This is a genomic window from Lentzea sp. NPDC005914 (genome assembly GCF_040629405.1).
Lineage (GTDB): Bacteria > Actinomycetota > Actinomycetes > Mycobacteriales > Pseudonocardiaceae > Lentzea.
In genome coordinates this window covers 115344-164094 of sequence record NZ_JBEXVQ010000020.1, presented here as the reverse complement: position 1 = coordinate 164094, position 48751 = coordinate 115344, and the positions used below count along the sequence as shown (strand labels likewise).

Here is a 48751-nt window from a genome sequence, read left to right as displayed (position 1 = left end):
TCGACGAAAAGCGTGTCGACTTGACCCATCCCTCCGAGCGCGGCAAACGATCAGGCACGACTCGTGACGGGACCCCACCCGAAGCGCACGGGAAAGCTTGCCTCGGCTTCGCCGTCGGGACTGCTCGGCTTCGCCATCGCGGTGGGTCGCCATCGCCATCGCCATCGCGGGTGGCTTTGCTTCGCCTTCGCTTGGCTCGCGATCTTGTCGGTGCTGCCTTGTAGGTTGGGACGCGGGGGGTCCCGATTTCAAGGGGACGCCTGCGTCAGCGTGCGTAGCGTTCCAGCAGGGTTGCCAGTTCTTGTGGCTTGCTCAGTTGGGCGCAGTGGCCCGCCGCCAGCTCTACCGGCTCGACGCCTGGCAGGCGGTCCGCCAGTACTCGGCGCATGAAAGCTGGTGGGAAGAAGCGGTCCTCCGTGCACAGGATGAAGTGCGTTGGCACCTCGGGCATCGCGTCCAGCGGCCACGGCTTTCCCATGGCGTGCTCGGACATGCCTCGCTCTCGCTTCTGCGACTCCTCGGCCAGGTCCGGCGGGACGTCGTGCCAGAACTGGTCTTCCAGGCCGCTGTCCTCGTAGCCTGCCTTCTCCCACCAGTCGCCTGGGGTTTCTCCCGGTTTGGGGAGCATGGCCGTCACGAACATCAAGGCGGTGGCGTTGACGCGGGCGGCTACCAGTGGGGCCGTGAAGCCGCCGAAGGAGTGGCCTACGACCACTACGTTCTCGGTGGACGGGAGGGCGTCTGCCACTGTGGACGCCCAGTCCGTCAGGTCCTTCGTCTCGTCCTCGGTGGGGAGGTCGGGGGCGATCACGGTGTGGCCCTTGGCTTGCAGGGCGGCTGCTACCAGGTGCCAGGACCAGCCCACGTCGCCTGCGCCGTGCACGATCGCGAAGGTTGTCATGGTGGCGAGCCTATTCGCGGCGTTCGATCGGCAGGCGGGAACGGGTGAAAAGGGCTGCGCCCAGCATGGCTGTGGTGGGGACGAGAAGTAGTGAGATGGCGATGTTGGGCCAAGGGATGGTCAGTGGGTTCAGGGTCGGTTGGGGCCAGAGCTTGGCGTAGCCGACGTTCAGGGCGGCTAGTAGGGCCAGGGCTGAGCCGACGCCTGCGGCTGTGCCCAGTAGGCCGCCCAGGCCCGCGATCACGCCTGCTTGGCTCAGTGACAGGAGTTTGCGCAGGGTTGGGGTGGCGCCCACTGCGGCGAGGGTGGTGAGGTCTCGGCGGCCGTCGGCTGCTGCCAGACCCGTGGCCAGGGCTGCCGCTGCGAGGGTGATGATGCCTGCTATCAGGCCCAGGAGGTTCAGGGCCTGTTGGACGTCGGATTCTGTTGGGCGGTCCACGTGGACTTCGTACTCGCCGCCCAGGGCTGCGGTCAGGGCGTCCTGTTCGGACTCGGTGGGCATGCGGGTGGTGGTGGCGTACAGGGTGAACGTCGAGACACCGAAGCCCAGGGAGCGGGCGGTTTCCTCGGTCATCAGCGCCAGCGGGGCCTGCTGGTGTGTTGAGACCGCGAAGCCTTTGGCTTGCTTGGTGGTGGCTTGGGTGCCGGTGGCCAGGAGTACGTCGCCGTTGGAGACTTGGGTTGGGTCGTTGGTGACGATTTTGCCTTCGCGCAGGGCGGTTTGGGCTGCGGCTGCGGTGTCGGGGGACAAGTGCAGGAGGGATTGGGCGGCTTCCGGGGTGGTTACGGCCAGGAAGCCGGTCGGGGTGGTGAAGGTGCCGAAGTAGCGGTGGGGCCGGCCTGTGCCGGTGCAGCGTTGGTCCGCCAGAGCCGACTGTTGTTCGGGCTCGGTCGGCTCGCGGTGCAGGACGTCCAGGGTGTACGGGCATTCGCGGTCTGGTGGTGGGCGGAGGTGGGCGAAGCACGGGCCGCCGTCGCACGCCAGGAGTTTGATCTCGTGGGTTTCGGCTACAGGCATGGTGTTGCGCATGGCGGTGGCCACCGAGGGCGGGATGGTGGTGATGCTGGCCTTGGTGAGGTCGTCCAGGCGGTAGACGGTCACGTCGCCCATGTTGCCCGCTAGCTGGCTGGCTTCCTGTTGGGACTGGGAGGTCAGGATGACGCTGACGGCCACCGCGCCGATCACGGCGGCCATTACCGCCGAGATGGCTGGGGCTGCGGCCGTTCGGTTGCGGGAGGCGTCGCGCAGGGCGATTCGGAGGGCCACCGGTAGCCAGCGGCCGGCGCGGGCCAGGAGGCCCAGCAGGGCCGGGGTGCAGAGGACCAGGCCGATCTCGGTCAGGATCAGGGCGATGAGGATGCCGACCACCTGCATCTGGATCGCGCTGACCACGCCTGCGGCGATGCCCGCGGTGATGAGGAGCAGACCCAGCACCAGCCAGCGGCGGCGGGAGCGGGTGATGCCTCTGCGGCCCGCGAGGGCGGTCACCACGTCCTGGCGGGAGGAGATCCAGGCCGGGACCAGGGCGGCGAGCAGGCCCGTGATGACGGACAGCAGGGCCAGGGTGGCCAGGGCCGAGGGGTAGAAGCGCTGGGCGCCGAAGCGTTCCGCGATGAGCCACTCGACCAGCGGGCGGCTGGCCACCGCCGCGAGGAGGCCCAGGGCGACGCCGCCGAGTGCGGCCAGGGTGCCCATGACCACGCCGTCGGCCAGGACTATGCGGCGGACGTGGCCGGGGCGCCGCCGATCGCGGAGACCAGGGCCAGGTCGCGTTTGCGGCGGCGGGCTCCCACGGCCAGGGCAGAGCCTGCCAGCAGGGACATCTCGAGCACGGCGAGGCCTGCGATGAGGACGAGGATGTCCGCGCCCAGTTCGTTGGAGTCGGTGAACTGCGGGTAGAGGTCGGCGGCCGCGGGCGGGGTGTGCAGCACGGTGCGGGACAGCACGGCGATGCCCAGCTTGTTGAGCTCCTTGACCTTCGCCCAGTCGATCGGGGTGGTGACGAGCCAGGAGCGGTCGGCGTGGTCGAAGGTGCCGGGGAGCGCCACCAGGGTGGTGTTGTCCAGGCGGTCCGGCTCCTCGATGACGCCGACGACGGTGAACGTGCGCCCGTCCTCGGTGGTGACGGTGCCGCCCAGTCGGGCGCCGGTGCGGGTCATCGCCTTGCGGGACAACGTGATCTCGGTGCCGGAGGCGGCCGCGCGGCCTTCCAGCACGGTGATCATGCCGGCGGTGAGCGGGTTGGTCAGGTCGAGCATGCGGACGCCCGCGCGGCCCACGCCCGCTGTCGTGCGGATGTTGACGCCGCTGCGTTCGACGGGCACGAGATCGGTGCCGGGCAGGAGGGCCTTGAGGCGGTCCTCGGACGGGTCCTGGCCTTCCGCGTTGCCGACGGGGATCGCGAAGTCCCTGGCCGGTTGCTGGATGACCGGGCCGCGGTAGGGCCAGCTGACCAGGGCTTGGGCGGTGCCCATGCGGCGGGCGGAGTCCTCGTCCGGGGTGAGGGTGGTCGAGTCGTAGACGACGGCCGCGAACGTGAGCGCGGCGACCGGGACGAGGATCAGGGCGACCACGAGTGCCGTGCGGCCGCGGGACTTGCGGGCCTCGCGCCAGGCGATGCGCAGTGCTGCGCGCCATCCGTTCACGGTGTGCTCAGCAGTTCTTCTGGCTGGTCGCGCTGGGAGACGTCGACGACGGTGCCGTCGCGCAGGAAGATCACGCGGTCGGCCCAGGCGGCGTGGCGGGCGTCGTGGGTGACCAGGACGGCGGCGGCTCCAGCATCCACTTTGGACCTCAGGAGGCGCAGGACGGTCTCGCCGGTGCGGGAGTCGAGGGCGCCGGTCGGTTCGTCGGCCAGGACCAGCCGGCGTTCGCCGATGAGGGCGCGGGCGATGGCCACCCGTTGCTGCTGGCCGCCGGACATCTCGTCGGGGAAGCGGTCGGCGTAACCGTCGAGGTCCACTTCGGACAGTGCGTTTTCTGCTTGCAGGCGGGACTTGCGGACGCCGTCCAGGTCGAGGGGGAGGGCGACGTTCTCGGCGGCGGTCAGGCTCGCGATGAGGTTGAGGTCCTGGAAGACGTAGCCGATGCGTTTGCGGCGCCAGGCGGCCAGTTGCTTGCGAGACAGGGACTGCAGGCTCGTGCCGTCGACGAGGACCTGGCCGCTGGTGGGGCTGTCGAGGCCGCCCGCGAGGTTGAGCAGGGTCGACTTGCCGGAACCGGACGGGCCCATGACGGCGACCAGTTCGCCCGGTTCGACGGTGAAGGAGACGCCGTCGAGGGCGTTGACCGCAGTGTCGCCGGTGCCGTGGACGCGGTGGACGTCGCGCAGTTCGAGGACGGTCATCTCGGCACCTCGATGTCCGTCGTCTCGGGGACGGGGCGCGGTTCGTAACGCAGGAGGCTCGCCTCGCAGTGGTCGAGCCAGCGCAGCTCGGCCTCGGCCTGGAAGATCATCGCGTCGAGGACCAGCAGCCACGGCAGGTCGCCGGGCTGGGTCTTGAGGCGCGTGTACTCCTGCAACGTGCGCATCGTGGCGGTGCGCTGGGTCATCACGACCTTGGCGACGTCGACGCCCGGTGTGGTGATGGCGAGGGCGAGCTTGATCGCCACCTCGTCGCGGGGCCTGTCGCCGCGCTTCACCGGCGAGGCGAACCACTTCTTCAGCTCGGTGCGGCCCTGGGCCGTGATCTCGTAGGGGCGCTGACCCTCGCTCTCGGGCAGCGCGGCGACCAAATCGTCACGCTCGAGGCGCGCCAACGTCGTGTAGACCTGCCCGATGTTCAACGGCCACGTGCCGCCGGTGGCCGAGTCGAACGCCGCCCGCAGCTGGTAGCCGTACATGGGCCCGCGCTGCAGCAACGCGAGCAGACCGTGTTTGACCGACATACCTACTGAGTATGCATACCGAGTATGTTCCTGGCAACGGTGACTGACGAAACCCGCGTGCAAGCGGCTCTGACATCGGGAACCCTGGACGGTGCCGGAGACGTCCGGCTGGAGCGGGACTGGGGGATGACGTGGTCGACGCCGCTCGGGGTCGAGCTGGGGGAGTGAACCTGCTGGGCGCGCCGGGCAGATCCGGGGTCACGCCGAGGCTGCCCGCCCGGATCAGGGACTACGAACCGGCGGACGAGCCGTCGTGGCTGCGCTGCCGGGTGCTGGGGTTGCTCGCGACGAACTACTACGACGACGTGTGGCAGGCCAGGCGTCGCGCCGATCTGGAGCTCGTCGCGCTCGACGACGGCGAGGTGGTCGGGCTGCTGGACGTGTCGGTGCCCGGCGCGGAGGCGACCGTCGAGAACGTGGTGGTGCACCCCGACCATCGGGGCCGGGGGATCGCGACGGCGTTGCTGGAGCAGGCTCTGCGGCGGCTGGAGCGGTGCGGGGTCACGACTCTCGACGCCTGGACTCGTGAGGACGGGACCTGGTTCGCGCGCAGCGGGTTCGAGGAGGCCTCGCGGTATCTGCACGTGCACGCGTCCGCCGACGAGGCCGGCACCGTGGTCATCGCGAAGCACGGTCTGGTGGCGGCTGGCGCGTTCCTGCACGCGCGGATCGAGCGGGAAACCGAGATGCGCCAACGGTTCGAGCGTGTCTACGTGTGCCGCAGGATGGTCCGCGCGCTCTAGCCCTTGGAGCAGCTCGGCGAGATCACCGATCCTCACCGATGAAGATGCCCGACGGCCGGCAGAGGAATCTCGCTGCTCTGCATCGGCGGTACGGGGGCGGCCTTTGCCGGCGATTCCAGTGCGGCCGCACTGCTGAACACCGGAAGCCACGCACCCCATTCGTTGAGAAGATCCTGGATGGCGATGAAGCAGCCATCGCCGCTGCTTTCGTAATACGCCACCGTGATTCCGACGGCCAAGACTCCGCCGCCGCCGGTCCGCCACACGGGTCCGCCGCTGTCACCGGCCCATGTGTAGGCATGCGAGCAGTACGCCGTCATTCCGTGCCAGGTGATCGTCCCCGTTATTGTTCCCTCGGTCCAGCCGGTGGTCTGCCCCATCTTGCCGATCAGCGTGCCGACTCCGAGGCTCGACTTCGGATAGATCCCGACGATTTTCCCGTTTCCGGGGCTGTTGCCGGTCAGCGGGTCGACGACGATCTGCAAGGCGTCGTCACCAGCCACTTCCTGGATCAGTGCCGTGTCGTAGGTGGTCCACCGGGAGTATGCGACAGTGCCGAACTTGCGGCTCGTCCCGTACACGGAGCTGCCCACCCCCGCGCAGTGCCCGTCGGTGAGGATGAACATGCCACTTGAGCCGCGGATCGCATAGCCGCCGGTGCAGTAACTACCGGTACCCGGGCCGCCGAAGAAAGTCGGATGGCCTGGTTTGAAATAGTAGGTGGCCGCAGAAGCCGGTGCGACAAGAGTGCTGATCGCCAATAGTGCGGTCGCTGCGGTCATGATTGTCCGGGCGATCACACCGGCGGTTCTGCCGGTGCGAACGAAAGTGATCACAAAGTCCCCCTGGTGAGCGCGATTCCCGTTCATTTCAACGGTCCTCGTCGCTCGCCAGGGTCATAAGGGCCGGAGGGAGCAATATGGTTGCTCTCAGGAGGCGAGCAGCTCCGACACCTTCGATCGGACCTCGGGCGAGTCCAGGCCGCGGACCATCACGGTGGTGCGGCGGCGCAGGACGTCGTCCACTTCGGACGCCCACTCGGTGCGGCGGGCGTGCTCGACCTGGGCCCAGATGTCCGGGCCGTCGGGGTGCACGCGCTCCAGCAGGGCCGGGTTCTCCAGGCCCAGGGCCACGACCTCGTGGGAGGTCGTGCCGTAGTGGGTGGCGAGGTGGCGGACCACGTCGTCGGGCAGGGCGTTCCAGGCGTGACCGAGGACGGAGCCGACGGTCTCGGGCGAGGCGGAACCCGGCAGGGCGACGCCGTCCAGCGGGGCGTCGAAGGTGCGGCCGAGTTCGGAGTTCACGCGGGCCAGAACGGTGGCGCCGATCTTGCGGAACGTCGTCCACTTGCCGCCGGCCACGCTGATCATGCCGCCGGAGCCCGCGGTGATCACCGTTTCGCGCTTGGCGTGCGAGGTGTCGCCGGGGCCGCCGGGCAGGACGCGCAGGCCCGCGAACGTGTAGGCGAGGTTCGCGCGGTCCAGGCCCGTGACGGCGACACCCGCCTCGGACATGATCTGGTCGACGTCGGCATCGGTGCAGGACACGGCAGCCGGGTCGCCTTCGTACGCCTCGTCGGTGGTGCCGAGGAGGAGGTGGCCCTCCCACGGGATCGCGAACGACACGCGCACGTCGTCGACCGGGATCGTCAGCGCGGCCTTCCACTCCGAGGACGTCCGCATCACCAGGTGTGAACCCTTCGACAGGCGGATCGACGGGTCGGCGGCCGGGTCTTCCATGCGCCGCAGCACGTCGAGCCACGGGCCGGTCGCGTTGACGACCACGCGGGCGTCGACGCCGAACTCGCCGAGCGAGTCGCGCAGATCGACGCCGGTCACGCGAGAGCCGGTCTTGCGCAGGCCCACGACCGAGATGTGGTTGAGCAGCACGGCACCGGCCTCGGCGGCGGCGCGGGCGGCGGTGATCGCCACGCGGCTGTCGTTCATCTGGTGGTCGTAGTACATCGCGGCACCGCGCAGACCGTCGGCGCGCAGGTCAGGCACCCACTCGACTGCCCTGCGCGCCGACAGCACCTTCCCCATGCCGTCGCCGAAGCCCGACAGCGCGGAGTACAGCGTCACGCCCGCACCCAGCACGAAGCGGCTGTGCGGGCCTCCCTTGTAGACGGGGACGAGGAACGGCAGCGGGCGCACCAGGTGCGGGGCCAGGCGGTCGCCCAGAGCCCGGCGTTCCTTGTGGTTCTCGTGCACCATCGGCACGGCCGACGGGCCCATCGCCAGGTAGCGCAGGCCGCCGTGGACCAGCTTCGACGACGCCGACGACGTGGCGCCCGCGAAGTCACCGCTCTCCACCAATGCCACGCGGAGCCCGGAACGCGCCGCGGCCCACGTGGTCGCGATGCCCAGGATGCCGCCGCCGATCACGACGACGTCGAACTTGCCGTGCTGCAGCTCTTCGCGAGCCCTGGAACGTTGTGCGGAAAAGTCAGTCATCGTCCTCGTCCATCCACCCGACGGTCCGCTCGACCGCCTTCTTCCACTTCCGGTAGCCGCGTGCTCGCGCCGCCGGTTCCATCGACGGCTCCCACTCGGCCGCCTTGTGCCAGTTGGCTTTCAGTTCGTCGGTACTGCTCCAGTAGCCCACCGCGAGACCCGCCGCGTACGCCGCGCCGAGGCACGTCGTCTCGGCCACGATCGGGCGCACCACCGGCACGTCCAGCACGTCCGACAGGAACTGCATGAGCAGGTTGTTCGCCGTCATGCCGCCGTCGACGCGCAGGGTCGTGAGATCCACACCCGAGTCGGCGTTCATCGCGTCCACGACCTCGCGGGTCTGCCACGCGGATGCCTCCAGCACGGCCCGTGCGAGGTGCCCGCGCGAGATGTAGCCCGTCAGGCCGGCGATCACGCCACGCGCGTCAGAACGCCAGTGCGGCGCAAACAAACCAGAGAACGCGGGCACGAAGTACGCGCCGCCGTTGTCGTCCACGGTCCGTGCGAGGGTCTCGATCTCCGCCGCCGACGAGATCAGGCCGACCTTGTCCCGGAACCACTGCACCAGCGCGCCCGTCACCGCGACCGCGCCCTCCAGCGCATACGCGGCGGGCTCGTCGCCGATCTTGTAGCCCACGGTCGTCAGCAACCCGTTCTGCGACTGCACCGGCTTGTCACCGGTGTTGATCAGCAGGAACGCACCCGTGCCGTACGTGCACTTGCCTTCGCCCGGCGCGAAACACGTCTGCCCGAACAACGCCGCCTGCTGGTCGCCCAGAGCCGACGCGACGGGCACGCCCTCGTAGGTGCCGTAAACCTCAGAGGAGGAACGGATTTCCGGCAGCATCGCCGCGGGAACGTCCATTGCGGACACCAGTTCGGGATCCCAGTCGAGGGTCTCCAGGTTCATCAGCATGGTGCGCGACGCGTTGGTGACGTCGGTGACGTGGCGGCCGGTCAGGTTCCAGATCAGCCAGGTGTCCATGGTGCCGAACAGGACCTCGCCGCGCTCCGCCCGCGAACGCAGCCCGTCGACGTTGTCCAGCAGCCACCGCAGCTTCGGGCCGGAGAAGTAGGTGGCGAGCGGCAGTCCGGAGCGCTCGCGGAAACGGTCCTGGTCGCCGAAAGTCTTGATCAACGCGTCTGTGCGCGTGTCCTGCCAGACGATCGCGTTGTGCACGGGCTCGCCGGTCGTCTTGTCCCACACGACGGTCGTCTCGCGCTGGTTCGTGATGCCGAACGCGGCGATGTCGGCGAACGAGAGAGATGCGTGTGCCAGTGCGTCACGAACGACGGACTGCACGTTCGTCCAGATCTCCGACGCGTCGTGCTCCACCCAGCCCGGCTTCGGGAAGATCTGCCGGTGCTCGCGCTGAGCGACCGACACGATCCCGCCGGACTGGTCGAACACGATGCACCGGGACGACGTCGTGCCCTGGTCGATCGCCGCGATGTAGGCCACCTGCACTCCTCTGTGCCAGTCATTCGACATTGTCGAACGCTTGCCACATTACTACCAGGAGAGGCCGCCGAGCTCCCTCGAGACACTGCGAGCTGCCTCACGTACGTAGGACACGAGCTCGAGACGCGGTGGCTGATCAGGTGACTCGCACAAGCGCTCGACCGGTCCGGACACACCCACGGCCCCCACGACGACACCGCGCTTGTCCCGGATCGGCGCGGCGATCGACGCCTCGCCCTCGACGAGTTCGTGCAGGTCGTAGGCCCAGTCACGAGAACGCACGTTGTCCAGCTGCAACCGCAACGCCTCGTCCGGGAGCGTGTGCCGGGTGAACTGCTGCAGCTCGCCGTCGGGCCACTCGCCGAACGCGACCAGCACCTTGCCCAGGGCGGTCGCGTGCCACGGCAGCAGCGCGCCGGTGTCCAGCGCCTGCCGGCTGTTGTCCGGCCGGAACACGTGATGCACCACGAGCACGTGCTTGCCGTGCATCACGCCGATGCGCACCGCCTCGCGCGCACGCATCGCCAACGTGTCCGACCAGTTCAACGCCTTGGCGCGCAGCTCGTTGCCGTCCAGATACGACGTGCCGATCTGGAACAGCGCGGCCCCCAGGCGGTACTTGCCGCCCTCGACCTCCTGCTCGACGAACCCGACCTCCTGCAACGTCCGCAGGATGCCGTGCACCGTCGGTTTAGCCAGGTCGAGGGCGCGCGAGATCTCACCGACGCTCAACTGGTGCGCGCCGCCGTGCGCGAGCAGCTTGAGAACCTCGGCTGCGCGCTGAATGGACTGAATGGGTCCGGGCACGCACGCCACTCTAGCTGCGAACGTTCGACAATGTCGAACAGTTACGGCCGATAGATCCCGAGAGCAGCGGCCCGCGAACGGAACGAGAAGTGCGTGCCTTTCTCGCGCACCTCGCCGTCCGTCGCGATCGAGATCGGCGCACCGTGCACCTCGACGTTCAACGACGCCACCTCGAGGTGCTTGTACATCCGCGAGTGCTCCAACGCCCCGAGCAGGGCGCCCAGGAAGAACCTGGTCCGCGAGAACTGCCTGTCGGCCCGCACGTACCGCACGTCGAGCAGCCCGTCGTCCAGACGTGGCCGCATCGCCGGGGCGAACCCCTTTGGCCGGTACGGGCCGTTGCCCACGAACAGCAGCCACACCAGGTGCTTCTCGCCGTTGATCGTCATCTTCAACGGCTTCGCGCGCTGCAGCACGCGGAACAGCGCCATCGCCGCCGCCGGCCACTTGCCCCAGCGCTTCTCCAGCTTCTCCCGGATCCGCACCATGTCGGGGTAGCCGCCCAGCGACGCCGTGTTGACGAACCACTGGTCGTTGACCTGGGCCAGGTCGACCCGCACACCCACACCGTCCGCGACGGCCTGAGCCGTGTCGTGCAGCCCCTCAATGCCCACGTCACGCGCGAAGTGGTTCAACGTGCCGGAGGGGATGAGCACCAGCGGTAGGTCGCGCTCAGCGGCAACTGAGGCCACGGCCGCCACGGTCCCGTCGCCGCCTGCCACCCCCAGCGCTTTCGCGTCGGGCACGTCGGACAGCTCCTCGATCGAGATGATCCGCGCCTTCGGCCACTCCTCGACGATCCGCGGCGTCGGGTCCGGCCCGATCCCGGAGTGCGGGTTCACCACGACGACCAGCCCGTCGCCCTCCTGCAGCGGCGTCAGGTCGGCGTGTTCGTAGGCCGAAGCGGGCTCGTTCATCCCGAGCGGCCACCAACGGCGAGTCAGCAGCGCGGCACCGACACCCGCCGCAGCACCGGCCGCAACGTCAGAGGGCCAATGAACGCCCGTGTGAACGCGTGAATAGGCCACGGCGGCGGCGATCGGCGCCACCACCGCGCCTGCTTTGGGAGATTCCATGGCCACCGCCGTGGCGAAAGCGGCGGCTGACGCGGAGTGACCGGACGGAAACGACGACGACGTCGGCCGGCGCGACAGCCGGCGGTCGAGCGCGAGCAGATCGGCGGCGGGCCGTCGTCGGGGGAAAAGTGACTTCCCGACGAGGTTCGCGCTGGCAGAGGCCCCGGCAATGGCCGCGAGACCCCGCAGCGCACCCCGCCGGTACGGCCCCTTCCTGGTCGCCAGAATCGCCGCGATCACGAACCACAACACGCTGTGGTTAGCGGCCTTGGAAAGCCTCTTGAAACCCCTGTCCAGCCTGCTCGCGGGCAGTCCGGCGGAGGAGCTCATGAGCTTCTTGTCGAGAGCGCTGACCCGTTTCCACACCCCACCGACACTAAACCGCAACCGGCGTGCCGCCCGAACGGATCACCCTCGTGCGGCCGGAAGTCGCCTACTGTTGAGGGATGCAGCGGCGGATCTTCGGCATTGAGACAGAATTCGGGGTGACCTGCACCTTCCACGGGCAGCGTCGTCTGTCCCCGGACGAGGTCGCGCGGTACTTGTTCCGCCGGGTCGTCTCCTGGGGACGTTCGTCCAACGTGTTCCTGCGCAACGGCTCGCGGCTCTACCTGGACGTCGGCTCGCACCCGGAGTACGCCACGGCCGAGTGCGACGACCTGGCCCAGCTCGTCACCCACGACAAGGCGGGCGAGCGCATCCTCGAGGACCTCCTGGTCGACGCCGAACGCAGGCTGGCCGACGAGGGCATCGGCGGCGACATCTTCCTGTTCAAGAACAACACCGACTCCGCGGGCAACTCGTACGGCTGCCACGAGAACTACCTGGTCGCACGGGCCGGTGAGTTCTCCAGGATCGCCGACGTGCTGCTGCCGTTCCTGGTCACGCGCCAGCTGATCTGCGGCGCGGGCAAGGTCCTGCAGACCCCGCGCGGCGCCGTGTACTGCCTCTCGCAGCGCGCCGAGCACATCTGGGAGGGCGTGTCGTCCGCGACGACCCGTTCCCGCCCGATCATCAACACCCGCGACGAGCCTCATGCAGACGCCGAGCGCTACCGGCGTCTGCACGTCATCGTCGGCGACTCGAACATGTCCGAGGTGACCACGCTGCTCAAGGTCGGCAGCGCGAACCTCGTGCTCGAGATGATCGAGCAGGGCGTCCAGTTCCGGGACTTCTCCCTGGACAACCCGATCCGCGCCATCCGCGAGATCTCCCACGACCTGACGGGCCGCCGCACGGTCCGCCTGGCCGGCGGCAAGGAGGCCTCCGCGCTCGACATCCAGCGCGAGTACTTCGAGAAGGCCACCGAGCACGTGGCCAAGCGCTCCCCGGACCCGATGGCGCAGCGCGTCCTCGAACTGTGGGGCCGCACGCTGGACGCCGTCGAGGCGCAGGACCTGTCGAAGATCGACCGCGAGATCGACTGGGCCATCAAGAACCGCCTGATGGAGCGGTACATGGCCAAGCACAACATGGACCTGTCCAACCCGCGCATCGCCCAGCTCGACCTCGCCTACCACGACATCCGCCGCGGCCGCGGCGTGTTCGACCTGCTGCAGCGCAAGGGCCAGGTCGAGCGGGTCACCGACGACGGCGAGATCGAGGCCGCCAAGGACACCCCGCCGCAGACCACGCGGGCCAAGCTGCGCGGTGACTTCATCGCCGCCGCTCAGGCAGCCGGACGCGACTTCACGGTCGACTGGGTGCACCTGAAGCTGAACGACCAGGCGCAGCGCACGGTGCTGTGCAAGGACCCGTTCCGTGCGGTGGACGAGCGCGTCGAAAGGCTCATTTCGTCGCTTTAGAGGCTTCACGAGAAGTGGCAGAGTGCCGTCGCATGAGGATCATCGCGGCGGCACTCGCTGCTTTCCTGGTTCTACCCGGGGTCGCTTCGGCCTCGGACTCCTACTGGGAGCTGAAACCGACCGGCACGGACGCGCAGTTCCGCGGGTTGTCGGCGGTGTCCGGGCAGGTCGCGTGGGTCAGCGGCTCCAAGGGCACGATCCTGCGCACGGTGAACGGCGGCCGGTCGTGGGAGTCCGTCGGGCCGCCCGGCACGGAGGCGCTCGAGTTCCGCGACATCGAGGCGTTCGACGCGCGCAACGCCGTCGCGCTCTCCATCGGCGAGGGCGAGTCCTCGCGGATCTACCGCACGTCCGACGGCGGGAAGAGCTGGCAGGAGTCGTTCCGCAACACCGAACCGAAGGCGTTCTACGACTGCGTGGCGTTCTTCGACCGGTTCCGCGGGCTGGCGCTGAGCGATCCGGTCGACGGCAAGTTCCGGGTGCTGCGGACGTGGGACGGCGGCCGGTCGTGGCACGTGAACGACACGAAGGGCATGCCCGACGCGTTGCCGGGCGAGTTCGCGTTCGCGGCGTCTGGCCAGTGCGTGACGACTTCGGGCAACCACGCGTGGATCGCGACCGGCGGCGGCGCGAAAGCACGGGTGCTGGAGTCTCGGGACGGCGGCAGGTCGTGGAAGGCGGACGAGGTGCCGTTGCCGAGCGGTGAGGCGGCCGGGGTGTTCGCGGTGGCGTTCAAGACGCCGTGGCGAGGTGTGGCGATCGGGGGCGACTACAAGAAGCCGACCGATCCGACGCCGGCGTTCGCGACCAACAACGGCCACGGTTGGACAGCCGGCAAGCAGGCTCCCATCGGGTACCGGTCGGGCATCGCCTATCGCGGCAACGGGCTGGTGGCGGTCGGGCCGACCGGCACTGACGTGAGCAAGGACGGCAAGACCTGGAAGGTTGCGGACACGGGAAGTTTCGACACCGTGGACTGCGTTGGTAACACCTGCTGGGCCTCTGGCGAAAGAGGACGTGTCGGCCGCTCCTGAGCGGGGTAGCCGTAGCAGGTGTTCGAGGGATTCTCGTTGCGTCGCAGGGACGTTGGCGAGGCCGTGCTGCGAGTGAGGACCGGTGGTGCAGGGCCGCCGGTCCTCCTCTTGCACGGCCACCCTCGGACGCACACGACGTGGCACCGCGTGGCGCCGTTGCTCGCCACGGACCACACGGTCGTATGCCCTGATCTGCGTGGCTACGGCGAGTCCAGCAAGCCCGGTGACTACTCGAAACGGGCCATGGCGCGCGACTTCGTGCGGCTGATGAGCGATCTGGGGCACGAACAGTTCGCGGTCGCCGGACACGACCGAGGCGCCGCCGCGGCGATCCGGTTGGCGCTCGATCACCCGGAACGGGTCACGAAGCTGGCGGTGCTCGACGGGCTGCCGATCGGGGCTCACCTCGCCCGATGCGACGCGAGGTTCGCGAAGGCCTGGTACCACTGGTTCTTCCTGGCCCAGCAGGAGCTCGCCGCCGCGATGATCAACGCGGACCCGGACCTCTTCTACGGCGGGCGCTACCACGACACGCCGCTCGCGATGGGCGTGGAGAACTGGGCCGACTTCCAGAAGGCCATTCACGACCCCGAGACCGTGCTGGCGATGTGCGGCGACTACCGGGCGGGTCTGGAGGTCGACCGCCAGCACGACGACGAGGACAGGGCGCACGGGCGGAAGATCGCGTGTCCTGTGCTGGCGTTGTGGTCGGCGAAGGACGACCTCGGCGAGCTTTACGAAAATCTTGACGCCGTGTGGGCGGAATGGGCCGATGACGTGCAGATACGGTCCATCGACTGTGGGCACCACATGGCCGAGGAAGCGCCCGTGGAGCTGGTACGAGAGTTGCGCACGCTGCTCTGAACGGACCGTTCACAACAGGTGATGTCAAGGTTTCAAACCACACGGGGTTAGGGTTTGCCCGTGGCCATCGCACGCGCCGAACGCCTCGTCAATCTGGTGCTGTGCCTGCTGTCGACCCGCCAGTACCTGACAGCGGAGCGCATCCGCGCCATCGTCCCGGGCTATCACGAAGCTCCGACGGACGAGGCGTTCTTCCGCATGTTCGAACGGGACAAGTCCGAACTGCGCGATCTCGGCGTGCCGCTGGAGACCGGCAGGCAGTCCAACGCCGAGGGCGCGGAGGACGGCTACCGGATCGCGCGCCGTGACTACGAACTCGGCGACATCGACCTCGAACCCGACGAGGCGGCGGCGGTCGCGCTGGCCGCGCGACTTTGGGACTCGCCGCAGCTCACGGGCGCGGTGCACGGCGCGCTGATCAAGCTCAGGGCCGCCGGGGTGGACGTCGACCAGGACGCCCCGGCCGCCGTCGAGCCCAAGGTCCGGGCGAACGAGCCGGCGTTCCCGCCGCTGCTGCAGGCCGTGCAGGCTGGGCAGGTCGTCGCGTTCGACTACCGCAAGCCGCCGCCGGGCGGGCAGAAGGAACGAACGGTCGAGCCGTGGGGTGTCGTCGCGTGGCGCGGCAAGTGGTACCTCGTCGGCTGGGACCGCGACCGCGACGACACGCGCTGTTTCCGGCTCTCGCGCGTGGTGGGTCAGGTGCGTCCCGTTGGCAAGCCGGGTGCGTTCAAGGTGCCCGAGGGCGTCGACCTGATGAGCCTCATCGCGCGCACGGAGGTCGATCCGCACCACACGGCGCCCGCGAAGATCTGGGTCGCCAAAGACCGCGCCCAGGGGCTGCGCAGGCACGCGAAGGTCATCGAGGAACGCGACGGTGGCGACGTCGTGGAGATCGACCTGAAGTTCCCCGACTCGGCGGCCAAGTGGCTGGCCGGGTTCGGGCCCGACGTCGTGGTGCTGGAGCCCGAAGTTCTCCAGAAGTCCGTTCGCGACCGCCTGCAGGGTGCACTGGAAGGAGCGCGGTGACCGCGTCGAACGAACGGCTGCCGCGTTTGCTCGCCCTCGTCCCGTACCTGCTCAACCGGCCCGCCATCACGGTCAAGGAGGCCGCGGCCGACTTCGGGATCACGCCCAAGCAGCTGCGCAAGGACCTCGAGCTGCTGTGGATGTGCGGCCTGCCGGGCTACGGGCCCGGCGACCTGATCGACCTGTCCTTCGAGGGCGAGACCATCACCGTCTCGTTCGACGCGGGCATGAACCGGCCGCTGCGGCTCACGGCGGCCGAGGCGTCGTCGTTGCTCGTGGCGCTGCGGGCCCTCTCGGACACGCCTGGGGTGGTCGACACGGACGCGGTCCAGCGCGCGCTGGCCAAGATCGAGTCGGCGGTCGGCAAGGCGCAGCCCGCGGGCATGGTCGTGGGACTCGGTGCGTTCGAGCGCGAGGAGACCGCGGAGATCCGGGCGGCCGTGCAGGATGCCGTGAAGCGGCTTCGGGCAGTGCGCATCCGCTACTACTCGCAGTCGCACGACGCGATGAGCGATCGGGTCGTCGACCCGATGCGTCTGCTGCTCGTGGAGGGCCGCGGCTACCTCGAGGCGTGGTGCCGTTCGGCGCTCGGAGTGCGGTTGTTCAGGCTCGATCGCATCGACGAGGTGCAGGTGCTCGACGAACCGTCGTCGCCCCCGCCGCACGCCCGGCTGACGGATACATCGGAGGGGTTGTTCCAACCACGGGACGATCAGAAGATCGCGGTCCTTCTTCTCGAACCGGACGCGCACTGGGTCGCCGAGTACTACCCCGTTGATCACGCGGCAGAGCTCTCGGACGGCCGCACGCGTGTCCTCATGCGCTACGACGACACTTCCTGGATGGTCCGCCTGCTCCTCGGACTCGGCGGTGACGTGCACGTCGAGCAGCCGGCCGAGCTCGCGGCCGAGGTGGTGCGCCGGGCGGAGGAGGCATTGCGCCGGGCAGATCACCTGCTGTCCACCTAAGACGTATAACGTGTGCTCGTGCCGTACACACCGACCCTGGCGCTGATCGCGCTCGGCCTGATCGTGCTGGTCGCGATCGGACTCCGAGTCATCCGATCCTTGCGTCGATTCGCCAGCGCACGCACTCTGGTGGGGGACAGGGTCGGCGACGGTGTCGGACTGCTGAAGGCGCGGTCGGCCGCGCTGAAGGTGGCCTTCGCCGAACGGCGGCGCCCGGAACAGGCCCGTACCAGGGCGAACCCCGCGTACGATCGTCGTGGCGGGGGAGACAGGAGGATCACCAATGGGTAACCTCGGACCCACCGAGCTGATCATCATCGCTGTGGTGATCATTCTGCTGTTCGGTGCGAAGAAGCTGCCTGACATGGCGCGCTCGCTCGGCCGGTCGGCGAAGATCTTCAAGGCCGAGACCAAGGGCCTGCGCGACCAGGGCGAGGACGACGCGCCGGTTCAGCAACAGCCCGTGCAGCAGCCGGTGCAGCAGCTCCCGCCGGCCCAGCCGCAGGTCCAGCAGCCCGTTGCGCAGCAGCCGCAGGTCGCGCCGCCCATCGAGCAGACCTCGCAGAACAAGGCCAACAACACCAACTGACCTCCTGGTCTCCTAACTCGTAAGGACGGTCACGGAGGTGGCAAGTCCGTTCCGGTGGTTCGCCGAGCGCCGGGAACGCGGCAAGCGCCGTAGGGGCAATCCCGACGGCACCATGTCGCTCAAGGATCACCTGTACGAGCTGCGGCATCGGCTCGGCATGGCGATGTTGATCATCGCTATCGGTGCCATTTTCGGCTGGATCTGGTTCGCGGTGAAGCTGGGGCCGATCCCGTCGCTGGGTGACATCATGACCGGCCCGTACTGCCAGCCGGATCTCGCGCCGTACCGGGTCCAGTTCCCCGGTGAGACAGGCTGCCGTCTGCTGCAGACGGAGCCGTTCGAGAGCTTCATGATCCGCCTGCAGGTGGGTGCGGCGGCGGGCGCGGTGCTGCTCAGCCCCTTCTGGCTGTACCAGTTCTGGGCGTTCATCACCCCCGGCCTGTACCAGAAGGAGCGCAAGTTCGCGCGCACCTTCGTGTCCTTCGCGGCGCTGCTGTTCCTGGCCGGCGCCGTGCTGGCCTACTGGGTGGTGCCGCAGGGCCTGCAGGTGCTGATCAGCTTCGGTGGTGACCAGTTCATCACCGCGCTGACCGGTGGGAAGTACGTCTCGTTCATCATCACGATGCTGTTCATCTTCGGCGTGAGCTTCGAGCTGCCGCTGGTGGTCGTGATGCTCAACCGGGCAGGCGTGATCTCGTACGAGACGCTGTCCAAGTGGCGGCGCGGCCTGCTGATGGGGCTGTTCGTGTTCGCCGCGATCGCGACGCCGGGTACCGACCCGATCTCGATGGTCGCGCTGGCGCTGGCGCTGTCGTTGCTGTTCGAGCTGGCGATCCAGCTCGCGCGGATCCACGACCGGCGCAAGGCCAAGCTCCGTGCCGCCGAGGGCTGGGACGCGCTCGACGACGACGAGGCGGCGCCGTTCGACTACACGCCGTCCGACGACGACGGCAACGCGTCCGACGAGAAGGCCATCGCTTCGGAGCCCACGAAGCGCGTGAACTACGACGACGCCACGTGACGCGGGCGGCCTTGCTGGTCTGCCCCGCGTCGGGCAAGGGGCGGGCGGCCCGCATGGCAGGGTCGACCGCCGCGGCGTTGCGTCCGCACGTCTCGTCGCTGACGCAGCTGGTCGCGCACGACGCGGCCGGCACCCTGGCGATGGCGCGCGAGGCCGTGGCCTCCGGGATCGACCTGCTGGTCGTGCTCGGTGGCGACGGTGCGGCTCATCTGGGTATCCAGGCGTGCGCCGGGACGCCGACGGCGCTGGGGATCGTGCCGGCGGGTACCGGCAACGACCTGGCGACCGCGATCGGGTCCGCCTCGGTCGAGGACGTCGTGTTCGGGACGCGCAAGAAGCTCGACCTGGGCCGGTTGTCGACGGGGCAGTGGTTCGCGACGGTGCTGTGCGCCGGGTTCGACTCCGCGGTGAACGAGCGGGCGAACGCGATGCGCTGGCCCGCCGGTCCGCGCCGCTACGACCTGGCGATCGTGGCCGAGCTGGCGTCGTTGCGTTCTGCGCCGCTGCTCATCACGACGGAGACCGACACGTTCTCGCTGGACGCGACGTTGGTGGCTGTCGGGAACACGCCCAACTACGGCGGCGGGATCCCGGTCTGCCCGACCGCTGACGCCTCCGACGGCCTGTTCGACGTGACGGTCGTGGAGCATGCGAGCCGGTCGATGCTGGTCCGGATGCTGCCCACGTTGCGCACGGGCAAGCACACCGAGCATCCGTCCGTGCGCACGTTCCGCGCGCGTGAGGTGTCGTTGTCCGGTGGCAACGGCTGGATCGCTTACGCCGATGGCGAACGCCAGGAGGCGTTGCCCGTCTCACTTCGCACGGTTCCAGGCGCTCTCACAGTCGTGGGTCGGTAAGTTGTAGCGCTGTTCGTTCCGCTTTCTGTTTTCGGTGGGGATTCATGGAGACGCTTGAGTTTCAGTCCGAGGCGCGCCAGCTGCTGCAGCTGATGATCCACTCGATCTACTCGAACAAGGACACGTTCCTGCGCGAGCTGGTGTCGAACGCCTCGGACGCCCTGGACAAGCTGCGGCTGGAGTCCTTCCGCGACAAGGACATGGACGTCGACACCGACGACCTGCACATCGTGATCGAGTCCGATCCCGCCGAGCGCACGCTGACCGTGCGCGACAACGGCATCGGCATGACGCACGAGGACGTCGTGCGGCTCATCGGCACGATCGCGAAGTCCGGCACCGCGGAGTTCCTGAAGCAGCTCAAGGACCAGCAGTCCTCCTCGTCCGACCTGATCGGCCAGTTCGGCATCGGCTTCTACTCGTCGTTCATGGTGGCCGACAAGGTCACGCTCGTGACGCGGCACCCGCACTCCGCGAAGGGCGTGCGCTGGGAGTCGACCGGCGAGAGCACCTACACGATCGAAGACGTCGACGACGCGCCGCAGGGCACCTCGGTCACGTTGCACCTCAAGCCGTCCGACGACGAGGACCGCCTGCCCAACTACACCGAGCCGGCGAAGATCCGCGAGATCGTCAAGCGCTACTCGGACTTCATCACCTGGCCCGTGCGCCTCGGCGGCGAGGAGATCAACTCCCGCAAGGCGCTGTGGGCGCGCCCGGCCTCCGAGGTGACGGAGGAGGAGTACGCCGAGTTCTACCGCCACATCAGCCACGACTGGAACGCGCCGCTCGAGACCATCCGCATGCAGGCGGAAGGCACCTTCGAGTACCAGGCCCTGCTCTTCCTGCCGGCCCAGGCGCCGCTCGACCTGTTCATGCGCGACAGCAAGCGCGGCGTGCAGCTCTACGTGAAGCGCGTCTTCATCATGGACGACTGCGCGGAGCTGATGCCGGAGTACCTGCGCTTCGTGAAGGGCGTGGTGGACGCCGCGGACCTCTCGCTGAACGTCTCGCGCGAGATCCTGCAGCAGGACCGCCAGATCCAGCTGATGCGCCGCCGTCTGGTGAAGAAGGTCCTCTCGTCCATCAAGTCGCTGCAGTCGTCGCGTCCCGACGACTACGCGAAGCTGTGGGGCGAGGTGGGCGCGGCTCTCAAGGAGGGCCTGCTCTCCGACGCGGACAACCGCACGGCGATCCTGGACATCTGCTCCTTCGCCTCGACGCACTCCGAGGACGCGCTGACCACGCTGTCCGAGTACGTGGGCCGAATGAAGGAGGGCCAGGAGCACATCTACTACATGACCGGCGACTCGCGGGTGGCCGTCGAGAAGTCGCCGCACATGGAGGCGTTGCGCGCCAAGGGTTTCGAGGTCCTCATCCTCACCGACCCGATCGACGAGATGTGGGTCGACTCCGTTCCGGCCTACGAGGAGAAGCTGTTCCAGTCCGTCGCCAAGGGACAGGTGGACCTGGAGACGGAGGAGGAGAAGTCCGCCGCGGCGGCCAAGGCCGAGGAGTTCTCGGACCTGCTGTCGTGGATGGCCTCTTCTCTGGAGGAGGACGTCAAGGAGGTCCGGCTCTCCACGCGCTTGACGACCTCGCCCGCCTGTGTGGTCGGCGACGCGCACGACATCACTCCCACTTTGGAGAAGATGTACAAGGCGATGGGGCAGGAGCTGCCGAAGATCAAGCGGATCCTGGAGCTCAACCCGTCGCATCCGCTGGTCGAGGGCTTGCACACGGCGTTCGCGGGTGGTGAGCGGGAGTCGCTCGCCGACTCCGCTGAACTGATCTACGGGCTGGCGTTGCTGGCCGAGGGCGGGGAGTTGGCGGATCCGTCGCGGTTTGTGAAGCTGGTGGCGGATCGGGTGCAGCGCACGTTCTGACGGGTGCTCGTTTGATGCGTTGAAAGGCCCGGTTCGCCTTTGGCGGGCCGGGCCTTTTGGCGTTCGGGGCCGGGTCGATTCATGGTGTGCGACTTCGGCCGTTATTGATTCATGATCTTGCCTTGGTGCGGGGTTGAGGCGCTGAGCTGGGATAACGTATAAGCCGATGCTCACTCGGTAAGCGGTGATGACGTGCCCGGCTCGGCGATTGGGGCCCGCCTTCAAGGCCGATAAAGCGTCTCGTCAGAGGATCGAAGTCAAGTCCAATCGCTATCGTCCCGAAGCGGTGATGAATCGACCTGGCCCGGTGATTCCGGGCGAGGTGACCACCCGCCAGTCCTCGCAAGCGACCGGCGCTCTGGACCCCGCAGCCCGCTCGATACCTTCAGTGACAACTGAAGTTAATCAATGTCGGCGGCGATTGTCGGTGCGATGTGAAAGCCTGAAGGGGTGTCAAGTGCTTCGCGGTCCCCGGCCGAGGCCTACGCCCACTCCCGGCGCAACGCCCAGCGGCCCAAGCTGACCGATTTCGGCTCTGTGATCTCGTTCGAGCTGGACCCGTTCCAGCGCCAGGCCTGTGAGGCCCTGGAGGACGGTCACGGAGTGCTCGTCTGCGCGCCCACCGGTGCCGGCAAGACCGTGGTGGGCGAGTTCGCCGTGCACCTCGCGCTGACCGAGGGGCGCAAGTGCTTCTACACGACGCCGATCAAGGCGCTCAGCAACCAGAAGTTCGCTGATCTCACGGCGCGGTACGGGGCCGAGAGCATCGGGCTGCTGACGGGGGACACGAGCGTCAACGGTGGCGCGCCCGTGGTCGTGATGACCACCGAGGTGCTGCGGAACATGCTGTACTCGGGTTCGTCCACTCTGGACGGTCTCGCGTACGTCGTCATGGACGAGGTGCACTACCTGGCGGACAGGTTCCGCGGGCCCGTGTGGGAAGAGGTCATCCTGCACCTGCCGGAGCACGTGCAGGTGGTCGGTCTGTCCGCGACGGTCAGCAACGCCGAGGAGTTCGGCGAGTGGCTGGTCGAGGTGCGGGGCGACACCAGTGTCGTCGTCGACGAGCACCGGCCCGTGCCGTTGTGGCAGCACATGATGGTGGGCAACCAGATGCTCGACCTCTTCGAAGGGGACGAGACGCACGCGCGGATCAACACGCAGGTGTTGCGCAAGACGGAGGAGCTGGCGCGGTACCACGTGCCGTTCAACCGCAACCGCAATCGCGGCAACACCGGGCGGCCGACGCGCAACTCCGGGTACAAGCCGCCGTCGCGCATCGACATGATCCAGCGGCTCGACAACGCGAACCTGCTGCCCGCGATCGTGTTCGTGTTCTCCAGGGCCGGATGTGACGCGGCGGTCGCGCAGACCGCGCGGGCCGGGCTGCGGCTCAACACGCCCGAGGAGACCGAGCAGGTCCGGCGGATCATCGACGAGAAGACGCGCGACCTGCCCGAGGCCGACCTCACCGTCCTGGGCTTCTGGGAGTGGCGTGAGGCGCTGGAGCGCGGGATCGCGTCGCACCACGCCGGGCTGCTGCCCGCGTTCAAGGAGACGGTCGAGGAGCTGTTCGTCCGCGGGCTGGTCAAGGTCGTGTTCGCGACCGAGACGCTGGCGCTGGGCATCAACATGCCCGCGCGGACGGTCGTGCTCGAGAAGCTCGTCAAGTACAACGGCGAGGCGCACGTCGACCTCACGCCGGGGGAGTACACGCAGCTCACCGGGCGTGCGGGGCGTCGTGGCATCGACGTCGAGGGGCACGCGGTCGTCGTTTGGCAGCCCGGGATCGACCCGAAGGCCGTCGGCGGGCTCGCTTCCACGCGCACGTATCCGCTGCGGTCGAGCTTCCGGCCCGGCTACAACATGGCCGTCAACCTCGTGCACCAGCTGGGGGCGTCGGCCGCGCGCGAGATCCTGGAGCAGTCGTTCGCGCAGTTCCAGGCCGACCGGTCGGTGGTCGGGCTGGCGCGCCGCATCGAGCGCAACAAGGAGGCGCTCGCGGGCTACACCGAGGCCATGACGTGCCACCTCGGCGACTTCACGGAGTACGCCGGGCTGCGCCGCAGGGTCGCGGACCGCGAGAAGCAGCTCGCCAAGCAGAACACCAACTCGCGCCGCATCGAGACGGCCAAGTCGCTGGAGACCCTGCGCAAGGGTGACGTGATCGCGGTGCCGTCCGGGCGCAGGTCCGGGCTCGCCGTCGTCATCGACCCCGGCATCGAACCGCTGGGTGAGGCGCGGCCGCTGGTCGTCACCGAGGACCGCTGGTCCGGCCGGCTGACGTCCGCGGACTTCCCGGCCCCGGTCGAGGTCCTCGGCCACATCCGGCTGCCGCGGCAGGTGGACGTGCGCTCGCCCAAGTCGCGGCGCGACCTCGCGTCGACGATCCGCAACACCGGCATCACCGTGCCGTCGCGCGGCCGCAAGAAGACCACGGCGGACGACGACCCCGAGCTCGCGACGCTGCGCCGTGCCCTGCGCGCGCACCCGTGCCACGGCTGCGACCAGCGCGAGGACCACGCGCGGTGGGGCGAGCGGTACCACCGGCTGCTGGCCGAGACCGAGCAGCTCGAGCGCAAGGTCGCCGCGACCACGCACTCGCTGGCGCGCCAGTTCGACCGCATCCGGGCGTTGCTGCGCGAGCGCGGGTACCTCTCCGTCGCCGACGAGGTGACCCACGACGGCAAGCGTCTGACCAGGCTCTACAGCGAGTCGGACCTGCTCGCCGCCGAGTGCCTGCGCAAGGGTGTGTGGAAGGGCCTCAAGCCCGAGGAGCTCGCAGCCGTCGTGTCGTCGCTGGTCTACGAGGCGCGCCGGGACGGTCCGGTCGAGGCGCGGCTGCCGCAGGGGCCGGTGGCGGACGCGATGCTGGCGACGGTGCGGCTGTGGGCGGAGATCGAGGACGACGAGCGCCGTCACAAGCTGGAGCGCATCACGCGGCAGCCCGACCCCGGGTTCGCGTGGCCGGTGTACCGCTGGGCGCGCGGTGAGTCGCTGGAGAAGGTTCTGAGCGCGGCCGAAGCGGGTGGAAATGAGCTCGGCGCGGGCGATTTCGTCCGTTGGTGCCGTCAGGTGATCGACCTTTTGGACCAGATCCGTGAGGTGGTCGGCCGCCAGGACCCGGTCGGTGCCGCCGCGGCCAAGGCGGTCGACGCGCTGCGCCACGGTGTTGTGGCGATGATGTGACATGCGCCTGACGAAGGTTTTGCGAGTCGGAGTAAAGACTGACGTCAACGGTGTGATTGGATTTCGCCGCAACGTCGTACACACGGAGGTCGACAGATGAGCAGCCCGTACGGACCGTCCGGAGGGAACGATCCGCAACAGCCCTGGGGCCAGCCGCAACAGCCGCAGCAGCCCTACGGTGGTGGTTTCCCTCCCGGTACACCGTCGGGCGGCTTCCCGGCCCAGAACCCGGGACAGAACCCCTACGGCCCGCCGCAGCCCCAGCAGGGACAGCCGCCGCAACAGCCGTACCCCGGTTTCGACCCGTCCCAGCAGCAGACGCAGCAGTACGGCGTGCCGCAGGGCCCTCCGCAGTCGAACCCGTACGGCACGCCCGTGCAGGGAGACCCGTACGGCCAGCAGACGCAGCAGTACCCCGGTCAGCCCAACCCGTACGGTCAGCAGCCCGGCTACGGCGCCCCGGTGCCGCCGAAGAAGAAGTCCAGCGCGGCCATCTGGGTCGCGGCGGTCGTCGTGGTGCTGCTGGTCGGTGGCGTGCTGTTCGCCGGGTTCGTGTCGCCGGCCTTCTTCAAGAAGAAGATCTTCGACAACACCGCCGTGCAGACCGGCATCGTCCAGATCCTGAAGGACGAGTACAAGATCTCCGACGTCGGCAGCGCGACCTGCAGCGGTGAGAACGAGGTCAAGCCCAACACCTCGTTCGAGTGCAAGGTCCAGGTCGGCGGCAAGGACAAGAAGGTCAAGATCGTCGTCAAGACCGAGGACGGCGAGTACGAGGTGGGCCAGCCCACCGGCTGACCACAGGCTCTCCGAAACCCTCCCCCGGCAACCGTTCGGGGGAGGGTTTCGCGTCTGAGCGGAAACTGGGATGCGCCCGTGGTCGTGGGTGAGCGACCATCGCGGGCGTGACCGAGATCCGCGTTCTCACCGACGAAGCGCAGTTCCGCGCGCATTGCACCCTGTTCCGCCGCGCCATTCACGCGCAGGCTCCCTCCGACGACTCGTGGGCGATCACCCTGCCCTCCTACGAGCAGGGCCGGGTCCACGCGGCCTTCGACGGCGACGAGATGGTCGGCACGACCCAGTCGTTCGGCAGCTCCCTGGTGGTGCCCGGTGGTGCCGTCGTGCCGCACTCCGCCATCTCACGCGTGGGCGTGCGTGCCGACTACACGCGCCGTGGCGTTCTGACCGCCCTGATGCGCGAGCAACTCTCGGCGCTGCCTGATCCCGTCGCGACGCTGCGTGCCACCGAAGGTCGCATCTACGGCCGTTTCGGCTACGGCGTGGCCGGTCGCGTGCGGGAGGTGGAGATCGACGCGAAGCACGCGGTGATTCCGGGTGCCATGACGGGCCGGGTGCGGATGATCGACGCCGACACCGCCGACAAGCTGCTGCCGGAGCTGCACGACGCGATCGGGCTGCGCAGGCCGGGCCAGATCTCCCGGTGGCCGGGGTGGTGGGCGAGGCAGCGCGACCGCAAGGGCGAGGCGGAGAACTCGGTCACCGTCGTCCACAGTGGACCGGACGGCGACGACGGTTTCCTGACCTACAAGGTGACCACGGAGAAGGATTTCAAGCATCGGCTGTCCGTTGAGGACCTCGAGTACGCGAACGCCGACGCGTGGCGCGACCTGTGGATCTACGTGGTGCGGCTGGACCTGGTCGACCACATCGAGAACGAGGTGCCGCTCGACGACCCGGTGTCGTTGCTGTTCGAGGACCCGCGCGTCGTGCTCACCAAGGACGTGTTCGACGAGATCTGGCTGCGGCTCGCCGACGTGCCGCGCATGCTCTCCGCCCGCACGTACGGCCACGCCGACGCCGTCGTGCTGGAGGTGCACGACAAGCTGCTGCCCGCCAACGACGGCCGTTACCGGGTCTCGCCGGACGGTGCCGAGCGAGTGGACGCGTCCGCCGACATCACGATCCCGGTCGACCTGCTGGGCGCCGTGTACTTCGGCGACACCACGTTCTCGCAGCTCGCGGCCACCAAACGGATCGAGGGGACCCGCCTGGCCGATGCCGACGCGCTGTTCGCAGTGCCGCAGAAGCCGGTCTGCGGAACCTTCTTCTAGACCGAGCTCAGGCGCGCCGCTCCATCGCGTTGACCAGACGCGGCACCGAGCTGCCCAGACCCCAGCGCTGCGTGAGCTCGCGCAGCCGCTCGGGGTCGGCGGGCACGCGCGGCACCTCGTCGTCGCGGTCCTTGACGACGGGGGCGTCCAGCGCGGTGCGCACGACCGTGGGCGCGGCCGCCAGGTACTCCTCGGCCGCGATGAGCGAGTTGCGGGCCTTGGTCGTGAGCTTGCGGTCCATCGGGTCGCTCACGGCCTTGAGCACGGCGTCCAGCGAGCCGAACTCGGTGATGAGCTTCGCGGCCGTCTTCTCGCCGATGCCCGCGACGCCCGGCAGGCCGTCGGAGGGGTCGCCGCGCAGCACGGCCATGTCGGCGTAGGCGGACCCGGCGTTCTCGACCGGCAGCGAGTACTTGGCGGCCAGCTCCTCGGGGCCGAGGATCTCGACCTTGTTCCAGCCACGGCCGACGTACAGCACGTGCACGGGCGTCGGCTCGAAGCGCACGACCTGGAACATGTCGCGGTCGCCCGTGACCACCTCGACGGGTGACTTCTGCTCGTGGTGGGCCAACGCGCCGATGACGTCGTCCGCCTCGTACCCCGCCGCCTCGCCGGTGCAGATGCCGGCCGCGTCGAGGACGTCGAGGATGATCGGGATCTGCGGCGTGAGGGTGTCCGGGACCTCTTCGGAGCCGTCAGCGGCGTCCTCGGCCACGCGCTGCGCCTTGTAGGAGGGCAGCAACTTCACCCGGAACTCGGGCCGCCAGTCGGCGTCGAGGCACGCGACCAGCCGGCCTGCGCCGCGGTCGTTGATGACGCGCGCGATCGTGTCGACGAACCCGCGCACGGCGTTGACCGGCGTGCCGTCGGGCGCGGTCATCGAGTCCGGCAGCGCGTAGTACGACCGGAAGTAGAGGCTCGCGGAGTCCAGCAGCACCAGGGGAGAGCTCACGAGTGGACAAGCTACTAGTGCTGTGACCGCTGTCGCTTGTCGGGCGCGTTCGGCGTTCAGGCTGAAGCCCTGCTGAGTGCCGAACGCGCCCGGCGAGCACCGCGGTCGACGCACTAGGCTTTCGGCCATGGCAACGATCACCGGACCCATCGACGTGTCCGCGCTGCGTGCGCGCCTCGACCGCGCCTCCGCGGCCGCCGAGCAGGCGGGCGTAGACGCCCTCCTCATCTCGCCCGGCTCGGACCTGCGGTACCTGATCGGTGCCGGTGGCGACTCCTTCGAGCGCCTCACCTGCCTCGCGCTGCCCGTCGGCGGCACCCCGACGCTCGTCGTGCCGAAGCTGGAGCAGCCCGGTTACGCGGCGATCCCCACCGACGAGCTGGGCGTCCAGGTCGTCACGTGGGTCGACGGCGAGGACCCGTACGCGCTGGTCAAGGCCGCGGTGAAGGGCACGCGCGTCGCCGTGGCGGACATGATGCCCGCCCTGCACACCATCAAGCTCGGCACCGCGATCGGCGGCGCCCAGTCGCTGGCCGGGCCGATCATCCGCGAGCTGCGCATGCGCAAGGACGCGAGTGAGATCGACGCCCTGCGCAAGGCCGGTCAGGCGATCGACCGCGTCCACGCGCGCATGGGCGAGCTCCTGCGCGTGGGTCGCACCGAGCGCGAGGTGGCGCGGGACATCGCCGTCGCCATCGTCGAGGAAGGCCACACCGTCGCCGACTTCGTGATCGTCGGCTCGGGTCCCAACGGCGCCTCGCCGCACCACCGCGACTCCGACCGCGTCATCGAGGCCGGCGAGGTGGTCGTCATCGACATCGGCGGCCCGGTCGCCGAGGGCTACAACTCCGACTCGACTCGCACCTACGTGATGGGCGAGCCCGCTTTCGACGACGTCCGCGACACCTACGCCGTCCTGCAGGCCGCTCAGCAGGCCGCCGTGGACGCGGTGAAGCCCGGCGTCACGTGCGAGGAGATCGACGCCGTCGCCCGCAAGGTCATCGCGGACGCGGGCTTCGGCGAGTTCTTCGTGCACCGCACCGGCCACGGCATCGGCCTGGACGTGCACGAGGAGCCCTACATCGTGAGCGGCAACGCGTTGCCGCTCGAGCCCGGCATGGCGTTCAGCGTCGAGCCCGGCATCTACCTGCCCGGCCGCTGGGGCGCGCGCATCGAGGACATCGTGGTGGCCACCGAGACGGGCGTCGAGTCCTTCAACAACCGACCTCACGACCTGGTGGTGCTTTGACCCTCGAGCAGATCGACAGAGCGATCCTGAAGGAGCTCGCCTCCGACGGCCGGTGCAGCTTCACCGACCTGGCCGAGCGGGTGGGCCTGTCCGTCTCGGCCGTCCACCAACGCGTGAAGCGCCTGGAACAGCGCGGCATCGTGAAGGGCTACGCGGCCCGCCTGGACGGCGCGGAGATCGGCCTGCCGATGTCCGCGTTCATCTCGCTCTTCCCGATCAACCCGGCCGAGCCCGACGACTACCCGAAGCGCCTCGAGCACCTCTCGGAGATCGAGGCGTGCTACTCGGTGGCGGGCGACGCCTCCTACGTCCTGCGCGTGCGGGTCGCTTCTCCGACGGCGTTGGAGGAGCTGCTGCAGAAGATCCGGGAGTCGGCCAACGTCTCCACGCGAACGACGGTGGTGCTGTCCACGCCGTACGAGGACAGGCCACCGTCGGTCTGAGGTTCAGCGACGGCGGTCGACCGCGATCCAGTTCGTCTCCCAGGTCGCGCCGCCGTCGGCGGAGAACGCCTGCTCGAACTTCGCCTGGAACGGCCCCAGCTGGTTGATGAGGAACCGCACCTTGATCGGGCGTCCGCCGAGCTGGTCGTCGCCGTAGAACTCGCCCACCCCGTTGTGGAACCCGCCGTACACCGACGGGGTGAGCAGTCCGTCGCGGATGTTGACGAAGGTCAGGCTCCACCGCTTGGCCTGCGGTTCGTAGAGCCGCATGTTGAGACCTTCGATCCGCCCGTTCGCGTTGGCGACCTTCAGCTCGACGACGTTCGCCCGGCGGTCCAGCAGCGGGCGGACGACGGACGTGCCTTCGAAGTGGAGCCACTCGTCCGGCGTCTCCGACAGCGGATCCGCGAGCACGCGGACGTCGGTGTGCCAGGTGCCGATCTCCCAGTCGAAGTCCCGCTGCCCGTCCTCGGTCCCGGCCGCCGCCGGCACCGAGGCGGTCAGCGAGACAACGGCGAGAACGGCCACCAGAACTCGTTTGTGTGGCACGGTGAGAAGCCTGCGCATGTTCATGATTCGACTGTCCGACGGAGCACAACCATGAACAAGAAGGCACCTTCGGGTAACCCCTCCCCGGCGCGACCCAACCCTCTGCCGGGCTGTCCGATGGCCGCCGCGTTCGCCGCGATCGGCGGGAAGTGGAAGCTGACCCTGGTGTACTGGCTGGCCCACGGCGAGTCCCACTTCGCCGGCCTGCGCCGCCGCGGCACGCCGATCACGCCCAAGGTGCTGGCCGAACAGCTGCGCGAGCTCGAGGCCGACGGGCTGGTCGAGCGCGTGGAGACCGGACCTGTCCCGGCACCGGTCATCTACCGGCTCACGCCCTACGGGAAGACGGTCCTGCCCGTCGTGGAGAGCGTCCGGGTGTGGGGTGAGGAGCACCTGCAGCGCACACCCGGTGGGATCGCGGCGAACGAGGCGATGAGCTGCGTGCACCCGGTCGGGTAGATCAGCCCCGAACCTGCCCGTCGGCCAGCACCAGCACCCGGTCGGCCACCGCGTGCACGGCGTCGTGATGCGTGGCGATCAGGACCGCGGCCCCTTCGTCGGCGACCCGCCGCAACACCGCCACCGCGGCCACCGCGCTCTCGGCGTCCAGATGCGCGGTGGGTTCATCGGCGAGCAACGCGGCAGGCCCGGCCACCACGGCCCGGGCCAGCGCCGCCCTCTGCTGCTGCCCGAACGAGACCTGCCCGGGATACCGAGCCCCCAAAGCCTCGATCCCCAGCTCGGCCAGCAACCCGGCGACACCGGAGACCGCGCGCCCGGCCAGCCTCAACGGCAGAGCGACGTTCTCCTCCAGCGTCAACTCGGAGGCAAGCCCCAGCGACTGCGGCAACACGGCACAGTCGGACCAGGACGCGAGCCCGGGCAGAACCGACCCGCGATCCGGGAAGTCGAAGCCGCACAACAACGACAGCAGCGCGGTCTTCCCGGACCCGGAAGGCCCGCTCAACGTGACCAGCTCCCCGGCGGACACCGTCAGATCCACCCCGCGCAACACCGAGACGCCGCCGAACGCCCGATGCACCCCCGCGGCCCGGATCACGACGCCACCAACGGAATGCACAGATCCGCCAATGCCACCAGCCGCGGATCATGCGAGGCCACCACCGCGGGCACCGGCAACGAGGCCAGCGTCTCCAGCACCAGATCGGCCGACCGGACGTCCAGCTGCGAGGTTGGTTCGTCCGCCACCACAACGGAAGCACCGCGCGCCAACGCACACCCGAACGCCAGCCGCTGCTGCTGCCCACCCGACAGGGCGCCGATCCGCCAGGTGGCGGACCCGCCCAGTCCCAGCTGGTCCAGCAACGCGAAGTCCGCGGCCCCGGCCGCCCGCAGGTTCTCACCCACGGTCAGGTGCGCGATCAGGTTGTCGGCCGGGTTCTGGAAGACGACCGCGATCTCCTTGCGCCGCAACGCCCGCAGCTCCGCCCACGACAGCGCGGACGTCGGCTCCTCCCGCACGAACACCTCGCCGGCGGACGGCCGTTCGACCAGCGACAGCACCCGCAGCAGCGTCGACTTGCCCGAGCCGGAAGGGCCGGACAGCACGGTGAGGCCCGGCGCGATCGTCAGCGACACGTCCGCCACGGCGCGCACCGACCCGTAGGACACCCCGACGCCACTAGCGCGGATCACCTGAGCAGCTCTCCCATCCGCGCGGTGCGCACACCGCGCAACGCAAGCCAGGCCGCCACAACGACCACCACGAGACCACACAGCACCATCGAGCCCAGCAGCGGCACCAGATCCGGCAGCACCGGGGCGGGATTGAGCCACGGCGCGGGATCCAGGCGCGGGACCGCGAAACCGGTGCTCACGAACGACGCCACCGCGCCGATCGCCACCGCGAGCGACGCCAGCGCGCCCACCTCGAGCAGGTGGCTGGACCACAGCACGGACGGCCGCATGCCCATGCGGGTCGACAGCGCGCCGGAGACGGCGCTCTGCCGGCGGCGCACCTCGATGGCCAGCAGCAGGGCGACGGCGGCCACCACGGCCAGCACGACGCCGATGGCGGCGACGAAACCGAAGGTCCACTCGACGGTCAGGAACGGCAGCCCGTCCAGGACCCGAGCACGGTCGGCGACGTTCGTGTAGTGGATTCCCGCGTCCTGCAACGAAGAAGTCAGGGAGGACAGCGGCAGCGACGACCACAGGTGCCACGACCCCACCTGCTCGACGGCGGGCACGGACTCACGGGAGACCACGTAGCCGCGCGTGCCCAGCTTCGGGAACGACGGCAGCGACGCCACCGGTTTCACCAGCGGCATCCCGGGAATCTGGATCTCCTGGTTCGCCGAACGCCCGATCCGCACGGCCGGAGCGACATCACCGGTCCGACGAAGACCGGAAAGCAGCGAGCGCACCGAAGCCGGGTCGTCCAGGACGGCGGCGTCGGTGAACGTGGCGGGGTCCACCACCAACGCGCCGGTGCTCACGCCCACGAGAGTTGTGTTGCCCCGCAACGACGACGGCAGCGCCACACGTCCGAGCGCGATGTCCTGTGACACCTGCACCGTGCTGTTGGCGCCCACCAACACACCGGACTTCGAGGCCAGCGCCGACTGCTGAGCACCGGCCACCGCGCTGCCGACGGCGATCGTGCCGACCGCCAGCACGCCCACGAGCACCACCCCGGTCACGGGCCCGGCAGCGGCCGCCAGCCGTCGCAACGCCAGCTGCGCGGCCGGAACCCTCCACCACTGCACGCGATGCGACCACACCAGCGACCACCGCAACAGCCGAGTCGCCAGCAACGCCGCCGTCAGCACGACGAGAAGCGGGAACGTCAACGCCGCCACGTCGATCCGGGGCAGCTCGCCGGGCTTCAACGACGGGCCCAACCCGTTGCGGGACAAGCGAACCCAGGCCAGCACGGCCAGCGCGCCAACGACCAGCTCCCACGGCACCGCGGAAAGCCGCCACGAGCGGGCACGCCGCTGGAACGTCCGGTGCACCCGCCAGGACGCCACCAGCACGGTCACGACCAGCGAAGCGACCACCACGGCCAGAACGAAGCCGAACGCCACCCAGAGCGACCCGGAGGCGAGCACGACCCCGGGACCGTACAAAGGCAGCAGCAACCGTGCCGCGAGAAGCCCGAGCAACCCGCCCGCCACCAACGGCAACCCGAGCTCCAGCACACCGCGGAAGCCCAGCGACAGCGGACTGGCCCCGCGCACCCACAACAGCCGCAGCTCGGAATGCCGGCGCTGAGCCCATTGCACGGTCACCGTGCCCACGCCCGCGAGCCCCACCAACACGCTGATGAGCACCAACGGCAGCAGCGCGGACGACACGTTGCGCTCGGAGGCCCTAGCCGCCGCGACGGCCGAGGACAGCGTGTCGACCCGGGTCAACGGCAGCTTCAGGGACGTCAGGAGCGCGTTCCCCTTGTCCCGCAACGCCTCCGCCTCGGCAAGCGTGGACAGGGGTTCGACGGGGAACCGCAGCGAGACCGAAGCCCACTCCGAGAACTCCGGGGGCAGCAGAGCGAGGTCGGCGACCTGGGGCACCCAGATCACCGAGGTGCTGGCGCCGTCGCCGCCCAACGGGTTCGGCACCACGGTCTTCGCCTCGGAACACCACCACCCGGACACCGGCTGCGCGAGATCGGCGTAGATCGCGCTGACCGCCAGCGACGACTCGCTCAACCGGTCGCCCACCCGGACGTGCGCGGCGGTGGCGATCGTCTGCGGCACCCACAACCCGGTGCCGCCACCTTCGAGCACCGTGAGATGCGCCAACGCTTCCGGCCGGTACCCGAACCGGCCCCAGGTAGCGATCCCGTTGAAGTCAGGACGCCCGACCTGCGTGTAGACGGCGCCCATCGGGCTCTGCGCCGCCATCGTGACAGCGGAGGACAGCGGCAGGCCGCCCTCGGCGACCAGCGACGGGTGCACGGAATGCGGGCACATCCGGTCCTGCTGGTAAGCCAGAGCCGCACTGCCCGCGGACGACGAGTGCAGCACGGCCGCGGCCACGACGAAGCCCAGCAGCAACGTCGTCGCGATGCTCACCAGCAACGTCAGCGGACTCGACAGCGCTGCCCTGGGCGCGGCTCTCCACGGCAACTGCATCAGCGCACGCTAGCTGGCGTTACATCATTTCGGGAGCTTTTAGGGGGTAACGGAACTCATCACGCCGAACCGGGCTCCGAACGGATCGGCGAGCACCGCGATCCTGCCGATCCCCTCCAGCGAGCAGGGCTCGACCACGACATCGGCCACTGCCGCGGCCGCGTCCGGATCAGCCACCTCGAAGTACGGCAACCAGTAGGCCGACGAGTCCGGCACCACCGCGCCGAACATCGCACCCTCACCGGTGCCCGCGGGCCGGAAGAACGAGCCCGGCGCACCGGGGATCGTCACGACGTCCCACGAGAACACCGTGCGGTAGAAGGAGGCGTCGTCCGGTGAATGCAGCTCGACCCACGTCAACGCGCCGACGGACGACACCGCGTCGACGCCCGGCAGATCGCCCGCCTGCCACACGGCGAACTCCGCGCCGGCCGGATCGGTCAGCTGTGCCATCCGCCCGCTCGTGAAGACGTCGAACGGCTCCAGCCGCACCTTGCCGCCCGCCGAAGACACCGAGCGACAGACGGAATCGGCGTCCGGCGAGGCGAAGTAGATGGTCCACGCCGAGGCGGCGCCGGGTTCGGACAGCGGCCCGACGGCGGCGACCGTTCGTCCCTCGTGACCGAAGAAGCCGTAACCGCCGGCCTCGGGGCCCAGCGACACGTGCGTCCAGCCGAGCGCGCGGCCGTAGAACTCAGCGGCCGCAACGACATCCGGGCAGCCCAGATCGATCCAGTTCGGTGCTCCGGGCACGAAGTCGGTGGTGAGCAAGGAAGTCTCCTCACGAAAGCTGCCCAGAACCTACTCGCGTGACCGTTCATCCGCTCACCGCAATCGCACGGTCGCTCAGCGCTTGTGAGGTTCCCTCAACAGGTAACAAGCTTTACCTTTTCGTTCATGGTCACTCGCGACGAAGCCCTGATCAGCTCGCTGTGGGAGACCCATGGCGCGGCACTGCTGGCCTACGCGACGAGGGTGCACGGTGCGAAGGCCGAGGACGTGGTGCACGACGTCCTGATCAAGGCCTGGCGCGAGGTGAACGACCTGCCGCCCGCCAAGATGGCCGCGCGGGCCTGGTTGTTCGCCATGATCGGCACGCCGAAGCGAGGACTCGTTCCCGTTTCGTTCCCGCAGCGCAAGCGCACCGCGCAGCTCGTCTAGGCCCACTTCCAGCGGATACCGATCCAGTTCACCGACACGTTCGTCTCGAAGTGGTGCACCGAGTGGGTGTGGTCGAGCCTGAGGTCGGTGGTCCGGTGCGGCTCGTCCTCCTGCCAGTCCTGCAGGTAGAGGTGCGGGTCCGACGGCAGCGCGGCCGGGTCGAAGTGCACCTCGATCAGGCTCTGCCCCAGGGTGCACCGCACGCCCTGCGCGTACTCGAAGCTGTCGAGCTGGGTCGGATCGTGAATGGCGAACTCGAACACCCACGTCTCACCCGACCTCAACGGCCGGTCGAACAGCAGCTCGTCGACGGTCACGTGCTCGGTCTCGTTGCGCGCGGACCTGCCGATGCGGCAGTTGCGCACCGGCTCCTGCACGACCTCCGAGGCCCGCACGGAGTCGTCGCCGAAGTAGTGCGCGTAGAAGCGGTCGACGCCGTCCTGGCGCGCGCGGGCGATCATGCTGACGTGGATGCGCGACGCGTGCCTGTCCGCGTCGACGAAGACCCTGTCGTGCCGGGAGATGATCTCCAGGTCGTTGGTGTTGAAGCCGGGCATCATTCCGGGCACGACGTCGGGCCAGCCGTTCGGGCCGGACTGCTCAAGCAACGTGAGCAGCGAGCGGGACGGCACCTCCAGCAGCTCCTCGAGCACCGACACGGCTCGCAGCGACTTCGGCGAGATCGGGCGCACCCGGCCCTGCTGCCAGTCGCTCAGCGTCGACAGCGCCACGGCGACGTCCTGTTGCGCCAGGCGTAGCCGGAGCCGCTCCAGGGTCAGGCCGCGCCGGCGGATCGCTGCGCGCAGCGCAGAGTGGAAGGGTCCGATGCGCAGCAGCGCTTCCAGACTGGGCGTGGTCACGACCATGACCTTATCGACTAGAGCGAGAACCCCTCCGGGAACGGATCGGTGGCGTCGAGGAGGTACTGGCCCATCCCGGTGATCCACGCGCGACCGGCCACTGTGGGCACAACCGCCGTGCGGTCGCCGAGCGGAACCTCCTCCAGCAACCGGCCGACGAACCTGGTGCCGATGAACGACTCGTTCACGAAGTCTGCACCGATTCCGAGCTCACCGCGGGCGTGCAGCTGGGCCATCCGAGCGCAAGTGCCTGTGCCGCAGGGTGAACGGTCGAACCAGCCGGGGTGGATCGCCATCGCGTTGCGCGAGTGGGCGCCGTCCTGGCCGGGCGCGGTGAACTGGACGTGCTTGCAGCCACCGATCGCGGCGTCCACCGGGTGCACCGGGCGGTTCGCCGCGTTGATTCGGTCCATAATGGATAGACCGGCCGCGAGGATTCGATCCTTTTCCGCGCGATCGAACGGGATGCCGAGCTGATCCAGCGGCAGAATGGCGTAGAAGTTGCCGCCATACGCCATGTCGTAACGGACCTCGCCGAGTCCCGGCACGTCGACGACCGCGTCCAGCTCGTGGGCGTACGCCGGGACGTTGCGGATCGTGACCAGCTTCGTGCGCGTGTCGTAGTCGGCGAGCACGAGTCCGGCCGGTGTGTCCAGACGGACGGTCGTGACGGGCTCGGTCACCTCGACCATGCCGGTTTCCACGAGGACGGTCGCCACACCGATCGTGCCGTGGCCGCACATCGGCAGACAGCCGGACACCTCGATGTAGAGCACGCCCCAGTCCGCGTCCGGGCAGGTCGGCGGTTGCAGGATCGCGCCGCTCATCGCCGCGTGGCCGCGCGGTTCGTTCACCAGGAACCGCCGGATGTGGTCGTGGTTCTTGATGAAGTTCAGGCGTTTGTCGGCCATGGTCTCGCCGGGGATCACGCCGACGCCGCCGGTGATCACCCGCGTCGGCATGCCCTCGGTGTGCGAGTCGACCGCGCTGAAGTACTGGGCGAACCTCATGAGGTGGCCAGCTTCATGTCGGCGTCGACCTGGGCGAGCTGCTCAGGGCTCAGTGGCCCGCGCGGAGGACGGCACGGACCGCCGTAGCGGCCCACGAAGTCCATCGAGTGCTTGATCGCCTGGACGAACTCGGTGCGCGAGTCCCAGCGGAAGGCCGGGACGAGACGCTCGTACAGCGCGCGTGCCTCGTGCAGCTTGCCGAGCTGCGCCAGCTCGAACAGTTCGGTGCACTCGGCCGGGAACACGTTGGGGTAGCCCGCGAACCAGCCCGTCGCGCCCATCAGCAGGCTTTCCAGCACCACGTCGTCGGCGCCGGCCACGACGGTGAGGTGCGGGGCGGCGGCCTTGATCTCGAGGACGCGGCGGACGTCGCCGGAGAACTCCTTCACCGCCACGACGTGCTCGATCTGGCCCAGCTCGGCGATCAGGTCCGGGGTGAGATCGACCTTGGTGTCGATCGGGTTGTTGTAGACCATGATCGGCAGCCCGGCCTTCGCGACCTCGCGGAAGTGGTGCACGACCTCGGTCCTGTTGGCCCGGTACATCGTGGGAGGCAGGCACAGCACGCCGTCCGCGCCGTCCTCGGCCGCCAGCTCGGCCCAGTGGCGGGCCTGGTGCGCGCCCACGCCGTGGACGCCGATCACGGCGATACCCCGGCCCTTCACCGCGGCGATGGCGGTCTGCGCGACCTCACGGCGTTCCGCGTCGGTGAGGGAGGAGTACTCGCCGAGCGAGCCGTTGGGGCCCACGCCGCGGCAGCCGTTCTCGACGACCCACTGGCAGTGCTCGGCGAGCTTGTCGAGGTCGGGGCGCAGTCCGGCCGGGGCTTGCGGGTCCTCGGCGTAGGGGAGTGCGGTGGCGACGATGACGCCGTCGAGGCGTTCGGTCATGAGTGGCTCCTCTGGGTGCGGTGGCGACGCCGGGCGGTTCGTCAGGGCGTGTGGTCGTCCGGGAGAGCGGCCAGTTCGCCCAGGGGGATCGGGACCGCGATCACGCGGCGCTGGCCGTCGAACGGGATGCCGGTCAGTTCGGCCGCGTTGCGGGCGCAGATGCGGCCCTGGCAGCGGCCCATCGCGACGCGGCTGGTGAGCTTCAGTTCGCGCATGCTGGTGGCGTCGGTGAGGTCTTCGAGCCTGACCTTCTCGCAGCGGCACACGGTGGTGTCGGGGGTGAGCCACGTCCGCCAGCCGGACTGGACGGCGTGTGCGCGGGCCAGGGCCTGGGCGAACAGGCGGCCCTTGCGGACGGCTTCCAGGGCTTTGGCCGGTGGTTCCTGTTGTGCCGCAGCGGCTCCGGCGATGATGCCTTCGGCTTCGGCGAGGTCCGCGCCACCGATGCCCGTGACTTCGCCGGCCGCGTAGATGTTCGCGACCGACGTCTGCTGGCGTTCGTCGACGTCGAGGAAGTCGTTGGTGCGCCGGGCGTTCGGGACGAGGTCGGTGCGCGGGAGGAAGCCGTAGCCGACGCAGACGAGGTCGGCGTGCTCGGTGCGGTGGCTGACCGGGTTCCAGTGGCGGTCGAGCTTCGCGACGGTGACGCGGCTGCCGTGCTTGGCGACGACGGCGGTGCGGGTCTCCAGGCGTGTCAGCACTTTGCGGTACCGCGCGAGCTCGGCGATCTTGTGGCGGTTTGTGAGGACGGCCTTGGACTCGCGGAGCCACCTCGTGGGGGAGGAGGCCTCGTAGACGCCTACGAGGGTGGCGCCTAGGTCCTGGAGGGCGGTGGCGACGGGGAGCAGGAACGGGCCGGTGCCCGCGATGATGACGCGTTCGGCGAGGGTGACTCCCTGCTTGGCGAGGGCCTGGGCGGCGCCCGCGGTGATCACGCCGGGGCCGTCCCAGCCGGGGAAGGGGAGAGGGCGGTCGTAGGCGCCGGTGGCGATGATCAGCGCGTCGAAGCTCAGCTGTTTCGGACCACGCAGATGCAGCGTCCGGTCCTCGACGAGCCAGGCCTCGGTGTTCTTCAGGTGCGTCACGCCGGGGTGGCTGAACTGGGCCCGGCCACGCAGGAACTGGCCGCCCGCCTCGGGTTCCGAGTCGACCATCGTGACCTCGGCGCCCGCGTCGGCGGCGGTTCTGGCGGCGGCCATCCCGGCCGGTCCCGCTCCCACGACGACGATCTTCATGGCGGTGTTCACTTCTGGGTCCTGATCACGTCGCCGTCGCACAGCTGGTGACGGCACGCGCGGACCTCGGGCACGTCGTTGATCTCGGCGACGCAGCCGAAGCACACGCCGATGCCGCAGAAGAACCGTCCTGGCAACAGTTCCGCGACGTGCGCGACCTCGCGCGGCAGGCCGTTGAAGGTCACCTTCACACCATCACCTCCGGACGGTCGACGCGGAACGGATGCGGATCCACGTGCGGGCTGGAACCGGTGAGCAGCTCGGCGAGCAGGCGTCCGGTGGCCGGGGCGAGGCCGACGCCCGCGCCCTCGTGGCCGGTGGCGTGCCAGAGGCCCGGGGTGCGCGGGTCCTCGCCGATGATCGGCAGGTGATCGGGGGCGTACGGACGGAAGCCGCCGTACGCGCGCATGACCGGGACGTCGGTGAGCATCGGGAAGAGCGTGATCGCCTTGCGTGCCAATGCTGTCAGCACCCTGGTCTCGATCGTGTCGTCGAAGCCCTTGCGCTGGCGGCTCGACCCGATCAGGACCGTGCCCGCCGGGGTGGACTCGACGACGCCGGAGGTCTGCAGGTCGGCGTCGCCGCTCGCGACCGCGCCGACGTAGTCCGCGTCGTAGACCTTGTGCCGGATCGTGCCGGGGATCGGGGTGGTCACGAGCACCACGCCGCGCCGGGGCAGCACGTTGACGCCGAAGTTCCGCGCCCACGGGCCGGTGGCGTTGACGACGGCGCCGCAGCTGATCACGCCGTCGGACGTGGTCACCGAGCGGCCGTCCGTGCTAGCCACCTCGGCGTTCAGGACCCTGATGCCGCGCAGCAGCGCGACCGTGGCCTTGACCGGGTTGAGCTGCGCGTCCTGCAGGTAGTGGACGGCGGCGGTGATCGACGGGTTGAGATGCGGCTCGTAGGCCAGGGCCTCTGCCGCGGTGAGCTCGCAGGCGTCGATGCCGGCTGAGCGTTGCCTCGCGGCGAAGGCCTTCAGCGGTTCGGAGGCTTCGGGCGTGGTCGCGACGACCAGTCCGCCCTTCTCCTCCCATTCGATGCCTCCGGCGTCCGCGGCGAGCGCGGGCCACAGCTCGCGGCTCGCCTTGGCGAGCTCCAGTTCCGGGCCGGGCTCCTTGTCGCTGACCAGGACGTTGCCCTCACCGGCCGAGCTGGTGCCCGAGGCCGGTCCGCACCGGTCGAGGATGACGACGTCGAGTCCGCGCGCGGTCAGAGCCTGGGCGCACGCGGCCCCGATGATGCCCGCTCCCACGACCACGACGTCCGGGTGCATCGCCACCTCCGTTCAATAGAATGAACGTTAGTGCTTCGGGTACTCCAGCACCAGTACCGAACTGACCTCGCCGTCCAGGACCTCGTACAGGTGCGGGGTCGAGCCGGGAAAGCACACGTAGTCGCCCGGCCCCAGCTCGTACGGTTTCTCGACCGGCCCCACGCGCAGCCGGCCGCTCGTGACCAGCACGTGTTCCTTGCCGTGATGACCTTCGGTGGTCTGCGTGGCACCGGGCCGGACCCGCTGGTCGTAGATCTCCAGCACGGTGTCGCCGATGTCCATCCGCCGCATCAGCCGCAGGTCGACTGCGTTGCTGCTGAGCACCTCGACGTCCCGGGCCCGCACCAGCAGCACGTCCGGCGGCGTCCGCTCGGTCACCAACTCCGACACGGGCACGTCCAAAGCGTTCGACAAACTGAACACTGTCTCGATCGTCGGGTTGCCCGCGCCGCTCTCCAGCTGGGACAGCGTGCCCTTGGCGATGGACGACCGCCGCGCGAGCTCCGACAGCGACCACCCCCGCTGCTCCCGGATCGCCCTGATGTTGGCGCCAAGCACCTGACCCGCACTCATAGCCACTGATCGTTGCATAGGCTTGCGCCCATGACTGCGTACACGGAGGCGGAGGGGCAGACCCTCCGCACGGCCGTTTTCGGTGCCATGGTGCTGGTGTCCACGGCGGACCCCGGTTCGGTCGACGAGGAGAGCTACGCCGGCATCAGGGCCATGACCCTGCTTCCGGACGACCTGCGCGCCGTCATCGCCGCCGCCCCGCCCTCGCTGCCCAAGGGGTCGGCGTCCGATGTGGAGACAGGCGTGCTGGCCGCGCTCAAGGACGCCGTGGAGATCGTCAACGCGCACGACTCGCGCGAGGTCCCGATCTTCCGCGGCGCCGTGACGGAGATGGTCCGCTCGGTGGCGGGCGCGGACGGCGAGGTGGCCGCGGCGGAGAAGGAGATGGTCGCCCGAATCGTCGAAGCCCTGGCCTAGTGGCGCGTCCTGGAACGTCGGCGAAGCGACCTTCCGGGCCACATCACTCAGGAACTCGAAACGCGTGGTCGGCCGAGGCTCAGGTGGCGCTCGGCTGACCCGCCATCCACGTCGTGTTCTCCTTGCGGAACGACTCCTCCGCGTCCATCACCGAGTTCTCCCATTCGTCCTCGGCGACGTCGGCGAGCTGGTCGGACACGTACGCCAGGTTGTTCGCCGCGATCGAGTACGTGAGGCGCAGCTTCTCGTACTGCCGCAGCCCGAGCCACGCCGCGCCGCTCGCCACGACGGCCGCCATGATCCCGGAGATGTCGTCGTCCCAGACGCCGAACCCCCTGCCCGCGGCCAGCACGACGGCGAGCAGTTCGCCGGCCACCAGCAGGACGCGCAGCCGGTACGCGCGCTGCTGGTGCAGGCTCGCGCTGGCCGAGTAGTACTCCTGCTGGTTGGTGATCCGCTCGACGAGGTAGGTCTGCCGGCGTTCGTCCAGCGGCTTGCTCCGCAGCTCGGCCATCGGCACCGTCGTCTGGCGGCTCACGTTGTGGAACGTCAGGCCGGCGCCGTCTCGTGCCACGACCTCGTTGACCCGCTGCTGGAACAGCTTCCTGGCATCCGGCAGCGGCATCGTCGAGGGGAACGGGTGGCCGCCCACGCTGAACCGCCACGCGAGCGACTTGATGTCTTCAGCGATCATGCGGCCCGCGGTCCAGTCGCGTTCGGGGCGCTGGGTCCACAGCATGATCTCCGCGAACAGCGCCGCCAGGAACCCGAACAGCGCCACGAGGGCCCAGACGTCGATGCGGCCCAGCTTCCAGCTCAGCGCGCCCCCCAGTGCCGCGATCACGGCACTGACCAGCCGCAACTTGCTCAGCACGAAGGTCTGCCGCTGCCCGCGCACGGCGATCTTGTCCGCGTCGTGGAAGACGCCGGGGAAGTCCGCCTCGATCATGTGCCTGTGTTATCACGCTTCGGGCCCTAACGGAGAGGCTTCCCCCGACGATGTAAGGGTGTTCACCCGGACAGCGGAGAGGGGCCATGTCCGACGAGAAGGTCTTCGCGGCGTTCATCTCGTACAGCCACGCGACGGACCACGAGCTGGGGCCGTTGCTGCAGGAGGGCATCGAGAAGTTCGCGAAGCCCTGGTACCGGCCGAGGGCAAGGCGGGTGTTCCTCGACAACTCCGTGCTGGCGGCCGAATCCGACCTCACCCAGGCGATTCTGGACGGTCTGGCGAACGCGGAGAACTTCCTGCTGCTCGCCTCACCGGCCTCCGCCCGGTCGCGCTGGGTCGCCAAGGAAGTGGCGTGGTGGCTGGAGAACCGCGATCGCCGCAGCCTCTTCGTGCTGCTCACCGACGGCGAAGCGGTGTGGGACAACGGCATTCTGGACAAGGAGCGCACCACCGCGTTGCCCGAGGTGTTGCACGACATCCCCGAGCCGCGCTGTGTCGACCTGCGCGTGGTGCGGGCAGACCCGCGCGACCCCGGCTGGGAGTCAGTGCTGGCCGACGTCGTGGCACCGCTCGACGGCATCGAGAAGTCCGAGCTGATCGGGCATCACGTCCGCGAACGCCGCCGCACCAGGCGGACCGTCGCCGCCACGATCTCCGTGCTGACCGTCCTGCTGGTCGCCGCCGTGATCTTCGCGGTCCGTTCGGAGCAGCAGAGCGATCGGGCGCAGCAGCAAACGCTCGTCGCGACCTCACGCCAGCTCGTCGCCCAGGCAGCGGCCGTTCGCGACTCACGGCCCAACATCGCACGGCAGTTGCTGGTCCAGGCTTATCGGATGGCGCCGACCGCGGAAGTGCTCGGGGCGCTGATGGAGAGCCCGTCGATCCCGCGGGTGGCGCCGACCGGTGGCGAGACCTGGGCGATCGCGTTCGCCCCGCACGGCGAGTTGCTCGCGGCCGGGGTCGGCGACGAGCTCGTGCTCTTCGAGGGCATCAGGGAGCGGTGGCGGGTCCCGCTCGGCTCGAAGGTGTCCGACGTGGCGTTCCACCCGGACGGCAGGCACGTCGTGGTGGGCACCGCGACCTCGTTGATCGTCCTGGACGCCGTGGACTGGACCTGGCGGCACGTGTGGCGGGAGGGCGCGGGCTCGCTCGCGTTCGTGCCGGGCGAGCCGGTGCTCGCGATTACCGGGGTGAACTCCCGCACGGTCCTGCTGGATCTCGCGGAACCGTTGGCGCCGAAGGAGATCGCGGAGATAGCGGGCCCCGCCGCCTCGCTCGGTGAAGTCTCGGTGAGTGCCGACGGTGCCACCCTCGCGCTGCACCTCACCGGCAACGAGATCCAGCTGTGGGACATCACCGGCACCCCGTCCCGGCGTAGCACGGTGATGGCGCGAGGCGAAGCGATCAGCCTGATGCGGTTCTCTCCCACGGGATCGGTGCTCGCCGTCAGCACGGACCAGACGGTGCAGCTGTGGAACACCGCGACCGGGGAGCTCTACAGCGTGCTCGCCGGGGCCGCGCTCTCCGCACGGTCGCTGGCGTTCTCCTCGGACGGCACCATGCTGGCGATCGGTGACGGGGCCGGCGGGATCGCGCTCTGGGACGTCACCGACGTGCTCCAGCCGCGCGCCACGACGTCGTTGCCGGGACACATCGCCTGGATCACCGCGCTGGCGTTCAGGCCGGACTCGCGCGTGCTCGCCTCGGCGTCGTCCGACGGCTCACCGCACCAGAACGTGGTGCGGCTGTGGACCGTGCTGGCGGCGTCCCCTTCGGCCGCGACGGCGGTCGTCGCGCAGGGCGGGGGCGAACTGGGGTTCGGACCGAACCGGATGCTCGCCACCGGCCGCCCGACGACCCTCTACGACCTGAGCGATCCCGCCGGTCCCCGCGAACTGCGCACCGTCCGAACCTTCAACGTCAGCGGCCAGCCCGTCTCGTTCAGCCCGGACGGTACGAAGCTGGCGGCGGGACTGCCGATCGTGTTGATGGACCCGTTCAGCGACATCCCTCCCTCGGCGAAGCAGGACACCACTGCCGAACAGGTGGTGTTCAGCCCGGACGGCAAGCTGATCGGGGCGATGGACACGGAGGGCGCCACGCTCTGGGAGCGGCGGGGTGACGAGGCGGTCGAGGTGACGAGGCTTCCCCGCACGAACGCGGGTCTGCGCGGTGGGCTCGCGTTCAGCCGGGACAGTCATCACCTCGTGACTCGGGGCGATCACGGCGAGTTCGTGCAGTTGTGGGACATCGCGGAACCGGCGAATCCGCGCGAGATCCGGGTCCTCGAGACGAAGGACGACCCCGTGGAGTCCGTGCTGTTCGGGCCGGGCGACGACCACGTCGTGACCGGGTCGGGCAGCGGCCTGATCACCGTGTGGCGCGTGGACGGCACCAGGGTCGCGACCGTCAGCGGGCACGTCGGCGGCGTGTTCGCCCTCGCACCGCACCCGGACGGCCGGATGATCGCGAGCGCGGGGCAGGCGGGCGAGGTGGTGCTCTGGGACGTCAGCGATCCGTCACGGCCCCTCGAGGTGTCGGTGCTGCGCTCCGGCGCGCGGTTGGGCGTCGCCTCCATCGCGTTCAGCCCCGACGGGGCGTTGCTCGGTGGCGCGGACGCCACCCGCACGACCATCTGGAGCATCGACGTGCCGCGGTTGCTGGAGAAGCTGTGCGCCGACTCGCCGCCCATTCCGGAAACCGTGTGGCGGCAGTACCTTCCGGACATCCCTTACGACCCGCCGTGCGCGTGAAGGGAGCTATTCGTGCGACGCGTTCTCCCGTTTTTGTTGCTGCTGGCCGCATGCGGTGACCCGTCGACCGGCCCGAAGATCACCGGCGCGCCGCAGCCGGGTGGGACGGTCGTCGTGACTACGAAGCCGTCCGAGGTGGCCAGGCCGTCGCTCGGCCCCGCGCCCGACAACCTGCACGGCGTGGACTGGCTGAGAGCGACGCTGCCGGCGAAGTTCTGCGGTGTCGAGGAGCCGGTGCAGATCGAGGACGGCTCGGCGAAAGCCACGTCCACGACCTGGGGCGAGGTCGAAGTCGTGGTCAACCCGGTGAAAGCCGTGTGGTTCGGTGACGTCGACGCGGACGGTCGCGACGAGGCGGCGGTCAACCTGTACTGCGAGAACGGCGGCCACACCGCCTCGAGCCAGCTCGCGTTCGGGCTGGTGGTGGTGCGGTCGGCGAAGGGGGCGCTGGAGCTCATCGGTGAGATCAGCACGACGACGATGCGGGACGACGCACCGCACGTGCCGTTGCTGGCGCAGCCGAAGTTCGAGAAGGGCGCGATCACCGTCCGGGAGCTCTGGTACCGGCCCAGCGACGTCAACTGCTGCCCGACCGGCGCCTCGCTGACCAGGTGGTGGGTGCGCGACGGGACTCTGAAAGCCGACCCGGCCGTTCAGGTGTCCTGACACGTCGGATGACTTAGGCCTGCCGAAGCCTTGAACCTGGTAGCTCCGGGTGTAATCATCGGACCTCTCGCCGCCGCCCTGACGAGAAAAGCGATGGTCATGGCACTACGACGTTTGTGTGTGGCCGTAGTGGCCGCGCTGCTCGCCGGCCTGGTCACGATGATCACGCCTGCCGCCGCGCAGGCCGAGGTGCAACACCCGAGACAGGAGTGGCTGCGCAAGTCCACCGCCGGCCTCTTCCTGCACTGGGGCATGTTCACCGCCCCGAAGCACCTGAACTGCGCCGAGTGGGAGCAGGACGTCACCGGCGGAGGGTGGACCCCCGACTACTGGATCGACGAGGCGAAGAAGCTCGGCGCCTCCTACGTCGTGCTCGCGACGTTCCACTCGAGACTCGGCTACGCGCGCCCGTGGCCGTCCAAGATCCCCGGCAGCTGCGCCACCCAGCGCGACCTGCTCCGCGAGCTCACCAAGGCGGGCAAGGCCAAGGGCGTCAAGGTCATCCTCTACATGACCGACGACCCGCAGTGGCACGCCGAGCAGGGCGTGGAGATGCTCGACTCGGCCGCCTACTCCGCCTACAAGGGCGAGAAGGTCGACCTCACCACGCGCGAGGGCTTCGGCAAGTACAGCTACGACCTCTTCTTCGAGGTCATGAAGAACTACGACGACCTCGCGGGCTTCTGGATCGACAACGACAACGAGTACTGGGAGCGCAACAAGCTCTACGAGCAGATCCGGCAGATCCAGCCCACCTGGTTGTTGAGCAACAACAACGAGGACACGCCGATCATGGACACGGTCTCGAACGAGCAGAAGACCGGCATGTTCCCGTCCTACGACTACCCGGCCGCGACGTTCACGCCGATGCCGCGTCTCTCGGAGGCCTGCTACAAGCTCCCCACCACCGGCGACTGGTGGTACAGCGGCGGCGACTCCGCCGTCGACACGCGCCTGAACGTCGGCCGCTACATCACCAACGCGGGCTCCTCGATCAAGTCGCTGATGGCCGAGACGCCGATGGTGAACGGCAAGATGCCGGCGCAGCAGGAGACCTACAACAACTTCATGTCCTCGTGGGTGACTCCGATCAAGGAGTCGATCCAGGGTGTCGAGGGCGGCGGGTACATGTACGGGGGCATGCAGCCGGGGTTCTGGAACGACGGCGCGCACGGCGTCATCACCATCAACCCGTCCACCGGCAAGCAGTACGTGCACGTGGTGACCAAGCCTCGCGCCGACTTCGTTCGCCTGCGGGACAACGGGTATCGCGTCTCGAAGGTCACCGATCTGCGGACCGGCGAGCGGATGAAGTTCTCGCAGTCCGCTGGGCACCTGACGATCGAGGGCATCACGGCGTGGGACGAGTACGACACCGTCTTCACCGTGGAAACCCATGGGCAGCAAGGCTTCTACGACGGCGTGAAGGCGTACGCGACGTCGACGAGGGACGGTTTTCCGGCTGCCAACCTGACCGACGGCAGCTATGAGAAGTACTGGGACGCCAACGCGGCCCAGCCCGTCTCGATCTCGCTGGACCTGGGGCGGCGCAAGGAGGCTTCGTTCCTCGCGATCAACCAGCGCGAGTCGTCGCCGACGCATGCGCGCGTGTCGTTCGGCCGTCCCGAGGACTCCTCGCGGATCAAGGACTACCAGCTGACGGCTTCGGACGACGGTCGCAACTGGTGGCACGTCCGCACAGGTGCTCTGCCTTCCGCGCGTGGCACCCAGTTCATCGACATCGGCTCTGTTCAGGCCCGATGGCTCCGGCTGACCGTGCTCAACACGTGGGGTGGACCGCAGGCTCCCGTCTACTTCAAGGAACTGAAGATCGACGAGATCCGGGTCGGTCACAGCTATCCGCGGTCGGCGCGGGACAGCGCGCTGGAGGCCGAGGACGCGGCACGGTCGGGTTCGGCGCGCAGCGAGTTCTGCGAGGCCTGCTCCGGCACGCGTCAGGTGACGGGACTCGGCGGTGGTGAGCGCAACGCCGTGACCTACCGCGATGTTTCCGTTGCTGCCGCGGGGACCTACAACCTGCGGCTGGACCTGACGTCGGCTTCGGCGTCGTCCGTCTCGGTGTCGGTGAACGGTGCGGCCCCGGTTTCCGTTGCGGTGCCTGCTGATCGCGCCGACGTGCCCGACCCGACCTCGGTGGCGGTGCCGTTGAACGCCGGGCGCAACACGGTCCGGGTGTTCGGCACGGGCAAGCCGCTCGGTCTCGACCGGATCTCGGTCGGGGGCCTGCCGCCGTCGAGCTACACGCCGAAGACGACGCTGACCGTGGAACCCCATGGCGTGCAATGGGTCGCGCCGGGCCGGCAGTCCGTGAAGATCACCGCCCGCCTGCGCCTCGACGCGGACGATCAGATCGACAACGTGTCACTGGCACCCGTGTTGCCCGCGGGGTGGACGCTGACCGGTTCGCCCGCCACGCGTCCGTCGATGCGGCTCGCCGGTCTGCTGGAAGGTGTCTGGACCGCGACCTCGCCGGAAGGGCAGGACGTGGGGTCGGTGACCATTCCGGTGACCGCGTCGTTCCAGCTGCTGAGCTCGGACCGCAAGGTGTCGGGCTCCGTGCCGATGCGGACCCGGCCCGCCGACCGCGTGTTCGTGCGCGAGGCGGAGGACTCCGCGAACGTGTTCGGCAGCACCGGTCTGACCAGTTGCGGGCCGTGCTCGGGCGGGGAGAAGGTGCGCAACATCGGTGGCAGCCCGGACGCCGCGGTGACCTTCCCGAACGTGACCGTGCCCGCTGCGGGCGCTTATCGGATGTTCATCACCTACACGGTGAACGGGCCGCGCTCGTACTTCGTGTCGGTGAACGGGGGCGCGCCGGTCGAGGTCAAGCTCGACGGGCTCGGCAACAACACCCCGTACGTCGCCGAGCTCCCGGTGACGCTGAACGCGGGCGCCAACACCGTCAAGTTCGGCAACGACCAGGCCGGGGCACCCGACCTCGACCAGATCGCGATCGGCTGACACTCCTGAGCGGACGGCACCCTGCCTCGGTAGGGTGC

The 48751-nt window shown here is 69.1% G+C and carries 47 protein-coding genes; 23 read left to right on the top strand and 24 right to left on the bottom strand.

Annotated elements, in window-relative coordinates; genetic code table 11:
* Nucleotides 1–265: 265 nt before the first annotated feature.
* Genes ABZ345_RS27440 through ABZ345_RS27420 form a run of 5 tightly spaced genes read right to left on the bottom strand, consistent with a single transcriptional unit; the run spans nucleotide 266 to nucleotide 4790 of the window.
* On the bottom strand, nucleotides 266–901 hold the full coding sequence (locus ABZ345_RS27440; protein WP_359854511.1) for an alpha/beta fold hydrolase: 636 nt from the start codon (nucleotides 899–901) through the stop codon (nucleotides 266–268).
* Nucleotides 902–911: 10 nt separating this feature from the next.
* Nucleotides 912–2597: a hypothetical protein gene (locus ABZ345_RS27435; RefSeq protein ID WP_359854509.1), complete on the bottom strand. Its 1686-nt coding sequence runs from the start codon at nucleotides 2595–2597 to the stop codon at nucleotides 912–914.
* Between the two features lie 20 nt (nucleotides 2598–2617).
* Complete coding sequence (locus ABZ345_RS27430; protein ID WP_359854506.1) at nucleotides 2618–3547, bottom strand: hypothetical protein; 930 nt, start codon at nucleotides 3545–3547, stop codon at nucleotides 2618–2620.
* The gene (locus tag ABZ345_RS27425; protein ID WP_359854503.1) at nucleotides 3544–4248 is read right to left on the bottom strand and encodes an ABC transporter ATP-binding protein; all 705 of its coding nucleotides are present in this window, start codon (nucleotides 4246–4248) and stop codon (nucleotides 3544–3546) included. Before ABZ345_RS27425 ends, ABZ345_RS27430 begins: the two co-directional genes overlap by 4 nt.
* The gene (locus ABZ345_RS27420) at nucleotides 4245–4790 is read right to left on the bottom strand and encodes a PadR family transcriptional regulator (protein ID WP_359854500.1); all 546 of its coding nucleotides are present in this window, start codon (nucleotides 4788–4790) and stop codon (nucleotides 4245–4247) included. Before ABZ345_RS27420 ends, ABZ345_RS27425 begins: the two co-directional genes overlap by 4 nt.
* Before the next feature lie 39 nt (nucleotides 4791–4829).
* On the opposite strand from ABZ345_RS27420, the gene ABZ345_RS27415 reads away from it, so the two are divergent.
* Nucleotides 4830–4958, top strand: a complete 129-nt coding sequence (locus ABZ345_RS27415) for a hypothetical protein (protein WP_359854497.1) — start codon at nucleotides 4830–4832, stop codon at nucleotides 4956–4958.
* Nucleotides 4955–5533, top strand: coding sequence for a GNAT family N-acetyltransferase (locus tag ABZ345_RS27410; protein ID WP_359854495.1), 579 nt, complete (start codon nucleotides 4955–4957; stop codon nucleotides 5531–5533). The genes ABZ345_RS27415 and ABZ345_RS27410 overlap by 4 nt, the downstream gene beginning before the upstream one ends.
* A 32-nt stretch (nucleotides 5534–5565) precedes the next feature.
* Here the strand turns inward: ABZ345_RS27410 and ABZ345_RS27405 are convergent, their stop codons facing one another.
* From ABZ345_RS27405 to ABZ345_RS27385, 5 genes are all read right to left on the bottom strand, one after another.
* The gene (locus tag ABZ345_RS27405) at nucleotides 5566–6369 is read right to left on the bottom strand and encodes a hypothetical protein (RefSeq protein ID WP_359854492.1); all 804 of its coding nucleotides are present in this window, start codon (nucleotides 6367–6369) and stop codon (nucleotides 5566–5568) included.
* A gap of 93 nt (nucleotides 6370–6462) precedes the next feature.
* Entirely contained in the window at nucleotides 6463–7986 is a 1524-nt protein-coding gene (locus ABZ345_RS27400) for a glycerol-3-phosphate dehydrogenase/oxidase (RefSeq protein ID WP_359854489.1), read from the bottom strand.
* Entirely contained in the window at nucleotides 7979–9448 is a 1470-nt protein-coding gene (gene glpK, locus ABZ345_RS27395) for a glycerol kinase GlpK (protein WP_359854486.1), read from the bottom strand. Before glpK ends, ABZ345_RS27400 begins: the two co-directional genes overlap by 8 nt.
* Nucleotides 9449–9499: 51 nt before the next feature.
* On the bottom strand, nucleotides 9500–10255 hold the full coding sequence (locus ABZ345_RS27390; RefSeq protein ID WP_359854484.1) for an IclR family transcriptional regulator: 756 nt from the start codon (nucleotides 10253–10255) through the stop codon (nucleotides 9500–9502).
* A gap of 41 nt (nucleotides 10256–10296) precedes the next feature.
* Nucleotides 10297–11661, bottom strand: a complete 1365-nt coding sequence (locus tag ABZ345_RS27385; RefSeq protein ID WP_359854528.1) for a phosphatase PAP2 family protein — start codon at nucleotides 11659–11661, stop codon at nucleotides 10297–10299.
* 116 nt (nucleotides 11662–11777) lie between these two features.
* Between ABZ345_RS27385 and pafA the strand changes: the two genes are divergently transcribed.
* The 13 genes from pafA (at nucleotide 11778) to ABZ345_RS27320 (ending at nucleotide 26645) form a co-directional block, all read left to right on the top strand.
* Nucleotides 11778–13136, top strand: coding sequence for a Pup--protein ligase (gene pafA, locus ABZ345_RS27380; RefSeq protein WP_355571453.1), 1359 nt, complete (start codon nucleotides 11778–11780; stop codon nucleotides 13134–13136).
* Between the two features lie 32 nt (nucleotides 13137–13168).
* Entirely contained in the window at nucleotides 13169–14170 is a 1002-nt protein-coding gene (locus ABZ345_RS27375) for an oxidoreductase (RefSeq protein ID WP_359854481.1), read from the top strand.
* Between the two features lie 18 nt (nucleotides 14171–14188).
* Nucleotides 14189–15034, top strand: coding sequence for an alpha/beta hydrolase (locus ABZ345_RS27370; RefSeq protein ID WP_359854479.1), 846 nt, complete (start codon nucleotides 14189–14191; stop codon nucleotides 15032–15034).
* Between the two features lie 60 nt (nucleotides 15035–15094).
* Nucleotides 15095–16060 (top strand): WYL domain-containing protein, encoded by a 966-nt coding sequence (locus ABZ345_RS27365; RefSeq protein ID WP_359854476.1) that lies wholly within the window; start codon nucleotides 15095–15097, stop codon nucleotides 16058–16060.
* A complete protein-coding gene (locus ABZ345_RS27360) occupies nucleotides 16057–17028 on the top strand; it encodes a YafY family protein (protein WP_359854473.1) in 972 nt (323 codons plus the stop codon). Before ABZ345_RS27365 ends, ABZ345_RS27360 begins: the two co-directional genes overlap by 4 nt.
* 18 nt (nucleotides 17029–17046) lie before the next feature.
* Entirely contained in the window at nucleotides 17047–17319 is a 273-nt protein-coding gene (locus ABZ345_RS27355; protein ID WP_359854470.1) for a bacteriophage holin, read from the top strand.
* Entirely contained in the window at nucleotides 17312–17617 is a 306-nt protein-coding gene (tatA, locus tag ABZ345_RS27350; RefSeq protein WP_359854468.1) for a Sec-independent protein translocase subunit TatA, read from the top strand. Before ABZ345_RS27355 ends, tatA begins: the two co-directional genes overlap by 8 nt.
* A gap of 112 nt (nucleotides 17618–17729) precedes the next feature.
* Nucleotides 17730–18638: a twin-arginine translocase subunit TatC gene (gene tatC / locus ABZ345_RS27345; protein WP_359854525.1), complete on the top strand. Its 909-nt coding sequence runs from the start codon at nucleotides 17730–17732 to the stop codon at nucleotides 18636–18638.
* The gene (locus ABZ345_RS27340; protein ID WP_359854465.1) at nucleotides 18635–19495 is read left to right on the top strand and encodes a diacylglycerol kinase family protein; all 861 of its coding nucleotides are present in this window, start codon (nucleotides 18635–18637) and stop codon (nucleotides 19493–19495) included. The genes tatC and ABZ345_RS27340 overlap by 4 nt, the downstream gene beginning before the upstream one ends.
* 44 nt (nucleotides 19496–19539) lie before the next feature.
* Complete coding sequence (gene htpG / locus ABZ345_RS27335) at nucleotides 19540–21381, top strand: molecular chaperone HtpG (RefSeq protein WP_359854462.1); 1842 nt, start codon at nucleotides 19540–19542, stop codon at nucleotides 21379–21381.
* 450 nt (nucleotides 21382–21831) lie between these two features.
* A complete protein-coding gene (locus ABZ345_RS27330) occupies nucleotides 21832–24570 on the top strand; it encodes a DEAD/DEAH box helicase (RefSeq protein ID WP_359854460.1) in 2739 nt (912 codons plus the stop codon).
* Between the two features lie 96 nt (nucleotides 24571–24666).
* A complete protein-coding gene (locus ABZ345_RS27325) occupies nucleotides 24667–25368 on the top strand; it encodes a DUF4333 domain-containing protein (protein WP_359854458.1) in 702 nt (233 codons plus the stop codon).
* 107 nt (nucleotides 25369–25475) lie between these two features.
* Entirely contained in the window at nucleotides 25476–26645 is a 1170-nt protein-coding gene (locus ABZ345_RS27320; protein ID WP_359854455.1) for a GNAT family N-acetyltransferase, read from the top strand.
* 7 nt (nucleotides 26646–26652) lie between these two features.
* Here the strand turns inward: ABZ345_RS27320 and ABZ345_RS27315 are convergent, their stop codons facing one another.
* Nucleotides 26653–27597: a 5'-3' exonuclease gene (locus tag ABZ345_RS27315; RefSeq protein WP_359854452.1), complete on the bottom strand. Its 945-nt coding sequence runs from the start codon at nucleotides 27595–27597 to the stop codon at nucleotides 26653–26655.
* A gap of 127 nt (nucleotides 27598–27724) precedes the next feature.
* On the opposite strand from ABZ345_RS27315, the gene ABZ345_RS27310 reads away from it, so the two are divergent.
* Together ABZ345_RS27310 and ABZ345_RS27305 are read left to right on the top strand one after the other, a co-directional pair.
* Nucleotides 27725–28846: a Xaa-Pro peptidase family protein gene (locus ABZ345_RS27310; protein ID WP_359854449.1), complete on the top strand. Its 1122-nt coding sequence runs from the start codon at nucleotides 27725–27727 to the stop codon at nucleotides 28844–28846.
* The gene (locus ABZ345_RS27305) at nucleotides 28843–29289 is read left to right on the top strand and encodes an Lrp/AsnC family transcriptional regulator (protein ID WP_045313945.1); all 447 of its coding nucleotides are present in this window, start codon (nucleotides 28843–28845) and stop codon (nucleotides 29287–29289) included. The genes ABZ345_RS27310 and ABZ345_RS27305 overlap by 4 nt, the downstream gene beginning before the upstream one ends.
* Before the next feature lie 3 nt (nucleotides 29290–29292).
* Here the strand turns inward: ABZ345_RS27305 and ABZ345_RS27300 are convergent, their stop codons facing one another.
* On the bottom strand, nucleotides 29293–29838 hold the full coding sequence (locus tag ABZ345_RS27300) for a hypothetical protein (protein ID WP_359854447.1): 546 nt from the start codon (nucleotides 29836–29838) through the stop codon (nucleotides 29293–29295).
* 117 nt (nucleotides 29839–29955) lie between these two features.
* Here ABZ345_RS27300 and ABZ345_RS27295 point away from each other — a divergent pair, with 117 nt between their 5' ends.
* Nucleotides 29956–30297 carry a helix-turn-helix domain-containing protein gene (locus ABZ345_RS27295; RefSeq protein WP_359854444.1) on the top strand — a complete coding sequence of 114 codons (342 nt, stop codon included), beginning with the start codon at nucleotides 29956–29958 and terminating at the stop codon, nucleotides 30295–30297.
* Between the two features lies 1 nt (nucleotide 30298).
* Here ABZ345_RS27295 and ABZ345_RS27290 read toward each other — a convergent pair whose 3' ends face one another.
* From ABZ345_RS27290 to ABZ345_RS27275, 4 genes are read right to left on the bottom strand one after another with little or no spacing between them, the layout of a single operon-like run.
* Nucleotides 30299–30895, bottom strand: coding sequence for an ATP-binding cassette domain-containing protein (locus ABZ345_RS27290; RefSeq protein WP_359854522.1), 597 nt, complete (start codon nucleotides 30893–30895; stop codon nucleotides 30299–30301).
* Nucleotides 30895–31494: an ATP-binding cassette domain-containing protein gene (locus ABZ345_RS27285; RefSeq protein WP_359854441.1), complete on the bottom strand. Its 600-nt coding sequence runs from the start codon at nucleotides 31492–31494 to the stop codon at nucleotides 30895–30897. The genes ABZ345_RS27290 and ABZ345_RS27285 overlap by 1 nt, the downstream gene beginning before the upstream one ends.
* A complete protein-coding gene (locus ABZ345_RS27280; protein ID WP_359854438.1) occupies nucleotides 31491–33938 on the bottom strand; it encodes an ABC transporter permease in 2448 nt (815 codons plus the stop codon). Before ABZ345_RS27280 ends, ABZ345_RS27285 begins: the two co-directional genes overlap by 4 nt.
* Nucleotides 33939–33977: 39 nt before the next feature.
* Nucleotides 33978–34709, bottom strand: a complete 732-nt coding sequence (locus ABZ345_RS27275; RefSeq protein ID WP_359854435.1) for a VOC family protein — start codon at nucleotides 34707–34709, stop codon at nucleotides 33978–33980.
* Between the two features lie 126 nt (nucleotides 34710–34835).
* Between ABZ345_RS27275 and ABZ345_RS27270 the strand changes: the two genes are divergently transcribed.
* On the top strand, nucleotides 34836–35099 hold the full coding sequence (locus ABZ345_RS27270) for a sigma factor (RefSeq protein ID WP_359854433.1): 264 nt from the start codon (nucleotides 34836–34838) through the stop codon (nucleotides 35097–35099).
* Here ABZ345_RS27270 and ABZ345_RS27265 read toward each other — a convergent pair.
* The 7 genes from ABZ345_RS27265 to ABZ345_RS27235 are packed head-to-tail and all read right to left on the bottom strand — an operon-like array spanning nucleotide 35096 to nucleotide 40943.
* Nucleotides 35096–35959: a hypothetical protein gene (locus tag ABZ345_RS27265; protein ID WP_359854430.1), complete on the bottom strand. Its 864-nt coding sequence runs from the start codon at nucleotides 35957–35959 to the stop codon at nucleotides 35096–35098. The genes ABZ345_RS27270 and ABZ345_RS27265 overlap by 4 nt on opposite strands.
* A 17-nt stretch (nucleotides 35960–35976) precedes the next feature.
* Entirely contained in the window at nucleotides 35977–36969 is a 993-nt protein-coding gene (locus ABZ345_RS27260) for a proline racemase family protein (protein ID WP_359854427.1), read from the bottom strand.
* Entirely contained in the window at nucleotides 36966–37859 is an 894-nt protein-coding gene (locus ABZ345_RS27255) for a dihydrodipicolinate synthase family protein (protein ID WP_359854425.1), read from the bottom strand. The genes ABZ345_RS27260 and ABZ345_RS27255 overlap by 4 nt, the downstream gene beginning before the upstream one ends.
* 41 nt (nucleotides 37860–37900) lie before the next feature.
* Nucleotides 37901–39106: an FAD/NAD(P)-binding oxidoreductase gene (locus ABZ345_RS27250; protein WP_359854422.1), complete on the bottom strand. Its 1206-nt coding sequence runs from the start codon at nucleotides 39104–39106 to the stop codon at nucleotides 37901–37903.
* Nucleotides 39103–39285 (bottom strand): 2Fe-2S iron-sulfur cluster-binding protein, encoded by a 183-nt coding sequence (locus ABZ345_RS27245; protein WP_359854419.1) that lies wholly within the window; start codon nucleotides 39283–39285, stop codon nucleotides 39103–39105. The genes ABZ345_RS27250 and ABZ345_RS27245 overlap by 4 nt, the downstream gene beginning before the upstream one ends.
* Nucleotides 39282–40370 (bottom strand): FAD-dependent oxidoreductase, encoded by a 1089-nt coding sequence (locus tag ABZ345_RS27240; RefSeq protein ID WP_359854417.1) that lies wholly within the window; start codon nucleotides 40368–40370, stop codon nucleotides 39282–39284. Before ABZ345_RS27240 ends, ABZ345_RS27245 begins: the two co-directional genes overlap by 4 nt.
* A gap of 27 nt (nucleotides 40371–40397) precedes the next feature.
* Nucleotides 40398–40943: an XRE family transcriptional regulator gene (locus ABZ345_RS27235; RefSeq protein ID WP_359854415.1), complete on the bottom strand. Its 546-nt coding sequence runs from the start codon at nucleotides 40941–40943 to the stop codon at nucleotides 40398–40400.
* 30 nt (nucleotides 40944–40973) lie between these two features.
* Here ABZ345_RS27235 and ABZ345_RS27230 point away from each other — a divergent pair, with 30 nt between their 5' ends.
* Nucleotides 40974–41360, top strand: a complete 387-nt coding sequence (locus ABZ345_RS27230) for a hypothetical protein (RefSeq protein ID WP_359854412.1) — start codon at nucleotides 40974–40976, stop codon at nucleotides 41358–41360.
* 79 nt (nucleotides 41361–41439) lie between these two features.
* Here ABZ345_RS27230 and ABZ345_RS27225 read toward each other — a convergent pair whose 3' ends face one another.
* Entirely contained in the window at nucleotides 41440–42309 is an 870-nt protein-coding gene (locus ABZ345_RS27225) for a DUF4231 domain-containing protein (RefSeq protein ID WP_359854409.1), read from the bottom strand.
* Between the two features lie 86 nt (nucleotides 42310–42395).
* Between ABZ345_RS27225 and ABZ345_RS27220 the strand changes: the two genes are divergently transcribed.
* The 3 genes from ABZ345_RS27220 (at nucleotide 42396) to ABZ345_RS27210 (ending at nucleotide 48713) form a co-directional block, all read left to right on the top strand.
* Entirely contained in the window at nucleotides 42396–45065 is a 2670-nt protein-coding gene (locus ABZ345_RS27220) for a hypothetical protein (RefSeq protein ID WP_359854406.1), read from the top strand.
* Between the two features lie 12 nt (nucleotides 45066–45077).
* Nucleotides 45078–45731, top strand: a complete 654-nt coding sequence (locus ABZ345_RS27215; RefSeq protein WP_359854404.1) for a hypothetical protein — start codon at nucleotides 45078–45080, stop codon at nucleotides 45729–45731.
* Nucleotides 45732–45830: 99 nt separating this feature from the next.
* Nucleotides 45831–48713 (top strand): CBM35 domain-containing protein, encoded by a 2883-nt coding sequence (locus ABZ345_RS27210; protein WP_359854402.1) that lies wholly within the window; start codon nucleotides 45831–45833, stop codon nucleotides 48711–48713.
* Nucleotides 48714–48751 lie beyond the last annotated feature (38 nt).

Excerpts from the sequence above, each read along its gene's own strand:
- ABZ345_RS27440 (WP_359854511.1), bottom strand. The coding sequence starts at position 901 with ATGACAACCTTCGCGATCGTGCACGGCGCAGGCGACGTGGGCTGGTCC.
- ABZ345_RS27435 (WP_359854509.1), bottom strand. The coding sequence starts at position 2,597 with ATGGGCACCCTGGCCGCACTCGGCGGCGTCGCCCTGGGCCTCCTCGCG.
- ABZ345_RS27425 (WP_359854503.1), bottom strand. The coding sequence starts at position 4,248 with ATGACCGTCCTCGAACTGCGCGACGTCCACCGCGTCCACGGCACCGGC.
- ABZ345_RS27420 (WP_359854500.1), bottom strand. The coding sequence starts at position 4,790 with ATGTCGGTCAAACACGGTCTGCTCGCGTTGCTGCAGCGCGGGCCCATG.
- ABZ345_RS27400 (WP_359854489.1), bottom strand. The coding sequence starts at position 7,986 with ATGACTGACTTTTCCGCACAACGTTCCAGGGCTCGCGAAGAGCTGCAG.
- ABZ345_RS27385 (WP_359854528.1), bottom strand. The coding sequence starts at position 11,661 with ATGAGCTCCTCCGCCGGACTGCCCGCGAGCAGGCTGGACAGGGGTTTC.
- pafA (WP_355571453.1), top strand. The coding sequence starts at position 11,778 with ATGCAGCGGCGGATCTTCGGCATTGAGACAGAATTCGGGGTGACCTGC.
- ABZ345_RS27375 (WP_359854481.1), top strand. The coding sequence starts at position 13,169 with ATGAGGATCATCGCGGCGGCACTCGCTGCTTTCCTGGTTCTACCCGGG.
- tatA (WP_359854468.1), top strand. The coding sequence starts at position 17,312 with ATGGGTAACCTCGGACCCACCGAGCTGATCATCATCGCTGTGGTGATC.
- tatC (WP_359854525.1), top strand. The coding sequence starts at position 17,730 with ATGTCGCTCAAGGATCACCTGTACGAGCTGCGGCATCGGCTCGGCATG.
- htpG (WP_359854462.1), top strand. The coding sequence starts at position 19,540 with ATGGAGACGCTTGAGTTTCAGTCCGAGGCGCGCCAGCTGCTGCAGCTG.
- ABZ345_RS27325 (WP_359854458.1), top strand. The coding sequence starts at position 24,667 with ATGAGCAGCCCGTACGGACCGTCCGGAGGGAACGATCCGCAACAGCCC.
- ABZ345_RS27310 (WP_359854449.1), top strand. The coding sequence starts at position 27,725 with ATGGCAACGATCACCGGACCCATCGACGTGTCCGCGCTGCGTGCGCGC.
- ABZ345_RS27295 (WP_359854444.1), top strand. The coding sequence starts at position 29,956 with ATGGCCGCCGCGTTCGCCGCGATCGGCGGGAAGTGGAAGCTGACCCTG.
- ABZ345_RS27280 (WP_359854438.1), bottom strand. The coding sequence starts at position 33,938 with ATGCAGTTGCCGTGGAGAGCCGCGCCCAGGGCAGCGCTGTCGAGTCCG.
- ABZ345_RS27270 (WP_359854433.1), top strand. The coding sequence starts at position 34,836 with ATGGTCACTCGCGACGAAGCCCTGATCAGCTCGCTGTGGGAGACCCAT.
- ABZ345_RS27260 (WP_359854427.1), bottom strand. The coding sequence starts at position 36,969 with ATGAGGTTCGCCCAGTACTTCAGCGCGGTCGACTCGCACACCGAGGGC.
- ABZ345_RS27255 (WP_359854425.1), bottom strand. The coding sequence starts at position 37,859 with ATGACCGAACGCCTCGACGGCGTCATCGTCGCCACCGCACTCCCCTAC.
- ABZ345_RS27240 (WP_359854417.1), bottom strand. The coding sequence starts at position 40,370 with ATGCACCCGGACGTCGTGGTCGTGGGAGCGGGCATCATCGGGGCCGCG.
- ABZ345_RS27235 (WP_359854415.1), bottom strand. The coding sequence starts at position 40,943 with ATGAGTGCGGGTCAGGTGCTTGGCGCCAACATCAGGGCGATCCGGGAG.
- ABZ345_RS27230 (WP_359854412.1), top strand. The coding sequence starts at position 40,974 with ATGACTGCGTACACGGAGGCGGAGGGGCAGACCCTCCGCACGGCCGTT.
- ABZ345_RS27225 (WP_359854409.1), bottom strand. The coding sequence starts at position 42,309 with ATGATCGAGGCGGACTTCCCCGGCGTCTTCCACGACGCGGACAAGATC.
- ABZ345_RS27220 (WP_359854406.1), top strand. The coding sequence starts at position 42,396 with ATGTCCGACGAGAAGGTCTTCGCGGCGTTCATCTCGTACAGCCACGCG.
- ABZ345_RS27210 (WP_359854402.1), top strand. The coding sequence starts at position 45,831 with ATGGCACTACGACGTTTGTGTGTGGCCGTAGTGGCCGCGCTGCTCGCC.